The organism is Synechococcus sp. L2F, from assembly GCF_024345695.1.
Lineage (GTDB): Bacteria > Cyanobacteriota > Cyanobacteriia > PCC-6307 > Cyanobiaceae > MW101C3.
This window is the reverse complement of record NZ_JAGQBP010000001.1, coordinates 55,387-111,215: the sequence shown is the minus strand read 5'-3', so window position 1 is coordinate 111,215 and position 55,829 is coordinate 55,387. Positions and strand designations below refer to the sequence as shown.

51 protein-coding genes and 2 pseudogenes (2 of these 53 only partly in view) are annotated in these 55,829 nt (G+C 65.7%); 27 read left to right on the top strand and 26 right to left on the bottom strand.

What is annotated here, in order from left to right; genetic code table 11:
- The 4 genes and pseudogenes from KBZ19_RS00570 to KBZ19_RS00555 form a co-directional block, all read left to right on the top strand.
- Window positions 1-5, top strand: the 3' end of a protein-coding gene (locus KBZ19_RS00570) for a hypothetical protein (protein WP_255099311.1). The gene continues 505 nt to the left of window position 1, outside the view; the window shows 5 of its 510 coding nt (coding positions 506-510); its start codon lies beyond the left edge, outside the window; its stop codon occupies window positions 3-5.
- A complete protein-coding gene (locus KBZ19_RS00565) occupies window positions 5-493 on the top strand; it encodes a hypothetical protein (protein ID WP_255099310.1) in 489 nt (162 codons plus the stop codon). The genes KBZ19_RS00570 and KBZ19_RS00565 overlap by 1 nt, the downstream gene beginning before the upstream one ends.
- Before the next feature lie 53 nt (window positions 494-546).
- Window positions 547-888, top strand: a pseudogene (locus KBZ19_RS00560) (AbrB family transcriptional regulator); the annotation flags it as partial.
- Window positions 889-891: 3 nt separating this feature from the next.
- Window positions 892-1,926 carry an alpha/beta hydrolase gene (locus KBZ19_RS00555; protein WP_315856318.1) on the top strand — a complete coding sequence of 345 codons (1,035 nt, stop codon included), beginning with the start codon at window positions 892-894 and terminating at the stop codon, window positions 1,924-1,926.
- Window positions 1,927-2,150: 224 nt separating this feature from the next.
- Here KBZ19_RS00555 and KBZ19_RS15060 read toward each other — a convergent pair.
- The 6 genes and pseudogenes from KBZ19_RS15060 to KBZ19_RS00525 form a co-directional block, all read right to left on the bottom strand.
- Window positions 2,151-2,701 (bottom strand): annotated as a pseudogene (locus KBZ19_RS15060) (alpha/beta family hydrolase).
- Window positions 2,702-2,801: 100 nt separating this feature from the next.
- The gene (locus KBZ19_RS00545; RefSeq protein ID WP_255099307.1) at window positions 2,802-3,488 is read right to left on the bottom strand and encodes an HD domain-containing protein; all 687 of its coding nucleotides are present in this window, start codon (window positions 3,486-3,488) and stop codon (window positions 2,802-2,804) included.
- Window positions 3,488-4,075 (bottom strand): hypothetical protein, encoded by a 588-nt coding sequence (locus KBZ19_RS00540; RefSeq protein ID WP_255099306.1) that lies wholly within the window; start codon window positions 4,073-4,075, stop codon window positions 3,488-3,490. The genes KBZ19_RS00545 and KBZ19_RS00540 overlap by 1 nt, the downstream gene beginning before the upstream one ends.
- Before the next feature lie 161 nt (window positions 4,076-4,236).
- Complete coding sequence (locus tag KBZ19_RS00535) at window positions 4,237-4,608, bottom strand: AbrB family transcriptional regulator (protein WP_255099305.1); 372 nt, start codon at window positions 4,606-4,608, stop codon at window positions 4,237-4,239.
- Between the two features lie 92 nt (window positions 4,609-4,700).
- Complete coding sequence (locus KBZ19_RS00530; RefSeq protein ID WP_255099304.1) at window positions 4,701-5,024, bottom strand: hypothetical protein; 324 nt, start codon at window positions 5,022-5,024, stop codon at window positions 4,701-4,703.
- Between the two features lie 193 nt (window positions 5,025-5,217).
- Entirely contained in the window at window positions 5,218-5,964 is a 747-nt protein-coding gene (locus tag KBZ19_RS00525; protein ID WP_255099303.1) for a M20/M25/M40 family metallo-hydrolase, read from the bottom strand.
- A 175-nt stretch (window positions 5,965-6,139) separates the two neighbouring features.
- On the opposite strand from KBZ19_RS00525, the gene KBZ19_RS00520 reads away from it, so the two are divergent.
- From KBZ19_RS00520 to KBZ19_RS00480, 9 genes are all read left to right on the top strand, one after another.
- Window positions 6,140-6,829 carry a MerR family transcriptional regulator gene (locus tag KBZ19_RS00520; protein ID WP_255099301.1) on the top strand — a complete coding sequence of 230 codons (690 nt, stop codon included), beginning with the start codon at window positions 6,140-6,142 and terminating at the stop codon, window positions 6,827-6,829.
- A 34-nt stretch (window positions 6,830-6,863) separates the two neighbouring features.
- Entirely contained in the window at window positions 6,864-7,328 is a 465-nt protein-coding gene (locus KBZ19_RS00515; RefSeq protein ID WP_255099300.1) for a VWA domain-containing protein, read from the top strand.
- Entirely contained in the window at window positions 7,234-8,121 is an 888-nt protein-coding gene (locus tag KBZ19_RS00510; RefSeq protein WP_255099299.1) for a hypothetical protein, read from the top strand. Before KBZ19_RS00515 ends, KBZ19_RS00510 begins: the two co-directional genes overlap by 95 nt.
- A complete protein-coding gene (locus KBZ19_RS00505) occupies window positions 8,108-8,761 on the top strand; it encodes a metallophosphoesterase family protein (RefSeq protein WP_255099298.1) in 654 nt (217 codons plus the stop codon). The genes KBZ19_RS00510 and KBZ19_RS00505 overlap by 14 nt, the downstream gene beginning before the upstream one ends.
- The gene (locus KBZ19_RS00500) at window positions 8,758-9,135 is read left to right on the top strand and encodes a hypothetical protein (protein WP_255099297.1); all 378 of its coding nucleotides are present in this window, start codon (window positions 8,758-8,760) and stop codon (window positions 9,133-9,135) included. The genes KBZ19_RS00505 and KBZ19_RS00500 overlap by 4 nt, the downstream gene beginning before the upstream one ends.
- A gap of 238 nt (window positions 9,136-9,373) precedes the next feature.
- Window positions 9,374-10,660 carry a PD-(D/E)XK nuclease family protein gene (locus KBZ19_RS00495; protein ID WP_255099296.1) on the top strand — a complete coding sequence of 429 codons (1,287 nt, stop codon included), beginning with the start codon at window positions 9,374-9,376 and terminating at the stop codon, window positions 10,658-10,660.
- Window positions 10,661-10,858: 198 nt separating this feature from the next.
- Window positions 10,859-11,863, top strand: a complete 1,005-nt coding sequence (locus tag KBZ19_RS00490; protein WP_255099295.1) for a hypothetical protein — start codon at window positions 10,859-10,861, stop codon at window positions 11,861-11,863.
- Window positions 11,864-11,939: 76 nt separating this feature from the next.
- Entirely contained in the window at window positions 11,940-15,470 is a 3,531-nt protein-coding gene (locus KBZ19_RS00485; protein WP_255099294.1) for a TM0106 family RecB-like putative nuclease, read from the top strand.
- Between the two features lie 208 nt (window positions 15,471-15,678).
- Window positions 15,679-16,095, top strand: a complete 417-nt coding sequence (locus KBZ19_RS00480; protein WP_255099292.1) for a hypothetical protein — start codon at window positions 15,679-15,681, stop codon at window positions 16,093-16,095.
- A 121-nt stretch (window positions 16,096-16,216) separates the two neighbouring features.
- Here KBZ19_RS00480 and KBZ19_RS00475 read toward each other — a convergent pair whose 3' ends face one another.
- The 3 genes from KBZ19_RS00475 to KBZ19_RS00465 all read right to left on the bottom strand — a co-directional run bounded on the left by KBZ19_RS00475 (window position 16,217) and on the right by KBZ19_RS00465 (window position 18,068).
- The gene (locus KBZ19_RS00475) at window positions 16,217-16,861 is read right to left on the bottom strand and encodes a hypothetical protein (RefSeq protein WP_255099291.1); all 645 of its coding nucleotides are present in this window, start codon (window positions 16,859-16,861) and stop codon (window positions 16,217-16,219) included.
- Window positions 16,862-17,304: 443 nt separating this feature from the next.
- Window positions 17,305-17,559 (bottom strand): DUF1651 domain-containing protein, encoded by a 255-nt coding sequence (locus KBZ19_RS00470; protein WP_255099290.1) that lies wholly within the window; start codon window positions 17,557-17,559, stop codon window positions 17,305-17,307.
- Window positions 17,556-18,068 (bottom strand): hypothetical protein, encoded by a 513-nt coding sequence (locus KBZ19_RS00465; RefSeq protein ID WP_255099289.1) that lies wholly within the window; start codon window positions 18,066-18,068, stop codon window positions 17,556-17,558. Before KBZ19_RS00465 ends, KBZ19_RS00470 begins: the two co-directional genes overlap by 4 nt.
- A 1,236-nt stretch (window positions 18,069-19,304) precedes the next feature.
- Here KBZ19_RS00465 and KBZ19_RS00460 point away from each other — a divergent pair.
- Both KBZ19_RS00460 and KBZ19_RS00455 read left to right on the top strand, forming a co-directional pair.
- The gene (locus tag KBZ19_RS00460) at window positions 19,305-19,943 is read left to right on the top strand and encodes a hypothetical protein (protein WP_255099288.1); all 639 of its coding nucleotides are present in this window, start codon (window positions 19,305-19,307) and stop codon (window positions 19,941-19,943) included.
- A gap of 188 nt (window positions 19,944-20,131) precedes the next feature.
- Window positions 20,132-22,276: a 4Fe-4S binding protein gene (locus tag KBZ19_RS00455; protein WP_255099287.1), complete on the top strand. Its 2,145-nt coding sequence runs from the start codon at window positions 20,132-20,134 to the stop codon at window positions 22,274-22,276.
- A gap of 15 nt (window positions 22,277-22,291) precedes the next feature.
- On the opposite strand, the gene KBZ19_RS00450 is transcribed toward KBZ19_RS00455, so the two are convergent.
- Together KBZ19_RS00450 and KBZ19_RS00445 are read right to left on the bottom strand one after the other, a co-directional pair.
- Entirely contained in the window at window positions 22,292-24,508 is a 2,217-nt protein-coding gene (locus KBZ19_RS00450; RefSeq protein WP_255099285.1) for a PhoX family phosphatase, read from the bottom strand.
- Window positions 24,498-27,029: a glycogen/starch/alpha-glucan phosphorylase gene (locus KBZ19_RS00445; RefSeq protein ID WP_255099284.1), complete on the bottom strand. Its 2,532-nt coding sequence runs from the start codon at window positions 27,027-27,029 to the stop codon at window positions 24,498-24,500. The genes KBZ19_RS00450 and KBZ19_RS00445 overlap by 11 nt, the downstream gene beginning before the upstream one ends.
- Window positions 27,030-27,201: 172 nt before the next feature.
- Between KBZ19_RS00445 and KBZ19_RS00440 the strand changes: the two genes are divergently transcribed.
- Window positions 27,202-29,187, top strand: coding sequence for an NAD-binding protein (locus KBZ19_RS00440; protein WP_255099282.1), 1,986 nt, complete (start codon window positions 27,202-27,204; stop codon window positions 29,185-29,187).
- A gap of 29 nt (window positions 29,188-29,216) precedes the next feature.
- Here KBZ19_RS00440 and KBZ19_RS00435 read toward each other — a convergent pair whose 3' ends face one another.
- From KBZ19_RS00435 to KBZ19_RS00420, 4 genes are all read right to left on the bottom strand, one after another.
- On the bottom strand, window positions 29,217-30,182 hold the full coding sequence (locus tag KBZ19_RS00435) for a substrate-binding domain-containing protein (RefSeq protein WP_255099280.1): 966 nt from the start codon (window positions 30,180-30,182) through the stop codon (window positions 29,217-29,219).
- Window positions 30,179-30,901 carry a PspA/IM30 family protein gene (locus tag KBZ19_RS00430; protein WP_094510628.1) on the bottom strand — a complete coding sequence of 241 codons (723 nt, stop codon included), beginning with the start codon at window positions 30,899-30,901 and terminating at the stop codon, window positions 30,179-30,181. Before KBZ19_RS00430 ends, KBZ19_RS00435 begins: the two co-directional genes overlap by 4 nt.
- Before the next feature lie 47 nt (window positions 30,902-30,948).
- Window positions 30,949-33,465, bottom strand: a complete 2,517-nt coding sequence (locus KBZ19_RS00425) for a DEAD/DEAH box helicase (protein ID WP_255100013.1) — start codon at window positions 33,463-33,465, stop codon at window positions 30,949-30,951.
- Window positions 33,466-33,547: 82 nt separating this feature from the next.
- Window positions 33,548-33,757 (bottom strand): DUF350 domain-containing protein, encoded by a 210-nt coding sequence (locus KBZ19_RS00420; RefSeq protein WP_094510627.1) that lies wholly within the window; start codon window positions 33,755-33,757, stop codon window positions 33,548-33,550.
- Between the two features lie 64 nt (window positions 33,758-33,821).
- On the opposite strand from KBZ19_RS00420, the gene KBZ19_RS00415 reads away from it, so the two are divergent.
- From KBZ19_RS00415 to KBZ19_RS00400, 4 genes are all read left to right on the top strand, one after another.
- Window positions 33,822-34,835, top strand: coding sequence for a hypothetical protein (locus KBZ19_RS00415; RefSeq protein ID WP_255099278.1), 1,014 nt, complete (start codon window positions 33,822-33,824; stop codon window positions 34,833-34,835).
- 30 nt (window positions 34,836-34,865) lie between these two features.
- Entirely contained in the window at window positions 34,866-35,099 is a 234-nt protein-coding gene (locus tag KBZ19_RS00410; RefSeq protein WP_094510625.1) for a hypothetical protein, read from the top strand.
- Complete coding sequence (locus KBZ19_RS00405; protein ID WP_094510624.1) at window positions 35,096-36,643, top strand: polyamine aminopropyltransferase; 1,548 nt, start codon at window positions 35,096-35,098, stop codon at window positions 36,641-36,643. Before KBZ19_RS00410 ends, KBZ19_RS00405 begins: the two co-directional genes overlap by 4 nt.
- Before the next feature lie 93 nt (window positions 36,644-36,736).
- Window positions 36,737-37,363 (top strand): DUF4178 domain-containing protein, encoded by a 627-nt coding sequence (locus tag KBZ19_RS00400; RefSeq protein ID WP_255099276.1) that lies wholly within the window; start codon window positions 36,737-36,739, stop codon window positions 37,361-37,363.
- A 67-nt stretch (window positions 37,364-37,430) separates the two neighbouring features.
- Here KBZ19_RS00400 and KBZ19_RS00395 read toward each other — a convergent pair whose 3' ends face one another.
- From KBZ19_RS00395 to nadA, 5 genes are all read right to left on the bottom strand, one after another.
- Window positions 37,431-39,143 (bottom strand): ATP-dependent DNA ligase, encoded by a 1,713-nt coding sequence (locus KBZ19_RS00395; protein WP_255100012.1) that lies wholly within the window; start codon window positions 39,141-39,143, stop codon window positions 37,431-37,433.
- 179 nt (window positions 39,144-39,322) lie between these two features.
- Entirely contained in the window at window positions 39,323-40,957 is a 1,635-nt protein-coding gene (locus KBZ19_RS00390) for a M10 family metallopeptidase C-terminal domain-containing protein (RefSeq protein WP_255099275.1), read from the bottom strand.
- Between the two features lie 578 nt (window positions 40,958-41,535).
- Entirely contained in the window at window positions 41,536-41,880 is a 345-nt protein-coding gene (locus KBZ19_RS00385; protein ID WP_255099274.1) for a hypothetical protein, read from the bottom strand.
- A gap of 349 nt (window positions 41,881-42,229) precedes the next feature.
- Window positions 42,230-43,243: a ligase-associated DNA damage response exonuclease gene (locus tag KBZ19_RS00380; RefSeq protein WP_255099273.1), complete on the bottom strand. Its 1,014-nt coding sequence runs from the start codon at window positions 43,241-43,243 to the stop codon at window positions 42,230-42,232.
- Between the two features lie 68 nt (window positions 43,244-43,311).
- Window positions 43,312-44,259, bottom strand: coding sequence for a quinolinate synthase NadA (gene nadA / locus KBZ19_RS00375; protein ID WP_255100011.1), 948 nt, complete (start codon window positions 44,257-44,259; stop codon window positions 43,312-43,314).
- Between the two features lie 123 nt (window positions 44,260-44,382).
- On the opposite strand from nadA, the gene KBZ19_RS00370 reads away from it, so the two are divergent.
- From KBZ19_RS00370 to KBZ19_RS00360, 3 genes are all read left to right on the top strand, one after another.
- On the top strand, window positions 44,383-45,234 hold the full coding sequence (locus KBZ19_RS00370; RefSeq protein ID WP_094510775.1) for a TIGR04168 family protein: 852 nt from the start codon (window positions 44,383-44,385) through the stop codon (window positions 45,232-45,234).
- A complete protein-coding gene (locus KBZ19_RS00365; RefSeq protein ID WP_255099272.1) occupies window positions 45,228-46,301 on the top strand; it encodes a hypothetical protein in 1,074 nt (357 codons plus the stop codon). Before KBZ19_RS00370 ends, KBZ19_RS00365 begins: the two co-directional genes overlap by 7 nt.
- A 479-nt stretch (window positions 46,302-46,780) precedes the next feature.
- The gene (locus KBZ19_RS00360) at window positions 46,781-47,551 is read left to right on the top strand and encodes an endolysin (RefSeq protein WP_315856305.1); all 771 of its coding nucleotides are present in this window, start codon (window positions 46,781-46,783) and stop codon (window positions 47,549-47,551) included.
- A gap of 17 nt (window positions 47,552-47,568) precedes the next feature.
- Here KBZ19_RS00360 and KBZ19_RS00355 read toward each other — a convergent pair whose 3' ends face one another.
- On the bottom strand, window positions 47,569-48,417 hold the full coding sequence (locus tag KBZ19_RS00355) for a TPM domain-containing protein (protein ID WP_255099271.1): 849 nt from the start codon (window positions 48,415-48,417) through the stop codon (window positions 47,569-47,571).
- Window positions 48,418-48,464: 47 nt separating this feature from the next.
- Between KBZ19_RS00355 and KBZ19_RS00350 the strand changes: the two genes are divergently transcribed.
- Entirely contained in the window at window positions 48,465-49,637 is a 1,173-nt protein-coding gene (locus KBZ19_RS00350) for an SAM-dependent methyltransferase (protein WP_255099270.1), read from the top strand.
- 34 nt (window positions 49,638-49,671) lie between these two features.
- Here the strand turns inward: KBZ19_RS00350 and KBZ19_RS00345 are convergent, their stop codons facing one another.
- The 3 genes from KBZ19_RS00345 to KBZ19_RS00335 all read right to left on the bottom strand — a co-directional run bounded on the left by KBZ19_RS00345 (window position 49,672) and on the right by KBZ19_RS00335 (window position 51,097).
- Window positions 49,672-50,496, bottom strand: a complete 825-nt coding sequence (locus tag KBZ19_RS00345) for an HlyD family efflux transporter periplasmic adaptor subunit (RefSeq protein WP_255099269.1) — start codon at window positions 50,494-50,496, stop codon at window positions 49,672-49,674.
- Entirely contained in the window at window positions 50,493-50,681 is a 189-nt protein-coding gene (locus KBZ19_RS00340; protein ID WP_255099268.1) for a hypothetical protein, read from the bottom strand. Before KBZ19_RS00340 ends, KBZ19_RS00345 begins: the two co-directional genes overlap by 4 nt.
- Before the next feature lie 83 nt (window positions 50,682-50,764).
- The gene (locus tag KBZ19_RS00335) at window positions 50,765-51,097 is read right to left on the bottom strand and encodes an efflux RND transporter permease subunit (protein ID WP_255099267.1); all 333 of its coding nucleotides are present in this window, start codon (window positions 51,095-51,097) and stop codon (window positions 50,765-50,767) included.
- A 67-nt stretch (window positions 51,098-51,164) separates the two neighbouring features.
- Between KBZ19_RS00335 and thiD the strand changes: the two genes are divergently transcribed.
- On the top strand, window positions 51,165-51,959 hold the full coding sequence (gene thiD, locus KBZ19_RS00330; RefSeq protein WP_255099266.1) for a bifunctional hydroxymethylpyrimidine kinase/phosphomethylpyrimidine kinase: 795 nt from the start codon (window positions 51,165-51,167) through the stop codon (window positions 51,957-51,959).
- A gap of 39 nt (window positions 51,960-51,998) precedes the next feature.
- Here thiD and KBZ19_RS00325 read toward each other — a convergent pair whose 3' ends face one another.
- A complete protein-coding gene (locus KBZ19_RS00325; RefSeq protein ID WP_255099264.1) occupies window positions 51,999-52,658 on the bottom strand; it encodes a glutathione S-transferase family protein in 660 nt (219 codons plus the stop codon).
- 29 nt (window positions 52,659-52,687) lie between these two features.
- Window positions 52,688-52,885, bottom strand: a complete 198-nt coding sequence (locus tag KBZ19_RS00320) for a hypothetical protein (protein WP_255099263.1) — start codon at window positions 52,883-52,885, stop codon at window positions 52,688-52,690.
- Window positions 52,886-52,961: 76 nt separating this feature from the next.
- Here KBZ19_RS00320 and KBZ19_RS00315 point away from each other — a divergent pair, with 76 nt between their 5' ends.
- Complete coding sequence (locus KBZ19_RS00315) at window positions 52,962-54,542, top strand: FAD-dependent monooxygenase (RefSeq protein ID WP_255099262.1); 1,581 nt, start codon at window positions 52,962-52,964, stop codon at window positions 54,540-54,542.
- Window positions 54,543-54,632: 90 nt separating this feature from the next.
- Window positions 54,633-55,829, top strand: the 5' portion of a protein-coding gene (locus KBZ19_RS00310; RefSeq protein WP_255100009.1) for a YdiU family protein. Its footprint extends 537 nt past the window's final position; the window shows 1,197 of its 1,734 coding nt (coding positions 1-1,197); the start codon lies at window positions 54,633-54,635; the stop codon falls past the right edge of the window.

Sequence of the window (55,829 nt, the reverse complement as noted above, 5' to 3'; positions counted from 1 at the left end):
GCTGATGGGGGAGCTCAGTGATCGCTTCGGCGAGCTGATGGCGCGCATGGCCAAGGGCGATGCCGAGCTCTTCCGCACCGTGGGTGAGCAGAACGCTGCGATCCGGCAGCTGGTGGAGGAGGTCGCTCCTGCGGAGCTCGCCACTGAACTAGGGACCGCGGCCCTCAATGGAGCTCCGCACCCTTTGCTGCCGAGGGACCAGTGCACTCAAGCGGCCCTGAAGACCCGCTTTCGCACGGCCGCAGCCGCCCACGCCTATCTGGAATCCGCCCTAGGCCCAGCTCCAACCAAGAAGAAAAACTGGGACCACCTGAGCACCGTTTTTGAAAGCGGAGCCTGGCCCGCTCCTGCAAGCGCACTTGCACGATCGGGAGCTGCTCGCGGCGGAGTTGGTGAAGAAGCTCTGGAGCAGCTGGAGAAACGACTGATGCTGCGCATCGACCAGCTGGAGGAGCGGGTGATCGGGACCATCAATAAGCTGTTGTCGAACTAGCAATGATCTGGATTGTCCGATATCTTCTGAGTTAGATCCTGCCTCGATTCATGATGCTCACTGGAACCGATCTGCTTGCCAAAGTCAATGAACTAGGTGATGCATCTAAATCAGAACTGGTTCGCTCGACTGGCTATGTTAGCCTCAACAAAGATGGCAGTGAAAGGCTGAACTTTACTGCCTTCTATGAGGCCCTGCTAAAGGCCAAGGGCGTGAGTCTTGGCCAAGGTGGTGCCAAATCTGCCACTAGCAAGATTAGTAACAAGCTCAAGTTCGTTGCTACTGTTCAGGGAAACGGTAATCTGTTGATTGGCAAGGCCTACACTAGCTTGCTAGGCCTCAGGCCGGGCGACAAGTTCGAGATCAAGCTGGGCCGTAAACAGATCATATTAGTGCTTATGCATCCGGAAGATATAGTTGAATTCAAGCCACCATTATCCACTAAGAACGACCGAGTGGTGCCGATCTGGTTCGCTACCGACCGAGAGCCAGAGGGTGATGTCTATGGAAACAGACCGAGTAACTGCACATTATATGGACGGGCACTGGTATATGTGCCAGAGGCCCATCGCTTTGGGGAAACGGGAAGCAGCTTCTTAAAGAGGCTTAGCAGGTTTGATCTACGGAATGATCAACTGCGGCTTCAGTCCTGTGAATCTCGTGATCATGAATCCTTCATAGATGAATTGCGCACCATCATGAATGAGGTCCGAGACGGAGGCGAAGCTCCCTCGGCACTGGTATATCTACATGGGTTTAATACCAGCTTCAAGGAAGCAGCAATTCGTGCTGCGCAATTCGACGTGGATCTCAGAGTCTCTGGCGCAACGGCGTTCTTCAGCTGGCCGTCGCTCGGTAGAATAGGCTTAACCGATTATACAGCTGATGAAGCCACCATTGAAGCTAGTGAGGCCGCTATTTCCAGCTTCCTGGTCGATTTCACAAACAATTGCGGTGCAGACAAGGTGCACCTAATTGCCCATAGCATGGGCAATCGGGCTTTACTGCGTTCCCTACAGCGGATCGCTGCAGACGCGGAGTCCAAATCAGATGTGAAGTTCGGCCAGATCTTCCTTGCGGCTCCTGATGTGGATCGGCGTTTCTTCCTCAGTCTTGCCAGTCTTTATTCACAATATTGCGACCGAGCCACTCTTTATGCATCAGCGGCCGATAAGGCGCTGGCGATATCAACTCTGTTGCACAAAGCCCCGCGGGCTGGCTACTTTACCCCCTACACAGTTACTGCCGGTTTAGACACTGTGGTAGTGCCCGAATTCAATGTCGATCTCATCGGGCATAGCTACTATGCAGAAGCCGAAGCCCTTTTGTATGACATCTATAATTTGATGCAACACAATACCGAGCCGCAGAAGCGTCAGCGTATAGTCAAAATGGAACATGAGGGAGAGCAGTTCTGGGGATTTAATCGTTGAGCAAGGTGACAGGTTACGGCTATTGCGAATAGAGAATGGTCGGCTGCCGTATTGAATGATTCCAAGATTCGCAATACCAAAATGCTCCTAAGATTCTTGGTGCGCCCAATTCATTGACCCCCGCTCTACATACCCAGGTGCCCCTAATCGCTAGGGCAATACCGGAATGTCCTAGGCGCCGACAGGGCTCATAGCCCACTAGCCCCCCTCCAATCCAGGGGTGCTCAGCTGAAACAACACATGATCAGATTGCCCAACGCCACCACCGTTGCCCAGTTCTCCGCCTCGTTGAGGCCAGAACTACGGGTGGGATTGAAGCTGTGGTCACCTCTAGCGATCCAGCGCAGCTGCACCTGGGGCGAAAGGTCGTAGGTCTCCTCCTCCTCCCGCCGCCCAAACGTGTCCCGCACCATCTGCAGGATCAGGGTTGGAGTCTGCAAGGCGGCCAGGTTTTCGGTGCGCAGCTGCAAGGGCTTACCGGGCGGGTGGAAGGGATAGCCCAGGCACAAGCAGCCGGGCACCCCATCGCTTTCGGCCAGTTCATCCACCAGCAGGCTGGCCATACGGCCGCCCTCGACTTGCCCCCGATGAACACCGGCCGGCCCGGCTGCTCTGTCTTCTCCAGCCACACCTGCTGGCGGAACGCCTCCTGCAGCACCGGCATCCGGTCAGGCCCCTGGCGGCGGCCCGTCTGGTGCATTCGAGCCACACACACAAACTCGAAACGCACCACCCGCCAGCCCGATTCGGCCAGGCCGCCGGAGATGGCCGCCATGAACGGGTTGTCCATCGGTGCCCCCGCCCCTTAGGTAAGCAGCACGGTGGCCGGCGCAGACTCAGAACCATCGATAAACCGCGGCGCGGAAGTGGGGGGCTCAGCCGTCATGGACTGATCTGCTCCGGTGCGTCTCGGGTCGCTCCAGATACCCCGCCGCCCACACCGCCGGGGCAATCCCGCGGGGCACGATCTGCCGGTAGGCCTCACTGGCGAGGATCTCCTTCACGGCCTCCCCGAGCAGCTCATTGGAGCGGCTGCCGGGCAGCCGGTGGCTGAGGATCTGGTGGATCCGCAGCAGGTACCAGGCAGTGCCATCGAGCCCCGCCTTGAATCGATCCCAGCTGGCGGGGTCGCGGCGGCCATCGAGCACCTGATCGCGGGCGTTGTGGGCCTTGTCGGCCGCCGTCACCAACAGCGAGGTCTCGCTCTTGTGCTCCAGCGAGGTCACATAGCGGGTCTTGCGCACCAGCCAAGGTTCTTTGCCTGCGCCGGTCAGGCCCTCGGCGGTGTCGGTGCAGTCCACCACGATGCCGGCCACCTTTTCCCCAAAGCGTTCGGCGATCGAGGCGTGGCTCTGGCCTGCATCCTCGATCGAGTCGTGCAGCAGTCCGGCGATCGCCTGATCTTCCGTGCCCCCGTCCTCCCAGACCAGACCACTCACGACGATCAGGTGGGAGATGTAGGGCACGGGCTTGCCCTTGCGACGCTGGCGGCTGTGCAGCTGGGCGGCCCAGCGCAGGGCATCGACATAGAGCGGGCTATGGAGATGGGGCTGGGTGGTCATCAGCGATCGGAGGCCGGGGGTGGCAGCCGCTCAAGCAGCAGTTCCAGCTTGCGGTCCTGCTCGCGCAGCACTCCCAGGAAGCCGGCAGCGGTCAGAGCCAGCACGATCAGCCAGGCCAGGGACGTCCATAGAACGGCCTTGAGGACCCCGGAACCTCCCACCGCTGCAGGAGATGCATCGGCATGGAGGACCGTTGCGGCGGCTGCCGTGTCTCCGGCGTCCAGATTGAGGACCAGCCGCAGCAGCGCTTCCGGCGTCACTGGGACGAGCGCGGAGCTCAGTGCTGTCGATTGCGAGGTCTCCAGCAATTCCTGCCGGCAGCGATGCAGTCCACCACCTGCCCAGAACATCCCCCACGCTCTGTTGTTCCGCTGCAGCACCACCCACCGCTCGGGTCTGGCGTCAAGGCGCACCAGCTGAGCGGCCTTGGCCAGCGACCAGCTACGGCCAGCAGCAACAGAGGGATGGGCTTCCAGTAGCAACTTCCCTTGCGGATCACGAGTGAAACCCGTCACCACCTGCAGCGCAAAGACATCCACGATCTGGCAGTGCACCGCTCGCTGGGCTTCGCTCCACTCCGGTGCCATGAAAAGCAGTGCACCGCCGTGGCGGTGCAGGCAGTCCTTGGCGAGCTGGTTTTCGTGCACTACACCCCTATTCCCGGGAGAGCAACGCTAGGGAGAGTTGTGGGTCCCGCAAACAGCGACGGAGGCCTTGACGCCACCCGTAACCGATATGGACGCTTCCATCACTCCTCCTCGTCGGCCCCACCCACTGGCACCAGGCGTATCTGCTTGCGGCCCAGCTTGATTTCGAACTCATCGCCAGGCTTGAGATCCAGCAACGCGGAGTAGGCCTTGCCCACCAGCAGGTTGCCGTTGCCCTGAACCGTGGCGACGTAGCTCAAGCTGCGACCAGCCTTCCCTTTGCCGTTGCCACCACCCTCTCCGAGGCTGACGCCTTTGGCTTCCAGCAGCGCCTCATAGAAGGCGGTGAAGTTCAGCCGCTCGCTGCCGTCCTTCTTGGTGCTCACATAACCGGCAGCCCGTACCAGATCGGATTTGGAAGCATCGCCCTGCTCCTTGACTTTGGCGAGCAGTTCAGATCCGGTGAGGGCCATCGTGATGAAGCATCAATTAACTGAACCTTAACAATCAGGCTGTTGGCGGCCAGAGCAAGAAGGTGCGGGTGTCCGCCCCATCATCGGAGGCTTTAGCAGGCCACACCGTCACCATTCCCATCCAGGTAGGTGTGGCCCTGGCGCAGCAACTCCTGGGCCTTGGTAAAGCTGCCGTTCTGCTTGCAGCGGTAACGCTGACCTACCTTCGCAGCTGGGACTGTCCCAGCAGTAGCCACACCTGAACTGACCGCACGGCTGCTTCCACCCGTACGCCGGGCCAGGCGAAAGTCCCAGGGCCGGGTGATGCCGCCCGGCACCCTCCACACCCCGAAGCGGCTGCGGGATGCCCAGAACTCGGCATCCAGATACTCCTTGGCATTGCACTGGCTCAGGTATTGGCAGTAGGCAAATGCCATTCCGTCTACCACCAGCACCAGGTTCAGATTCACTTCCCCGATCATCTCCGCCACCCTGTCGCCGTCGCAATCCAGGAAGGTGTGGCATTGACGCAGCAGTTTTGGAACATGGAAACGCTGATGTATTGAATACTCGCCCAGGAGCTTGAAGACTTCCGGTCGGCTCCACTCGCTGCGCGAAAGCCCCCCATGGTCACAGTGCCCCCAACCCCTCCTTCAATCCCTCGGTGACCGCAGCCAGAAACGGCAAATCGAGGGTGTCGATCGTGTCGCTCATCTGGTGGTAGTGGGGATTGCGCAGGAAGGAGGTGTCGGTCACCATCGCAGCGTTGTAGCCCGCATCCCAGAAGGGGCTGTGGTCGCTCAGGCGCACATCGGGCATGGCATGGCCGGCAGCGGGCACCGGCAGCAGCTTGGTGATCACCTGCTGGCCCATGCGGCCAACGATCCCCGACAGCATCGGTGTGGCGGTGAGGTTGCCCACCACGGCGATGAAGTCGCCACGGTTGCCATACACCGCCTGCATGGCCGGGATGGGGTAGCGCTGAGTAGCGCTGGTGTAGGCAAGCATCTCCAGGCTCACCATCAGCTGCAGTTTCTGGCCGCTGGCCTTGAGATCACGCGCCAGGGCCCTGCTTCCGAGCATGCCCCATTCCTCCTGATCAAACGCCACGAGCCACACCGGTCTCCTGGGTGGATGGTCCGACCAGTGGCGGGCCAGCTCGATCAGGGCCGCCAGACCGGAAGCGTTGTCATCGGCGCCGATCGAATGCAGGGGTCCGTCGTAGTGGGCCGCCACCAGCAGGGGATCGAGCTCAGGGCGCTGGCCGGGGAGCTTGAGGATCAGGTTGGTGCCCGCATCGATCCCTTCCGAGAAGCGGTGTTCTTCCACGGGACCAAGTGCGCCGAGCTGCTCCTTGAGATAGGTCCGAACCGCCATCAGGCCCATGGGGTCCCAGCGGGCATGGCGGGGCCGGGCCAGTTGCTGCAGATGCTCCAGCAGTCGGGTGTGGTCTGGGGCGAGCTTGGGAGCGGGGTATTCGATGGTGATCTGCCAGATGTGGCATGAAGCTTACGCGCTTGACACCTGCACTGCAACTGTGCATAATGGGGTGATGGTGAAGGTCTCCGCTCCAGCTGACGCCCTCTACGGCCTCGAGGAGCTCCTCCTCATCGCCGGCAAGCTGCTGGGAGAGGTGATCTCATCTCGCACCGTGCGTCTCTATGCCACTCAGGGGCTGATCGATCGCCCCGGCAAGGAGGGCCGCAGTGCGGTCTATACCCACCGCCATCTCCTGCAATTGGTGTTGGTTCGCGCCCTGGCTCGGCGCGGTCTCAGCCTCTCGGCGATTGCTCCCCTCTGCGTTCTGGCCGACGCCGATCTGGAGCAACAGCTCGAGCAGCTTGATGGGGAAGGGGCGGCGGCCACCGTTCCTTCCCCTCCTGCTTCCCGGGCCGCCCTCGACTACCTCCGGGATCTGCAGTCCTCAGAGGAATCCACCCCCACCAGCGACGACATTCCTGCGCACCTGTTGAGCAAAACCCATTCGCTCAGTCCCGTTCTCGGGATGCTCAGCGAACCCTTCTCTACCCAGGCCCGCTCAGAACGCTCCCCTTCCGGCTCCCGCTACGGGGGGAGCAGTCGCGAAGCCTCCAGCCGCTGGCTCCGTTTCACCCTCGCCCCCGGGATCGAAGTTCACGTCCGCGAATCCGTTTCTCTACCTCCTGCCGGTTCCCGTCGTCAGCAATGGCTCAAGCGCCTTCTGGATCGACTCAACGAATTGATCGACGACCCCTACAGCTGAATCCTTTTTTTCAAGTTCCACCGCCTACCCAGCCATGACCCAACCCACCCTGCGCTTCCGGCCCTTGCGGCCAGCGGTGGCTTCTGATCGCCCGTCACGCCTTGATCTGCTGCTCACGATCACAACCCCTGCCCTGGAGGCTGAGTCCCAACGCCACCAGCGGCCGCCGCTGAATTTGGCCCTGGTGATCGACCGCTCCGGCTCGATGAGCGGCACCAAGCTCAGCTATGCCCGCAAGGCAGCCCGCTTCCTGGCCGGGGAACTCACCGGCCGTGATCGCCTCGCCATCGTCACCTTTGACGACGAGGTGAAAGTGGTCGTGCCTTCCACCCCCGTCAACGATCCCCAGCCCTTCATCGCCGCGATCAACACGATCCACAGCGGCGGCTGCACGGCTCTCTTCGATGGCTGGCGAGCCCGGGGCTACCCAGGTGGCCGAGCACCTCGATCCCGGGGCGATGAACCGGGTGCTGCTGCTCTCCGATGGCCAGGCCAATGAGGGCCTCACCGACCAGGAACAGATTGCCGCCAAGGTGGAGGGCCTGACCCAGCGAGGCATCAGCACCAGTGCCTTTGGCCTGGGGGCGGACTTCGATGAAGACCTGATGGGTGCCATGGCCACTGCTGGCGATGGCACCCTGGCCCACATCGAAACCCCGAGCCAGCTGGCGGATCTTTACGCCTCCGAGCTCCAGGGCCTGGCCACCACCTTCGGGCGGCGGGTGAGCATAGGTCTACGGGTCAAGCACGGCGCCGAGTTGGTCGATCTGCTCAACGACCTCAAGCCCACCGGCGCCGGCAATCACCAGCTCCCCAACCTGCGCGCCGGCCAGGAGCTCAATGTGGGTGTGCAGCTCAAGCTCCCCGCCTGGATCCCCAATCAGGAGATCCTCAGCGTGCGCCTGGCCTGGGATGCCCCCGGCAGCAGCGAACGCCAGACCCTGATCGAGCATCTGCAATTGCCGGTGATGGAAAGCGAGGAGCTCAAGGCACTGGACCCCGATGAGGCGGTGGCTGAACAACTGGCCCTCTTCAAAGCCAACCGTGAACGCAGGCGCGTGATCGAGGAACACGATCGAGGTGATCACAGCACCGCAAGCCTCAGTCTGAGGAATCTGCGCGACAGCCTGTTGAAGATGCCCGCCAGCCAGAAGATCACCCAGGAGCTGGAGCTGCTCAACGAAAAGCTGTCACTGATGCAGAGCGATCCCAAGCTCAGCCGCAAGCGCCTGAGACGCGAATCCCTGCGCTCCAACACCAACGTCTATGAGGGGGACGATGAGCAGTCCTGATGTGGTGGCGATCGGGGATGTGCATGGCTGCGCCTCCCTGCTGGAGCAGGAACTCACCCCGCACCTGGACACCGGCGCCGAGTTGATCTTTTTGGGGGACCTGATCGACCGGTCCCCTGAGCCCGATGGCGATCGCAAGGTCTTGGAGCGGGTCTGGCAGCTGCAGGACAACCCAGCGGCCTACGGCTTGGCGGGTGTGACCGTGCTGCGGGGCAACCACGAGCAGATGCTGCTGGACGCCATGGCCCTATCGACCCCAGAGGAAGACTTCGATCTGTGGCGCTGCAACGGCGGCAACAGGAATCTCCTCCCCCTGGCCCGCGAACGCAAACAGTGGTTCAGGCAGCTGCCGCTCACGGCGATTCGCGGCAACTACCTGTTTGTGCATGCAGGGGTGCGGCCGGGGATTCCGCTGGAACGCCAGGCCTTCGACGATCTGATCTGGATCCGCAAGCCCTTTCTCTCCCAGCCCCATGGGTTGCCCTACACCGTGGTGCATGGGCATACGTTCCGCAACGACTACCAGGTCACCCGTCTGCCGCATCGGATCGGGATAGACACCGGAGCCTATGAGAGCGGAATACTGACGGCGCTGCGGCTGGAGATTCCATCCGCTTCAACTATGGAGGTAGAGCCATGAGACCTCTGGAAGTTTCTCGTGAGGAACGTCTGGCGTATCTGGATCTTTTTCGGGAGTCGCGCGATCTGGCCATCGACAGCCCCTTCCATTACCTTCTGTTTGATGAGGCCCTGTCTCCGGTCGTGCAGGCGCTCACCCTCGATGAGATTCTCAGCCTGCATCCCACCGATGCCCCCTTTCCGCAGCGTGTCTGGATATGCGAAGACGTGGTGAACCTGGTGGTCCGCAAACGCAACCTCTGGCAGCCAACGCACCCTCTGCCCCAGCCTTATAGACGAACTGGGACGATGATGCTGGTGGTGCCTCCTCTCGACGAAGGCAATCAGCGTGGCCCTGGGTCCTGGGATACCGTCTACAGAACCGGGAAGGAGTGATGCTTATATCTTTCGCCTACCAGGCAGTAGTCAAAGACGGCTGGAATGATTAACGAACTTAAGTAGTTCGAAAAGTATCATTCTGGCATAGAGATCTCATCGGCACATCGAGCCTGCATGCACCCTATTGCAGAAGCTGCTACCATGACCAATTTACCCATAACCCCTCAGCATGTTTATCGATGCGCAGAAAGAATCATTGCAACAACAGAAATGATCGAACGAGAAGGCGCAAGGGATGACTGACTCTCCAAGGCAAGAAACCACCCTTCAAGAACCCCAGGGCGAAAGACTTGAATCTGAAAGACTTGAACGGGCAGAAATTCTTAGAAAGTACAGCGGTCTTGTCAATGATGTCGACTTTGATCAAGTTGAGCTTGGCCTAAAGGAGGCAAACATATTTTCAATCCTTGGCATCCAACGCAGAGAGATTCGTCATTCTAACTTCTTGGCATGGATGTTCGATCCAAATGGAAGTCACGGCATAGGCAATGCCTTTCTGCGTCGCTTTCTTCGCGACATCAGCCTAGAAAGCCCAAAACAGGGACAACCTTCCCTTGACATAGCCGACACTTCGCCCAAGACAGCCGAAATCAGAAGAGAGTGGCGCAACATTGATATACTTGTCATCCTAGACAAACATGTTATCTGTATTGAGAACAAGGTTGATAGCTCTGATCATGAAAATCAACTATCGAAATACAAGAACGTTGTACAAAGTCAGTTCCGAAAGAGTGCCGTTTTTGTTTATTTAACACCTGATGGGAGACCACCCAATGACAAAGGTCAGCACCAACACTATACTAACTATTCGTACGATAAAATCGTCGCACATGCAGAAAGGCTACTACTGCTCCACGAGCGAACACTTCCCTCAAATATAAAGACATATATTAAAGACTACACTCTCAACATTCGGCGTAATCTCATGCAACAGGATCACCTCAACGAGCTGGCTCAAAAACTGTATGCGAACCACAAAGAAGCTCTTGACTTTATCTTTGCAAATAGACCAGACGTAGTTAGTCAAGTTAGAGACTATTTTTCTGCTAAAGTCAGAAATGAGGGATTTGTAGAAGGGTCGAGAAGCAGGGCTTTTGTGCGGTTTACCACGCAAGAGCTTAATAGCTTGCTGCTGAGACAAGGTAATGGCAGTGGTGGCTGGCAGATGAGGGAGCAGTTTTTATTTGAATTTGAATTTTCTGATCGATCAAACAATCAGCTTATTGCGCTCCTCAAGACTGGCGTCCACCCTAGCGGAAATCAGGAGATACGAAGAATCTTAATTGAGATCACAGGATCACCTCCAGTAGACATACCAAGCAGCTCAAGGTTCTCGGTCAGAACCAAACATACATTCACTGTTCTAAGTGACATAACAGGCGGAATTGACGACAACTTAATGAATAACTTTTTTGAGACGGAGTGGCCCAGAATTTTAGATATCGTCAACGATGTGAGTCAGTCCATCTTGGATCGCAGCGAAGAAATCAAGTCCATTTATGGTTCATCTCCCCCTGGCTGATAATGAGTCTGTGAGTTAGAGGAATGCGCCTGATCACCCCCAGCCAGATCTCCCTGTTCAGCCGCAGTTTCAGAGCAGACCCTTGACTTCTCCATCACCCCAAGTCCCGATCCATGTTTTCTCGTGTAGTTACAAGGTCATCTCTGGCCTTGTTAGCGCCAATCCACAGCACCAACCCCGACATCGAGAGCACACCCCATGCTGGAGCCCATTTATTACAACGTTCCACCAGGAAAGGCTGCAAACGAAATCTTGAGGGATGAAGAACTGAAAGAGCTAAACAAACAGTTAGAAGATATTAGCAGATTCATTGAGAGGGATATCATTCTGTACCAGATTGACGTTGGCAAGACGTACAAAGCAAGAAATCACGGCAAGATGGTGCTTGCAGGCAGATTTGTGGAAACAGTAGAGGGGGAGATCCATAAATTCTACATCAATCCAAGTAGTGGAGAAGTTTATCAACGATCTCTAGATGAATGCCTCTTACCGGAAGCGCTAGAGAGCTTGATCAACAATAGCTCCCGAGCAGAAGTAAAAAGCCCCGAAGCAGAGCTGCCGCCGTCCAGCCAATCGAGAAAAGAGTTAATAACTAGTGCGATCTTTGACGAAGAGAGCTCCGCATACAAGACAACATTTGCCTGGAAGCTCCGGGAAGGTGTCGAAGCTCTCGGAATCTTACATCTTCTAATGGATACAAGAGAAGGAAGCAGGGAGATGTCGTTGTTCTATGCTGTTCTATTTGCTCACACGGTTCAACAAACCATTGACGCCTTGAACCTCTACCTTGAGCATGGTCGCTCCGGCAGTCCTGTCGAGCAAGACAACCTCGATGCGCAAGAAAGCATATCGCTGAATTTTGATTCAGTAGCAGAACTCATCAAAGAACATACTAATTGGCACTACTACGAAGCAGAGCTGGAGCTGGGGCCAACCCTTGATTCAGTTCCAGAAGCCATTCAGTTGGCAAGGGAAGCAACCCAGGAATTCATCGAAAGAATCGTACACTCCCCCGATTACAGAATTGGTGACCTCACAAGCACTCTCTCAAACCTGATCAACGACTACTGTCCTGTTGAACCTGAAGACATGCTTGAGGTCGATGACTACAAACTTGACGTTGTATGGGAAGAGGTTGTGGCTGCCACGGGGTGCGCAGAGAAGTTGACAATCGACGTTCTTGTCAAGACAGAAGCTGATTAAGTGAGTATGACCAGGGTGGATTGCAACTCTGCCTCACTGGCCTGCTCTACAGAGAACCTCAACGACTAACTCATTTATGGCACCTGCTTGCCTGATTGCCCCCAGCCAGCTCTCCCTCTTCAGCCGCAGTCCTCGGATCGGAGCCTGGTGGGAGCAGCTTAAAGCCAGGGGTCTCTTCACGGGTGAACAACCACTCCCTTCTTCTCTTGATGAACAGCTCTTCGCCGATGGCCTGTGCCTTGAGCAGGTGTTGCTCAACCAGCTTGAGGCCGAGGGCTATCGCATCGCCCGCCTTCCCGGCAAGCAGAACGAGACTGATTACGTCGCCACCCGCGAGGCGATGGAAGCAGGGTTTGACTTCATCCATCAGGCCTCACTGAACAACGGGGAGATCCGCGGCTCGGCCGATGTGCTGCGCAGGATTCCCAAGCCATCAGTTCTCGGCGACTGGAGTTACATCCCGATCGAGTGCAAGCTGGCCAGCAAGCCCCGCACCACCTTCCTGGTCCAGGCCTGTACCTACTGCGAACTTCTTACCCCCCTGCTGGGACACCGGCCCGATCGCTTCGAGTTGTTTCTCGGTGGTGGCCGCTTCCAGACCTATGACACCGATCGTTTCTGGGCCTGGTATCAACAGCTCCGCAACCGCTACCGCGATTTCTGTGCCTCCTTCGATTCCGCCTCACCACCGGAGGATGAACCCGGTGATCACGGCAGCTGGAGCGCCTTCATTGAGGAGCGCCTGATCGCCGAGCGGGATTTGGTTTTGGTGGCCAACATGCGCCAGAACCAGCGCCTCAAGCTCAAGGCCGCCGGGATCCACACAATCGAGCAGCTGGCCGAGCTGCCTTCCGGCTCCAGCATTGCTGGCCTGGCTGCCGAGGCCCTCTTCGAGCTGCGTCAGCAGGCCCAGCTGCAGCTCACGCCCCATGGGACCGATGGCAAGCCCGCCTTCCTGGTGCGCCCCCTGCAGCCAGGCAAGGGCCTGGCCGCCCTGCCCGCCGCCGATGCCGGGGACATCTGGTTCGACATGGAGGGCATCCAGGATGCGGTTGCTGCCAAGAAGCTCGAATACCTCTTTGGGGCCTGCTACCGGGAGGCCCCCGCTCAGCCGGCAGCCTTCATCGCCTGGTGGGGTCATTGCCCCATGGGAGAGAAGCGTGCCTTCGAGGGGTTTGTGGATTGGGTGGAGGAACGGCGGCGCCGTCATCCAGGCCTGCACGTCTACCACTACGCCAGCTATGAGAAGTCGGCGATGCGCCGCCTCTCCCAGCAACACCAGACCCGTGAGGCGGTGATCGACGACTGGTTGCGCAGCGATCTGCTCTGCGACCTGCTGCCGATCGTCACCCGCTCGATCGTGCTCGGTGAGGGCAGCTACTCGATCAAGAAGGTGGAGGGGCTCTACATGGGCCCCCGTGACGCCGATGTCACCAACGCCGGTGATTCTGTTGTCGCCTACCTGCACTGGCAGTCCTCCAGTGAGCCTTCCCTTCCGGGACCCGCCCCAGAAGGCAGCCCCAGGCTTCAGGGGATCGAGGACTACAACCGCGACGACTGCGTCTCCACCGTGCTGCTGCACGACTGGCTGCTGGAGCTGCGCCGTGCCCAGGGCCTGCCCGAGCAACCGCTCGAGCATCCGGAGGAGGAACGCCCTGAGGCCGAACCCTGGCCCCTGGAAGCCCTCAGCGCCCGGTTGATCGCCGAGTTGCCCGAGCAGCTCCAGAGCGATCCAGCCGCCAATGCCCCAGAAGCCGAGCTGATCGCCCAGGAGCAACTGGGTTCACGCGGCCTCAACTGGCGGGTGCAGCGCCTGCTGGCCCAGCTGCTGCCGTTCCATCACCGCGAGGCCAAGGTGGCCTGGTGGGCCTACTTCGATCGCAGGGGCAAGGCCCTCCAGAGTCCTGATGATCTCGACGCCGATGGCGAGGCGATCAACGGAGCCGTCTGGCAAAGCGTTGAGAGCGTGCCGAGTCCCAGAACCGGCTCCGACTGGCACACCTTCTGCTTCGATCCAAGTCAGACCCTCAAACTCTATGTCGCCCAAGGTGATGGCTCCATCAAGCTGGAGATCCCTGAGACAGGCCAGAAGCTCCAGGCCGTGGTGATCGACGGCGAGCGGGGCACCCTCACTCTCAAGTACCCCTGGAGCGCCAGAGACAAGCGGCAAGCCGCCGGCCAGCCGGTGGAGCTTCCCAGGGGTCCCATCGCCCTGATCAAGGTTCCCGAGGACATCAGCGAGCTCCTACGGGACAGCCTGCTGGCCCAGGCCGAGAGCTGGGTGGATGGTGGTAAGCCTATCCCTGCCGCCATCGTTCACCTGCTGGAGCGCCGTGCCATCGAGCCCCTGATCGGGCTCAATGCTTCCCTCGCAGCCGATCCGAGCGCTTTGCCCGCCCAACTGGCTGAGTTTCTGGCCTCCCACAGTGATCTGACCCTGGCGCTCCAGGGCCCCCCAGGCACGGGCAAAACCACCGTCACCGCCGAGGTCATTGCCGAGTTGGTGCAACGCGGTCTGCGGGTGGCGATCAGTTCGAACAGCCACGCCGCGATCAACAACCTGCTGCTCAAGGCCCACAGCACCTGTGCCGCCCGTGGCCTCAGCCAGCAGGTGGTGAAGTGCAGCACCGCCAAGGACGACAAAGGCTTGGTCGGCCAGTCCGTGGCGCTATGCAAACCCGATGCCCTCACAGGCTCGATGGCCGTGGTGGGCGGCACGGCCTGGATGTTCGCTCGCCCCGTGATGGAGGAGCTCTTCGACTGGCTGGTGGTGGATGAGGCGGGGCAGATGTCCCTGGCCAATCTGCTGGTGATGGCCCGCTGCGCCCGAGGAATCCTGCTGGTGGGGGATCAACAGCAGCTGGCCCAGCCCAGCCAGGCCGATCACCCGGGAGAAAGCGGCAGCTCCTGCCTGGAGTATCTGATGCAGGACAAGGCGGTGGTGCCGGCCGATCGGGGCGTGTTCCTGGCCACCAGCTGGCGGATGGAACCCTCGCTCACCGCCATGGTGTCGGCGCTCTTCTACGACGGCCGCCTCAAGGCCAGCCCAGCCAATGCGATCAACCGGATCGAGTGGCGGGAGCCCTTCACCGGAAGCCATGGTGGAATCCTGCCCAGCCAAGGGTTGGTGTTTGAGGCGGTTGAGCACACCGGCTGCAGCGTCAGCTCAGAAGAAGAAATCGAGCGGATCGCTCAGCTGGTGGAGGCTCTGCTGGGCTCCAGCTACCGCCATGCCAGCAGCGGCGGTGAACGCTGTGGGCTGTTGACCCCAGACGACATCCTGGTAACCGCCCCCTACAACGTTCAGGTGAACCGGCTGCAGCAACGGCTGGGTACCCGCGCACGGGTGGGAACGGTGGACCGATTCCAGGGCCAGGAGGCCCCCGTGGCCATCCACTCCCTCACCGCCAGCGACGGAGACACCGCCCCCCGGGGCCTGGGTTTCCTGCTGCAGCCCAACCGGCTCAACGTGGCCATCAGCCGTGCCCGTTGCCTCTCGATCGTGGTGGGCTCACCCGGCCTCGTGACGGGTATCGCCAACACTGTGGCGGAGGCGGAGCAGATCAATCGGTTGTGCCGCTTGGCCCAAGTTCCTATGGAAGGATGATCTCAGAAATTTCAACTGAACTGACTTGGATTCCCTTCTCAATCCATTGAGGAACAGCCTATTTTGATCAATTGTGCGACTGGCGTGATCCTCTTGAGCTTGAAGTGATCGAGATGGAGAGGCGTCAACTTCCCCGACAGAGGGGGAGACAGAGCACCTAAGCTGAAGAAAGTGCCATTCTATCATTTGTTCTACATCGGAGAAATATATGTCGTTCAACGTCAAGTCTTGGCTGGTAGATGCGGTGGTCGATTCTGTACTGGCCGAGCCATCTGGCTTACGTCACGGAATCACTGGCTTCTGGCTCGCATCGCTGAATCGCGTACGCCATGAGCGCATCCTGAGAATTGGCACGCTCCATGGGCATCACTTCTTGCTTACCGCTGAGATTGACCCGATTGCGACGCACGTGATGGACCCGAAGCGTCTTGATGAGTACGTCGAGCATGAGATCCTCAAGCACTCCAAAGACAAGGACTCCTATTCCATAGAAGCTGCTCGCACCCACGTACAAGAATGCATCGAGAAAGGGCGCATCGTCGTCGCCTTCCGGAATGCTCGTGCCTTCACTGAAGGGTTCAAGAGCAATGGGCGCAACTCCATCTGGTATGAGGAAGATCAGTGACATTGAAACCCAACCCAACAGCCCAAGACCTCACACCCCATGCCTACAAACGCCAAGGCCCGCCTGACACCCATCAGCCGTGCCCATTGCCTCTCGAACACAGTGGCCGAAGCAGAGCAGATCACCCGGTTGTGCCGGATCCTGCAGGAAAGCCTTCGTGGTAGCGGCCAGTGGATTGGTAGCGAATCCGCTGATTGATCGCGTCCATGCTGAAGTTAAACAGTTCACCGTCGTTGAGGTCGACGAACTGACCGGCAAGAAAGAGGCCCTGTTCGATCGTTTCCACCAGCTGGCCATAGTCAATTCGGTGGAGGTGTGCCTGGTTCCCGTAGGAGTCCTTGATGGCCGCGAACAGCGCTGAGAGATTCTCGCTGAACTCCTCATCGAACACCTCATCGGAGGACATACCCTCCGGCAGGTTGTACGCCGTGGGGCGCAGCAAGGGAACTACGTCCGGCACGACGACATCCTCCTCCGGTGCATAGACCATCGGGCAGCTGCCACGGGTTTCGAGCATCCACTCCAGAAGCCTGTCCAGACCCTCCGCATCAGCGGTCATCAGCGCCACGTCACCGTCCTCGTCCGGCTGGCTCTTCACCCAGTCGATCGCCTGGATGGCTGCCATGCCATGGCCCTCGTCCATCCATGGCAAGAGATCCTGCAAGGAACAACCACCGAACCCCTCATCCACAAGGCTGTCGATGCTGCGGGTCGTGCTGCCGAGCTGATTGAGCCACCGCAGGGTCGCTGGAGCGAGATCGGTCATGGTGCGGCCGGGAGCACGGAAGCCGCGCATCTTACTCTAAACTCACAGTTGCAGTGGCACTGTTGTCCTTTTAGGTTTTAGGCTCGGGCTTGTCCTGGCCTGGGCGCTCTGGCTTGCGAAACAAACGGCAGAGCGAGATAGGCCATCGGCGTTGCTCCAGCCATGCCCACTGCGTCGGCTCGGGCCTCTGCGCCCCATCAATCTCTGTGGAGCCGAGGCTATGCCGTCACAACTACCCCATTAACCACCAGGGCTGGTGATTATCTGCTGATCTTCCCCATGAAAAGGGCGCCCCGTGTCGGGCGCCCTTGGGCCGGTTGCAGGGCTTGGGCTCGCGCTGCCCTGGTCGAGGCCTCTGATTCATTAATAGATCCGCCTGCCTTGCTTGTCAGTACGGCAAGCCGATCACGGTGGTGGGGGCCTCAACTGCAGATAGAACCAGCTCACCACAGGGGGCTGCAGGGAACCCAGCCCGCCTTGCGTTTCTCACCCCAGAGCTTGAGGGCTTCATCCCGGCTGATCTCCCGGCGGTTCTTCAGCAACGAGACCGCCTCGCCGGGAAGCAACTCGCCACTGGTGATTTCCAATCGTTGGTAGGTGCGCTCCCCGTGGGTCGGGCGAAAGCGCAGCACCTGACGGCCGTCGCTCAGCCAGCCCTCCTTTGGGGTCAGAGGGACACGAGGTGATCTCCGACTCATGCCTCGGTGAGTCTGGCCTCGATCAACCGGCAGCACTCCTGCACGTCGCTCGCGATCTCAACCCCTTCGGCGAGCGAGCAGAAGAACTCACGCCACAGCGGCGGCACCGCCAGCAGGATCAGCGGCCTGCCCGCATTGAGCGCATGGGCGGCTTCTGAGGCTGTGCCTGGGCCGCCGGCCCCGCAGATCACCACCACATCGGCGCTGAGCACGTTGATCACGTTGCGGGCCTTGCCCATGCCGGTGAACAGGGCCAGATCCAGCTCCGCCGTGCATTGCCTGCCGTCACCCTCCCCTTCATCGGGCAGCACCCCCACCACCAGGTGCCCCTCCACCCGCACCGCGCCGCGGCTGGCCGCCGCCATCACCCCCGCCGGTCGGCCACCGGTGAGCAGCACCCATCCCCAGGTGCTGATGCACTCCCCCAGCTCCTCGGCCAGGGCCACCGCCTCAGCGGAAGCGCCCTCTCCAGCACCCATCACACCCACCACCGCACGCCGGATGCTCATGCCACCTCCGGGCACCAGCCCTGCTGGCGCGTCATGTCCTCGGTCCAACCCTGGCATCGGCAGGCGAGGTGCCCCGTCCACTCTCTAGCGCCCACTGTGCAGCTACCAGCTCTGGAAAACGAGCACCAGCATCAAGTGCTGCGGGGATTGCACCTGCCCATGTGTTCGGATAAGCCTTGGCTGACATGAACCAAGTGTATGGATGCCAGATCTCATAAGACCAGTAATATTACTACATGGTCCGGTCAGCGGTCCATTATCGGTCCACCAGCGTTGGCTAACTCAAGCCCAGCCCTGTAATGGCAAAGGATCTCAGGCACCAAACACCACCAGGAGATGGTCGCCGATGGTGACAGCGGTGGTGGCCCTACCCCTGAAGCCCCAGGCGCCTACCAGCCAAAGAAAGACGATCCAGTCGGCATGGCCTTCTTTCCACTGACTCTCGTTGCATCGTCATCACCAAGGGCACGTTCTGCACATGCATGAATCACCATGCTCATGCACGTTGTGTCCATGAGGCTTCGTGCACAGCCGCCATGGTTCAGGTTGTGCTGCCCGATCAACCCATCCCCGCTTTCGGCAGGAAGGCTTGGGGTTGCCGATCAGCTTGGCCGGCAAGCCAATGGCTGATTGCCGGAGTCAAGACAGCACCGAAGGGGCTGTTTCACGCATGACCCCATCAATGGTCGGCATCCCATGAGAGACGCGCGTCTACTCCCCTGGGCCCTTGGCTGTGAATGGAACCGGAAACGAACTGACGCTGGCCTCAATGATGGCCTCAATGAAGCCGTGCTGGCCTCGGCGGCCGTAGCGTTGATGAGGCTTTCCGTTCGGAGGGTAAGAACGTTGCTGGCTTGCAAGTGACATCTGACTTCGTATAGTCTTGCGATTGAAGTCTGACGTTATCCATTCCTGCAAGTGACATCTGACTCTGTACGTTTTCCGTTGCCCTGAGTGGCTCTGCTGGTAGAGGCAGCAAATGCATTCGGATCGACAGTCCATCGATCGGATGGCGCCCTTGGGAGTCTTGATGAGCGGCTGATGGACTTGGATTGCAACTGCTGCAAAAGAGTGGATGGGTGCAGGCATCGCCTGAAGCAGACACTCACACCTGTGCCACAACGGCCACTGGTCTGTTCAGACCATGGTGTAATGACGCGCCTCGATTAGGCAGCCTGGGTCACATTCGGTCACCGCTGGCTCTGTGGCAATGCTTGCTCCTGGCGAGCAGTTCGATTGACTGACAGGGCTCTGAGTGCCGAAACGATGGACGGACGCTCGCAACGCCTGTTGTTCACCTCGCTGCTTCCCTATTCCCTGGTCCTGGGGTTGCTTCTGCATCTGCCGGCGCGGGCCTCCACCTACCAGGCGCTCTGCGGAACCAGTGCCTGCACCGTGAACCTCGACGCCACCGGTATCGCTGCTCAGGGGCGTTTCATCCCGATCGGTCGGGTGGCCCAGTGGTTCACGGGCGGCCAGGAAACCTTCGACACCACCAACGGCACGGTGGGCGCGATCGGCGGCGGCACCGCCGGGGCGATTGCCGGTGGCGTGCTGCTGGGCCCGATCGGTCTGGTGGGGGGCATGGTGGGCGGAGCCTTCGCGGGCTCCAGGGCCGGGAAGTCGGCCGACCTGTATTTCACGGTGGTGGGCTATGACACCGCCGGCCAGAAAACCACGCTCAGTTTTCGCTTTGTGAATCCGAAACCGGCCAATCAGCTGAAGACAGAACTGCCGATGCTCACCGGTCTGGCGATGGGCCAGGTTCGTCCGATCGCCGAGCTGCAGCGCACCGGCTCCCCTCTGCCGGAGCGTCTGTCGGATCTGCCTCCCTCCCTGGCGATTCCCTCCCAGCCCTACGGCCCGCAGCGTTGAGGCGCAGGCCCGGTTGGTTGCGGCTCAGCCGTCCTGGCTTGGTTGCATCGCACAGCAGCGCGGTTGGAACGCACAAAAGCGCATCAGAGTGGAGCGATACGCAGGCACTGGCCTTGAACGTGCCCCTGCCCCCGGACTCCGAAGGCTCTCTCGCCTCGCCTCGCGAAAGGGAACCGGCTCCACCATCAGTGACTCAAGATTCGTCCAACGTGCCCGAGGCCTTCCTGCGGCTGGCTCCGTTTCTGGTGGGCGCGGCGCGGCGGGGCGTGGTGGGCTCCAGCCGCTACGCCCGCACCTTGCGTGCGGCGGTGCACCGCGCTTCCGCCGACCCCGCGCACGGGCCGGTGCTGCTCTCGGGGGAGCCGGGGCTGGAGAAGGACAACCTGGCGGCCCTGATTCACCGTGGCTCCAGCCACCGCCGCCGCCTGATGGTTCGGCTGGATGGGGCGCTGCTGCGCGCCGATGGCAGTGACCTGTTCGGTGCCGCCGGCAGTGGCGGGCGCGGCTCGCTGCTGGAGGCCCTCGGCGATGGCGCCCTGCTGATCTGCCAGCTCGATCGGGTCGATCCCGTCCTGCAGCCCGCGCTGCTGCAACTGGCCCGTGACGGCAGCTGGCAAGCGCCGGGGGAGCCGCCCCAGGGCCAGGCTGGCGCGCAGCATCACTTCGCCGGGCGGGTGTTCTTCACCGCCGAATCCGCTCTGCCGGCCTTTGATCGGGTCTGCAGCCGCATCCGGGTGCCGGCGCTGCGGGTGCGGCGCCAGGACCTGGGCGAATGGTTGCGCTACCTGCTGCGCCAGCAGAGCCGCCACCTGGGCTGGCCGCTGGCGCCGGCGGTGGGGGCGGAGGTGATCCGGCGGCTTCAGACCCACGACTTCCCGGGCAACATCCGCGAGCTCAAGCAGCTGGTGGAGCGGGCCCTGCGCCAGCTGCCTGTGCCGTCTGCCGATGCCGCCACCCAGCGCCCATTCCCGCAACTGCCTGAGGAGGTGTTCTGGCTGGCGCCACGTCAGCCGCGCTTGCGCTTCGATCTGTGGCGCTGGAAGCCCTCTCTGCGCGGCGCCATGCGGGCACCGCGCTTCTGGAACGCGCTGCTGTTCGGCGTGGTGAGCTGGGTGTTCGTGCTGGTGAACATCTGGCTGTGGGCCGGCCCCCAGGACCGCGCCCACAACGGTGGGTTGGTGCTGTTCTGGGCCTGGTGGTGGCCGCTGATCCTGATCGGCTACCCGCTGGTGGGGCGCCTGTGGTGCTCGTTCTGTCCGTTCATGGTGTGGGGGGAGATCGCCCAGCGGCTGGCCCGCGCCGTGGGCTGGCGTCCCGCCGCCTGGCCCCACGGCGACACCGACGTCTGGGCGGCGCCCTGCCTGGCGGCTGGCTTCGCGGCGATCCTGCTGTGGGAGGAGCTCAGCGGCATGGAAAACCAGGCCCGGCTGAGCAGCAGCCTGCTGTTGGTGATCACCGCCGGCGCCGTGATCTGCTCGGTGCTGTTCGAGAAGCGCTTCTGGTGCCGCTATCTGTGCCCGGTGGGGGGCATGAACGGCCTGTTCGCCAAGCTCTCCGTGCTGGAGCTGCGTGCCCAGGCCGGCGTCTGCGGGGGCAGCTGCACCAGCTACGCCTGCTTCAAAGGGGGGCCGGCGGAAGGCGAGGGGCTGGCCACGGCCGGCTGCCCGCTCGGCACCCATCCCGCCCACCTGGCCGACAACCGCAACTGCGTGCTCTGCCTCACCTGCGTCCAGGCCTGTCCGCACCGCTCGGTACAGCTCAGTGTGCGGCCCCCCGCCGCCGATCTGCAGCGCGACATGCGGCCGCCGGCGGGGGAAGCCGGCCTGATCCTGGTGCTGGCCGGTGGCGTGTGCCTGCACGTGTGGCAACGTCTGCTGGGCGGCCTGCCGCTGGCGCCCGCCAGCCTGCAGGAGGGTCCGCTGCTGCCCCGGCTCGCTTTTGCGGCTCTGGCTCTGGCGCTGCCGGCCGCGCTTTTCCTGCTGGTCCGGCTGGTGGCGACGCTGCGGGCCTCCGTGCCAGCTCCCGGTCTCCGCCTGTCGCTCTACGGCCTGCTGCCGCTGCTGTGGGCGCTCCTGCTGGCGCGCCATCTGCCGCTCGGCATGGCGGAGGCGGGGCTGGTGCTGCCGGTCAGCTTCCAGGCGCCGTTGCCGGCCTGGATCGCCGACCCCCACGTGATCGCCTTCTGTCAGAGCGTGGTGGTGCTGGTGGGCGCCGCAGGCTCACTGCTGCTGCTGCGCCGCTTGCTGACGCCGGGGCGGTTGTCGTTGTGGGGCGGCTCGCTGGCGTCGCTGCTGCTGGCGGCGGCGGGCCGCTGGCTGGTGGCGGTGGGCTGATGCACCGATCGTTGATCACTGATCACTCGGGCGCGGGCTGGTGGGCGCCAGCAGCGGAGCGCTATCCAAGCGCCGGATCGCCACCACCCCTGGCCTTGGTGGCCGCCCCGGCACCCCTGACGGCCAATTCGAGCCCAGCGGCACCCACCGCAACTGCTCGAAGGTGCGGCCATCGCGGTTCACGAGCGGATAGCCCTGGCCTTCGCGGGCTTCACCGGCCCTGGCGCCGTGCACTTCGCCAGGGTGCTGCACGGCAAGAAACAGGCTGGTTTCGGCGGCATCGAAACAGGGACCGCACAGCTCGCATTCCATCGGCCCTGTGGCGAACAGCAGCGCCTCCCCTGCTGCCGGGCCACTGCGGGGCAGCAGCCAGCAGCCGTTGTTGCCGAATTGCTGGATCTCACTGCCGCGGCCGGAATGGTCGGTGACCATCCAGAGGTTGCCGGCCCGATCGAAGGCGAGGTTGTCGGGGTTGGAGAAGCCGGCGCCGCCCTGCCATGGCGTGCCACCGGTGGCCGCCATGCTCCAGCGGAAACGGCTGCCCGCTTCGGGGCCGCCATCGCTGAGGCGCAGGATCCAGCCGTGCGGCCAGCTGGCTTCACCGGCCGGGCCACGGAAGATGGCGGGATCGGCGCGGCCGTCGTCATTGGCGCCGCCGGCAGTGAAGGCGACCAACAGGTCGCCGTTGAGCGGATCGAGATCGGTGTCCTCCGGCCGTGCGGAGGGCGTGGCGCCGGCGGCGCTGGCGGCCAGATGGGCATCGATCAGGATCGCCCCCATCCGCTGCTCCCCCTTGCCCGGGTAGAGGTCGCCGAGGGTGGGGAAGCGGCGGCGGTAGTCGGCCACCTGGGCATCGCTGCTGAAGCTTTCGGCGCCGGCCTGGCGCCGGTCGCTGTGGGGCAGCCGGCAGGCTTGCGACACACCGTGGCGTTCGAAGTGGCTGGGCAGCAGCGGGTCGACGGCGGTGGCCGGCGCCAGCGGAATCCACTGGCCGCTGCCGTCAGCGGCGAAGCGGGCCGCCTCCAGGCGGCCGTCCTCCAGCAGGCGAGAGTTGGCAGAGTCGGCCGCATCGCGGATCCGCCCTGCGCTCACGAAGCGATAGAGATGGCCGCCCATGCGGTCGCAGCCGGAATACACCACCAGCGGTTCACCCGCCTGCGCGCGCACCGCCACCGCCTCATGGCGGAAGCGCCCCAGCCAGCTGTGCTTCACGGCGGGCTGCTCAGGCCGCTGCGGATCCAGCTCCACCATCCAGCCGTACTTGTTGCCGGCCAGGGCGAAGGGATTGCCGAGGCCTTTCACGCGCTGTTCGCCGAACTGGAATGGCAGCTGGGCCGGCGACGAGGCGCTGCCATCGGCATACACCGCCTCCACCACCTGATCCTGGATGTTCTCCTCAGCGCTGAGCACGGTTCCCCAGGGGGTGACGCCACCGGCGCAGTTGGCGAAGGTGCCGATCACCCGATCGCCGAGCCCGTCGTCGTAGCCGAGGCGCTCGCGGGCTCGGAACACCACCGCCGCTGGCCCACTCACGCGCAGCAGGGCGGCCGGATCCTCCAGACCGCTGAGCCCATTGATGCGCCGGTCGTAGCGGCCCGGTTCGCGCCGCCAGCTGCCCTCGCCATCGCGGCGAAGAGCGATCACACCGACGCCTAGATCGCGCAGGGCTTCCGCCGCCAGCTGGCGGCACTGCCGCGCCAGGGGGTCGCTGGGATCGAGCGACGGCACGTCCACAGCCCCGCCCCGTTTCACCAGCGCCTGGATCACGGCGCGGCCGGGCAGCTCCGCACCGGTGGCTTCCTTGAAGCCTTCCAGCCAGGGCCGCGGGCTGATGTACTCGAAGTTGACCGTCAGCAAGGCCAGGCCATCGCCCAGCTCCCGCAGGGCCAGGTAATCGTTGTTGTAGCCAAAGCGGCCTGCGGCCACTGGCTCCCCCCACACCGCCACCAGCTCGGCGCGGTAGCCGTCCGGCACCACCAGCCGGTCATCGAGCGTGATCGTGCTGAACAGCCGCTCCTGCTCGGCGCCACTGAGCCCGGCCACCGGCAACGGCAGCGGGCCGGGCAGGGGCTTGAAGGGCAGTGCGTTCAGGGAGGGAGGCCGCCGCGCGGCCGTGCGGGAAAGGGCCTGGGCGGCCGGCGGGTTGGCCCCGCCAGAAGCGGCGGCAGCGGCAGCCGATACCCCCAGCAGGGCGAGCAGCTCGCGGCGGCGCAGGAGCGGATCAGCAGCCATGGGTCATGGCGATGCGCAGCGGGCGCACGCCCCAGATGCCATCGCAATACTGGCGGATGGCGCGGTCGGAGGAGAAGAAGCCACTGCGGGCGGTGTTCAGCAGCGACCGGCGTGTCCACAGGGCCGGCTGGCTCCAGGTGCGGCTCACCTGGTCCTGGCAGGCGAGATAGTCGTTGAAATCCGCCAGCAGAAAATAGGGATCGGCCCCCCGGATGGAGTCGACCAGGGGGCGAAACAGGTTGCCATCCCCTTCGCTGAAGTGGCCCGCGCTGATCAGATCCAACGCCTCGCGTGCCAATGGTATTGCCTCCAATCGGTCGTGGGGTTGACCTTTGGCGCGCAGCTCGGCGATCTGCTCGCTGGTGCGACCGAACAGGAAGAAGTTCTCGGCACCCACCTGATCGCGGATTTCGATGTTGGCCCCGTCAAGGGTGCCGATCGTGAGCGCACCGTTGAGAGTGAACTTCATGTTGCCCGTGCCGGAAGCCTCCAGGCCGGCGGTGGAGATCTGCTCGGAGAGATCGGCCGCTGGATACACCTTCTCCCCCAGCTTCACGTTGTAATCGGCCAGGAACACCACCTTCAGCAGCCCGTGAACATCGGGGTCGGCGTTGATCACACCAGCCACGCCGTGAATGAAGCGGATGATCAATTTCGCCATCGCATACCCCGGCGCTGCCTTGCCACCGAAGATCACGGTGCGCGGCACCATGCCATCGCTGTCGCCGCGTTTGAGCCGGAGGTATTGAGCCACGAGTTGCAGGGCATTGAGGTGCTGCCGCTTGTATTCGTGGATCCGCTTCACCTGCACGTCGAACAGGCTGGTCGGATCAATCACCTGCCCGGTTCGGGCCTCGATCAGAGCCGCCAGGCGCTCTTTGGCGGCGCGCTTCGCCCCGGCCCAGCGCTCCAGAAAGGCTGCATCGTTCTGCCAGGTTTCCAGCCGCTGCCAGAGCTCCGGTGCGGCAGGCCAGGCAGTTCCGAGCGCTTCGTCCAGCAGGGTCCCCAGGTCGGGATGGGCGAGGGCCAGCCAGCGACGCGGTGTCACCCCGTTGGTGACGTTGGTGAACCGCTCCGGCCAGAGGCGGGCAGCGTCGGGGAAGAGGCTGGTGCGCACCAACTCGCTGTGCAGGCCCGCCACGCCGTTGATTCTGTGGGCCGCCGCCACGGCCAGGTGGGCCATTCGCACCCGCTTGCCGTCCGTTTCATCGATGATCGACAGCCGCCGCAGCAGGTCGTTATCGCCCGGTTGGCGCAGCCGCACCTCCTGCAGATAGCGGTGGTTGATTTCCAGGATCACCTCCAGATGCCGTGGCAGCAGCGAGGCAAACAGGCCCAAATCCCAGCACTCTAGTGCCTCCGGCAGCAGGGTGTGATTGGTGAAGGCGATCGATCGGCTGGTGATCTCCCAGGCGACTTCCCAGCCCAGCCCATGCTCATCCACCAGCAACCGCATCAGCTCGGCCACGGCGATTGCGGGATGGGTGTCGTTGAGCTGAACGGCCCAGTGATCAGCGAACGCCTCGATCGGGATACCCCGCAGCACGAGGCTGCGCAGCATGTCCTGCAGGGAGCAGCTCACGAAGAAGGCCTGCTGCCGCAGCCGCAACCGCCGTCCGGCATCACTGCCGTCATTGGGATAGAGCACCTTGGAGATGGTTTCCGATCCCACCTTCTGCTCCACCGCGCCGTAGTAATCGCCGCGATTGAAGGCATGGAAATCGAAGTCTTCGGCGGCGCCGGCGCGCCAGAGCCGCAGCCGGTTGCAGCTGTTGACGCGAAAGCCCAGCACCGGCACGTCGTGGGGGATGCCGATGACCGCTTCAGCAGGCACCCAGCGATGCCGCAGTTCACCCCGTTCGTCGCGGACCTGTTCGGTGTGGCCGCCAAAACCCACCCTGCAGCTGCGCTCGGGTTGAATCAATTCCCAGGGCCAGCCTCCCTTCAGCCAGCCGTCGGTGATCTCCACCTGCCAGCCGTGCTCGATCAGCTGATCGAAAATGCCGAACTCGTAGCGAATGCCGTAGCCGGTGGCGGGGATTTCGAGGCTGGCCAGCGACTCCATGTAACAGGCCGCCAGGCGTCCGAGGCCGCCATTGCCCAGTCCAGGCTCCTCCTCCTCATCGAGCACCGTGTCCAGGTTGTTGATCCCGAAACGACGCAGGGCTTCCCTGGCCTGTTCAACGATGCCCAGCATCAGCAGGTTGTTGCCCAGTTGCGGCCCGATCAGGAACTCGGCCGAGAGGTAGGCCACCGCCTTGGGCCGCAGTCGCCGCAGCTCGTCCTTGTAAGCGAGGTGGCGGGTCATCAGCCGGTCGCGCACGGCATAGCTGAGCGCCATGTAGAGGTCGTGGTGGCTGGCCCCCCTGGCCTGCCGGCCCAGTGTGTAAAAGAGGTGCTCGGTCATGCCGTCGACCAGATCGGCGGCGCTCAGCCCGTTGCGTTGCGGGTCGCCGTAGCTAGCCGGCAGGGGCAGGTCGGCGCTGGAGGGCGCAAGTCCCGGCGTCTGCGATCCGGACATTGCTGACGGGCGTGGAACCCTTTCAAGCTGTCGGTAGCTGGTTAAGGGCTCTTCAACACACGGTTGAGCTTCGGAAGCCGTCACACTTCGCGGCCAGTCCCGCTGCTGCGCTGCTGCGCTGTCGCCTGGATCACGCCGGCGCGGCTGATGATCGCCGCGCTGCTGATGATGGATGTCCTCCCTGGCGGCGAGCGTGCGCGGCCCATCCGAGGACGATGACGCCGGGTGCACCGGACAGGCGACGGCGGTCGACTGCCGGGCCGGTCTGGTGCTGGTGTGTGGCCTCGGCTCGCTGGGCCAGGCCTGCCTGAGCCGCCTGCTGAGCTTCGATGTGCCCCTGGCGGGGCTCGATCTGGAACCGCCCAGCAGGCTCGATCCCTCCCTGCGGCAGCGGCTCGGCGCGGGGCTGCTGCAAGGCGACATGCGCCAGCCCGGCGACCTGCAGCGGGCCGGGCTGCACCAGGCGCGCGCCGTGCTGCTGCTCAGCTCCGATGGCTCGGTGAATGTGGAAGCGGCGCTGCAGTGCCGCCTGCTCAACCCCGACGCCACGATTGTGCTGCGATCCTCCAGCCGGCAGGCCAGCCTGGGAGCGCTGCTGGAAGCCCGCCTGCCCGGTCTGGCGGTGGTGGACCCGGCCTTGCTGGCCACCGGCGCGATCAGCGGCGCGTTGCGCCCGGGCGAAGCAGCCGCCAGCTTTGAAGCGGATGGCCAGCTGTATCACTTGGTGGAAGGGCCCCGCCAGGACCCTCACTGGCAGCGACCGGTGCAGCTCCCCGACCAGGCCGGGGGCGGTGGGAGCGATCTGCTGCTCACGCCGGGATCATTCCACCCGCTCGGGGTGGCGCCCACTGCCGCCGGCCAACACGCCGAAGCGGTGGCGGGAGTCACCGCCTTGCCACGGCGGCTGCTGGCGCCCCTCGCCCGCCGTTCACGGGCGCAGTGGCTGGCCGTGGGTGCTCTGGCCCTGCTGCTGGTGATCGGCCCACAGCTGTTTTCCCAGCCGGGCAGCTGGCGGCAGGGGATGTTCGTCACCCTTGCGCTGCTCAAGGGGGAATACGTGGATCCGGTCAACGTGCTGCTCGATGGCGGCGCAGGCCTGGCGGAGGCCAGCGGCTGGTTGATCACCGGCACGCTGCTCTATTCGTTGGTGGGCACCCTGCTCACGTCGGCGCTGGTGGCCGTGCTGCTGGAACGGCTGCTGCGTGATCGGCTCGTGCGCCGACGTCCTGCCCGGCTGCGGCGGGGGCTGCGGCCGGTGTTGCTGGTGGAAGGCGGCGACCTGGCGCGTGGCGTGGCGCACGCCCTCCAGCGCCAGAAGTTGCCGGTCGTGCGGGTGCAGCCGGGGGAGGACTGGGAGGACCAGAAGGCTGGCAGCCCCATCTACGAGAGCGTTGATGCGGCCCTGACCGCCCTCAGGGGAAGCAGGGTGTCGGCCGTGGGGCTGCTCTCTCCTGATCTGCTGGCGAATCTGGAAGCGGCGCTGGCGCTGCAGCGGCGCTGGCCCGAGGCACGCCTGGCTGTGCTTGCCCACGCCTTGGCAGCGGCGCCCAGGCTAGGAGAGTTGCTGGGCGGAGTCACGGTGATCTCGGCGGTGGACCTGGCCGCTGACGCCCTGGTGGCTACCGCCTTTGGGGAACGGGTGGAGGGGGTGGTGGGCATCGGCGGCCACCACCTGCTGCTGGTGCGCTACCGCATCGCGCCCGGCGACACCCTGCTCGGCCGCACCATCGCCCGCTTGGAGCACGGATATGGCGTCACTGCCGTGTCTCTGAGGCGCCGCGGCAGCGCCACGGTGATCGAGCTGCCGGCCTGTGATCTGGTGGTGGCAACGGGCGATGCGGTGTTGGTATTGGCCACGCTGAAAGCGTTGCGCAGGATCGAGCGCGGGGAGGCCGTGCCGCCAGCCTGGCGGTTACGGCTGCGCGTGCCTGATGGAGTAGAGGGGGAGGCGCGTTTCGAATGTCAGCAGTGTCTGGCCCGCTGGTTGGGCTGCGCGCCGGGAGAGACCACTGGGTTGCTCGCCCGAACCGAGGCTCTCACCCCGCTGCTCGACCGTGAGCCCGCCGAACGGCTGCACGCTGAGCTCCGTCGGTTGGGAATCTTCAGCCAGCTGGAAGGGCAGCTGCCAGGTCAGCGTCAGCTGGAACCCCAGCCGTAAGACCAGTGGGTGAACCGAGCAGCGCTTGATCAGGGCCCTTTCACGCCTGCGGCGATCGCCGCGCTGCCCTGGAGTGAGAGGGCGTAGCCGAGGAAGGCCTGGACGGCGGGGGCGGCCGGCTCCCGGTAGGCATAGAAGAGGGGACGCTTGAAGGGATAGTCCTGCGCTTCCGGGGTGATGCCGTCGATCGGCACCACGCGCACTGTCTGTTGATCAGCCACCTGGGCGTAAGTGGCGTAGCTGATGCCGTCCGTGCCGAGCAGGCGCAGCATCGGCGTGGTGGCGTCGCGCTCCATGGTGGTGATGGTGGGGCCACTGCCGAAGGGCTGCCCCTCCAGCACCAGGGCGCGGAAGGCCGAATGGGTGCCGCTGACGCTGGGGCGGTTCAACACCCGGATGGCCCGATTTGGGCCGCCGAGCGTGGCCCAGTTGATGATCTCGCCGCGGAAGATCTGCACCGCCTGACTGCGGGAGAGGCCACGGCGGAAGGGGTTGTCGATGCCCACCACCAGGGCGATCCGGTCGTCGGCCACCGGCACGGCTCTCAGGCCCCGCCCCTGCTCTTCAGAGGTCAGCGGCCGCGAGATCGCCGCCAGGGTCACGGAGCCGCCCAGCAGCGCCTGGATGCCGTTGTCGGTGCCCACTGCGGCGGTGGTGACCTCCGTGCCCGGAAACGCCGCCATGAAGCTGGCCTTGAGGGCTTCGTTGATCAGCACCATGCTGGTGGAGCCATCGATGCTGACGGCCGTGCCGGCCGGCACAGCGCTGGGCGGCGGGAAGGTGGCCGCCGCAGGCTCCTGGCCCGGCAGACCGGGGAGCCCCTGCGGCAGGCTGGGCACCCCTTGCGGCAGGCCGGGCAGGGAAGGACGGGCACCCAGCAGGCCAAGGAGTTGGTTGCGGCCACCCCAGAGAGCACCGGCTGCGATCACCAGCAGCAGGATGTAAACGATCGGCGGCGGTCCGCTGCGTTTGCCGCTCGGTGTCTCACCGTTCATGGTTGCCTGTCTTCGAACTGGGGCAGGGGGGCAGCTTCAAGGGCCTGAAGCCGCTGGGTGACCTCCGCATCGAGCGAAAGCTGTTCCAGATCGGCCGTGAGCTTTTCCTGCGGATTTTCGCTGAGTTCGGCGAGGGCGGCGTTGCGCAGATTTCGACCCTCCACCGCGTTCCTTGCCTGCTCGAAGGAGGAGCGGGCGGAGCCGATGTCGAAGTCGTTGTTGACCTTGGCGATCGATTCCAGCGCGGCATTCACTTCCGCCAGATCCTTCATGTTCTGCATGTCGCTCTTGTAGTGCTCGAGCTTGAGGCGCTCCCGGTTGAGCTTGTCCTTGGAGGCGGTGACATAGGCCTCAGCCTGCTGCACCTGCTGCTCCAGGGCGGGCAACAGCTTCTCGATCTGGATGGCGCGGCCCATCGCCAGCTTGGCGCCGTCGATCTGCCCGGCCCGCTGGGCCAGCTGGGCCTGCTGCTCGTAGGTGCTGAGCTCGATCGTTTTCGTCTGGTACTTCTTCTTGGCCCGCTCATAGGCGCCCACCTGCATGGCCACCGCCTGGGCGAGTTTCTGCACGGATAGCTGCATCGACTGCAGGGATTCCTCCGCCACCGCCACCGCCACCTGGCCGCCGGATTCCACCGGCCGCCCCCACAGCCAGCGCCAGCTACCCACCACCACACGGCCGGCTCGATCGCCCATCAGCCAGTAGATCAGTCGCTTCACGGGAAGGTGCGCCGTCGCCCCAGCGTACGTAGCCCGTCCAGTGCGGCTCAGATCCCCTCGGCCCGCCTCGCTTCCGCCATCAGCCGCTCCAGCCGGGTCAGCACCGATTCATTGCTCATGCGGTTGTTGAGCCGCTCGGCCAGAAGCGGAAAGGCGAACGGCCCCGGACGCGGCGTGTGCTCCAGCCGCAGCTCGCTGGCCCGCAGTCGCGTGAGGGCGGCCTGCAGACGGCCCAGCTCCAGCTGCTCGTCGAGCACCTCACGGCGTGCCTGGGCCAGCAGGCGGTTGGCCGGCTCGTGCTGCTGGAACACATCGAACAGCAGGCTGGCACTGATCTGCAGTTGGCCGCCGGTTTTGTTCTGGCCAGGAAAGCCGTTCAGCACCAGCCCGCTCACCTGGGCGATCGCGCGGAAGCGGCGGCGGCACAACTCCGACAGGTTGATCGTGCGTTCCAGGTCGTCCTGCAGCCCCGCCGCTTCCAGCAGCGCGTCGCCGGCCTGCTCGAACAGCTCGGCGAAGGGATAGCCGCGCGGCGCCAGCAGCTCGAAGCCGTAGTCGTTCACTGACACCGTGATCGTGCCGGCCTGAAGCCGCGCCAGGCGGCCGGCCCAGAGGAAGCCGAGGCCCTCATGCACGAAGCGCCCTTCAAACGGATAGGCGTAGAGGTGGCTGCCTTCGCGGCTGCGGGTGATCTCCACCAGAAACTCATGCGCGCGTGGCAACGCCGACACCTCGTGCTGGCGGCGCAGCAGAGGCTCCAGGGCGCGCAGCTCGGGGGTGTCGAGCGTGGCGGCATCCTCGGGGTTGCGGCTGGCCGCCAGGGTCCGGGCGCAGCGGTCGACCTCCTGGCGCAGGTGTTCGCTGAGCAGATCGGAGAGGGCCATCTGCCCACCGGCCCAGGCCGGCACCAGGGTGCTCTTGCGGGTGCTGGCCTTGACCAGGGCGGTCATGTCGCGCAGGCGCACGAACTCCAGCTGGCGGCCGGCGAAAAAGAACACATCGCCCGGCTTGAGACGGCTGACGAACCCCTCCTCCACATGGCCGAGCGTGGCGCCCCGCACCACCTTCACCGTGATCGAACGGCTGGCAGTGATCGTGCCGATGTTGAGGCGGTGCAGCCGGGCGATGGCGGTCTCGCGCACCCGGTAACGGAAGGGAGCTTCTGCGTGGTCTTGCGTTTCACGCGTGCGTTCAGTCACCGCACCCGCCAGCGGGGTGCCTTCCACTGCCGTGGTTCCTGCTGGCGCCGCCAACGGCTCGCGTTCGAGCTTGCGGTAGCGGGGATAGGCGCCGAGGCAGTCGCCGCCGTGCTCGAGGAAGCGCAGGCACCAGTGCCAGTCGTCGTCGCTGAGCTGGCGGTAACTCCAGGCGCTGCGCACGCTGGCCAGCTCCTGTGCCGGCTCAAAGCCCGGCCCGCAGGCCAGGGTGGTGAGGTGCTGCAGCAGCACATCGAGGGGCGCCTGCGGCGGCCGGCGCCGTTCCACCAGCCCCGCCGCCAGCCCGCGCCGCATCGCGCTCACCTCCAGCAGCTCCAGGGCGTTGGTGGGCATGAACAGCACCTGGGAGGTGCCGCCGGGGCAATGGGCGGAGCGGCCGGCCCGCTGCAGCAGCCGCGCCAGGTTCTTGGCACTGCCGATCTGCACCACCCGCTCCACCGGCTGAAAGTCAACGCCCAGGTCGAGCGAGCTGGTGCACACCACCCAGCGGATCCCGCCTGTCTTCACCCCCGCTTCGATCGCCTCCCGTTCGGCCCGGTCGATCGAGCTGTGGTGCAGCGCCAGTGCCCCCTCCATTTCCGGGCAGGCATACCGCAGGCATTGATGCCACCGCTCCGACTGGTTGCGGGTGTTGGTGAACAGCAGCGTGGAGACGGCGGGATCGAGTGCCGCCACCAGCTCTTCATACATGCGTAGGCCCAGGTGACCCGCCCAGGGGAAGCCGTCGATCTGGTCGGGCAGCAGGCTGCGGATCTCGGTGTGGCGGCGCAGCTTGGCGGTGACGATCAACGGCGGCGGAGTCGCTGCCCCCACCGCCGCGCGCGCCGCCTCCTCCAGGTTGCCAATCGTGGCGCTGATCGCCCAGGTGCGCAGGCCCGGCCGGCGCTGGCGCAACCAGCTGAGGCACAACTCGCACTGGCTGCCGCGCTTGCTGCCCATCAGCTCGTGCCATTCATCCAGCACCACCGTTTCGAGGCCGCCGAACAGCTCGTCGGCCTTGGCCCCCGCCAGCAGCACCGACAGCGATTCCGGCGTGGTGATCAGGATCTGGGGCGGCTGGCGCAGCTGGCGGCTGCGCTCGGCGCTGGCGGTGTCGCCATTGCGGATGCCCACGCGCAGCGGCCAGCCCATCGCCTCGATCGGCGCGCGGATCGCCAGGGCCAGATCGCGGCTGAGCGCCCGCAGCGGCGTGAGATACAGCAGCCGGATGCCCGCACCTGGACGCGCCAGCATGCGGGCGATTGGACCCATCACGGCGGCGTAGGTCTTGCCGGCGCCGGTGGGCACCTGGATCAGCCCGTCGCGGCCCTCCAGATAGGCCTTCCAGCACTGGCGCTGAAACGGCATCGGCCGCCAGCCCTGGAGCTGGAACCAGTCTTCGATCGGGCGGAGCGGCGCGCCCCTGCGGCTGGCCAAGTCGCGCCGCCCGTCAGCTGGAGAGCACGGCCACCACCACGGCGGCGATCGCCAGGATCACGGCGCCGAGCACCACCCCGGCAGCAATGTTGCCCTTGCGGATCTCGCTGCGGTAGTCGATCGGCGAGAGGCGATCGAACAGCAGCAGGCCGCCGTAGATGAGGATGACGCCGAAGAACGTCCAGCCAACTGTCAGCAGCAACTGGAGCAGCGGTTTGACCATGACCACGTCACGCCTTCACCGTCAGGGTAGGGACTCCCCGGGAGCAGGCCGACCTCGCGGCAGCGTGACGGCGGCCACGACGGTGCGCTGGCCGCTGCTGGCCTTGCTGCTGCTGCCGCTGCTGCCCCTTGCGGTGCTGGCGCTCTCCGCGCTCGAACCACCGCAACGGCTGGTATTGGTGGCGACGGAGGAGCAGCCGGGCCGCAGCGAGCCCTTCGAGCTGCGCGATGGCTGGCTGGGGAGTCCGCGGATCGCCATGGAGGCGGACATCCCTTCCAACAGCACGGTGGTGTTGGAAGTGCGCCTGCTCGATCAGGCAGGCAGAACGGTGTTGGAGCTCTACAAGGATGGCTGGCGTGAGAGCGGACTTTGGACGGATGGCGGCAACAGCGGCAGCTGGCAGGAGCAGGACACGGCCCTGCTGCTCCAGCTCCGCCCACAGAGCAGCGGCCGTTTCCAACTCGAGGTGACGCCCGAAGAGCTGCTCGACGCGAGCGGCTTACCGCTCCAGGCACCGGTGACACTGCGCGGCACAGTGCGCAACCACAGCGTTGCCGCCGGCCTGCTGGTGTTCACGGCGGTGGTCACCCAGGCGATCGTGCTCTGCCTGCTGGGGGCGGTGTACGGCGCGGCGCGCTCGCGGCGCCTGCTGCGGGTGGAGCACGGGGTGGCGGCTGCACGCCTGCCGCTAGGCGGGCCGGGGCTGGTGAAGCTGGTGGTGAACGCTCACTGGGAGCTTCCCGATGGCGCCAAGCCTGAGACGTATCCGCCCACCACGGCCTTGCTCTGCTTAAGCCTCAGCGATGCGGCCGGCGAGCGTCGCCTCGATCATCAGGTCACTCTGCCGTTAGTCAAGCAGGCGAGCGATGGCGACCACTGGCTCACGCTTTCTGAGGCGTACTACCTGCGGCTGGCGGAACCCGGCAGTTACCGGGTGCGGGTGACGGTGCCGGAAGCCTTCGCTCCCCAGGACGACCCCTGGGAGATCGAATGGCTGGAGCTGTGGGTGGAGGATGGCATCAATACGGCCTTCCAGGTGCCGTTGCTGCCGATCCGCCCACCGGGCGCCCGCGCCTGAGATGCTCAGAGAGTTGGGAGACCGCTCGACATGCCCCGTGAACAAGCGGTGATCCTGCTGCTGGCCGTCGGCGCCGTGGGCGTGGGCACCGGCACGGCCATCCTGCAGCCGGCTCTGTTCCGCCTCGGCCAGGAGGGCACGCCGGCCAGCTTCAGCGGCGTGCGCTACGGCGGCAGCTACCGGGCGGGCCGCTGGGTGGCGGCGCCGGACCGCTCGCGCAGCTGGTCGGGCTTTCAGGGGCGAGGACCGGGCTCCGCCAAGTGACCACCGCTGCCGCCCCGCCGCTGCGCCCCCTGCAGGTGTGGGTGCTGCTGGCGGCGGCAGCGGTGTCCTCCACCGTGAGCCTGGTGCTGGAGCTGATGCTCGCCACCCAGGCCAGCTACCTGCTGGGCGACCACACCCTGGCCACCGGCATCGTGGTGGGCACCTTTCTGGCGGCGATGGGCCTGGGGGCCTGGCTGAGCCAGTTCCTCGCCTGTGGCCCCAACCCGTTCGCCCGGCTGCTGCGGCTGTTCCTGCTGGTGGAACTGCTGCTCAGCCCGCTGTGCCTGCTGGCGCCGCTCGGGCTGTTCGCCCTGTTCGGTGCCGGCGGGCCGGTCTGGCTGGGGCTGGTGGTGCTCACCCTGCTGGTGGGGGTGCTGGGCGGCATGGAGGTGCCGCTGCTCACCCGCCTGCTGGAGACCCAGCAGCACCTGCGCACGGCGCTGGCACGGGTGCTGGCGCTCGATTACCTGGGCGCGTTGGTGGGGGCGCTGCTGTTCCCGCTGGTGCTGCTGCCCTGGCTGGGCCTGCTGCCCACCGCCGGCCTGCTGGCGCTGGTGCCGCTGCTCAGTTGCCTGGTGATCTGCCGGGTGTTCCCCCTGAGCCGCCGCTGGCGCTGGCTGGTGGGGGGCACCTTGCCGCTGGTGGCTCTGGTGGCCTGGGCTGTGCTGCCCCTGGGCGACAGGATCGAAGACAGCCTCTACGACGACCCGGTGGTGGGCCGGGTGCAGAGCCGTCACCAGCGCATCGTGCTGACGCGCCGCCGCGATGACCTGCGCCTGTTCCTCGACGGCAACCTGCAGTTCTCGAGCCTCGACGAATACCGCTACCACGAGGCGCTGGTGCATCCGGTGATGGCCTTCCACCGGCAGCCCCATCGCGTGCTGCTGCTCGGTGCCGGTGATGGCCTGGCACTGCGGGAGGTGCTGCGCTGGCCGGGTGTGCAGCGAGTGGATCTGGTGGAGCTGGATCCCGCCATGCTCCAGCTGGCGCGCCGGCACCCCTTCCTGCGGCGGCTCAACCAGGGCAGCCTCGACGACCCGCGGGTGCATCTCCACAGTGGCGACGCCTTCGAGCGGGTGCGGCACCTGCCAGGCGCCTACGACGTGGTGATCGCCGACTTTCCGGATCCCGCCACTGCACCGCTGGCGCGTCTCTACAGCGTCAGCTTCTACGGCCGGCTGCTGCAGTTGCTGGCGCCGGACGGGCGGCTGGTGACCCAGGCCTCCACGCCCTTCTTCACCCCCAAAGTGCTGGCCTCGATCCAGGCCACTTTCGAGCAACTGCCGCTCACCACGCGCGCCTACAGCGTGGATGTGCCCAGCTTCGGCCCCTGGGGCTTCGTGATCGCCTACCGCGCGGGCCAGACCCTGCAGGCCGCCCCGTTGCCGTTCAGCGGCCGCTGGGCCGATGACGCCCAGATCGCACGCCTGTTCCCGCTGCCGCGGGACCTGCGCCTGCCGGCCGGCGAGCAGGTGCGGCCGAACCGCCTGCTGCGTCCTGTGCTGTCCGAGTACCAGCGCCAGAGCCGCTGGTCGGGGCCGTGAGCTGAGCAATGGTGGCGATGTGCCTGGCCGCCAGGGTGGTGTCGATAGGCTCGCCGCTACCGGCGGCCGTGGCCGGCCCTTGGAATCGAGCCGATGACGGTGTGGATCTTGCTGCTGGGGCTGCTGGTGGCAGCTGTCGTGGTGCTGCAGCTGCGGCGCTGGTGCCGCCGCCCGGCTGCCCTGCCCCAGGACCGCACCCTGTTCACCCTCCGCTACGGCGACATCGTGCAGTTCGAAGGGCGCGACTGGGTGGTGGAGGACAGGCTGCTGTGTGCCGAGGAAGGCTTCGAGTGGCTGGAGTATCTGCTGCGTGACGGCAACGACGCCCGCTGGTTGAGCGTCAGCGAAGACGACTGGCTGGAGGTGAGTTGGCTGGAGAGCGTCAGCGCTTCGGCATTGGATCCAGCGTCGCTGGCCGGTTCCGGCGCGGGCCGCTTCCCGGCGCGGCTGCAGCTCGACGGTGTCACCTATGCGCTCAAGGAGCAGGGCCGGGCTTCGATCAGCTCCAGCGCGCGGGTGATGAACCGGCGCCAGAGCGGCTGCCGCTACGCCGATTACACCGCCAGCGACGGCCTGGTCCTGTCGCTGGAGCAGTGGGATCTGGCCGCTGCTGCCGCTGCCGGTCAGACCCCCGACCCACCCGAGCTCAGTGTGGGCCGCCTGATCGATCCCGGCCAGCTCAGCCTCTTGCCCGGCGATGGGCGCTCGGTGTACCGCTGAGTTGGTCTACCGCAAGGGGCGGTGACCCTGCCGCCAGGAGGTGGCTGCCATCCCACGGTTACAGCCGTCATCCTTCTGCGGACCCTGGTCCTGGCCTGCCATCCTCCAGCAGGGCTTCGGCGGCCGCCAGGGTGTCGGCCTCAGCCGCCGGTTTGTTGCGGCGCCAGCGCAGGATGCGAGGGAAGCGCACAGCCACCCCGCTGCGGTGCCGTCCGGAGCGCTGGAGGCCTTCGAAGCCGAGGGTGAACACCTGCAGCGGCTCTACCGCCCGCACCGGCCCGAAGCGTTCGGTGGTGTGGCGCCGGATCCAGCGATCAAGCTCAGAGATCTCGGCATCATCAAGACCGGAATAGGCCTTGGCGAAGGTCACCAACTGGCGCGGGCTGGTCCCTTGTGCTGACGGTTCCGGATCCACCGAGTCAGATGGTGCGGTGGCCCATAGCCCGAAGGTGTAGTCGGTGAAGAGGTTGGCGCGGCGGCCGCTGCCTGCCTGGGCATAGAGCAGCACTGCATCGAGCTCCATCGGCTCGAGCTTGTGTTTCCACCAGTGGCCCCGCTTGCGGCCCGCCAGATACGGCGAATCCAGCCGCTTGAGCATCAGGCCCTCGGCGCCGGCCTGGCGCGCCTGGCTGCGCAGCGGCTCCAGCTCCTCCCAGCTCTGGAACGGCAGCCCGGTCGACAGGCGCAGAACCCCCTTCAACTCCTCAGCGGCGGTCTCCCCCAACCCCGCGCCGAGCTGGACCAGGTCCTGCAGCCGCGCCGCCAGGGGGTGCTGGCGCTGGTCACGGCCGCCCGCTTCCAGCAGGTCATAGGCAACGAACGCAGCCGGGCAGGCCTGACGCAGCGCTCGACTCACGCTGCGCCGCCCCAGGCGCCGTTGCAGGGCCGCAAATCCAAGCGGACGGTCCGCCGCCGGCGGCCACACGATCACTTCCCCATCGAGCACGGTGCCGTCCGGCAGGGCATCGCCCAGGGCCACCAGCTCCGGGAAGCTTTCGTTGACCAGATCTTCGCCACGGCTCCAGAGAAAGGTGGTGCCGGCGCGGCGGATCAGCTGGCCGCGGATGCCGTCCCATTTCCACTCGGCGCGCCAATCAGCGGGGTCGTCCGTCAGCAGCCGCTCCGGCTCCAGTGGACTGGCCAGGAAAAAGGGATAGGGGCGGCTGATCGGTGCGTCCTCACCGCTGGCGGCGGGGCTGAGCAGGGCGGTGAAGGCGGCGGCACTGGGCTCGAAGCCACCCATCAGCCGATGGGCCAGCTCCGCCTCCTCCAGCTGGCTCACCTCGGCCAGGGCTCGTGTGACCAGGCCGGTGGATACCCCCACCCGGAAACCGCCAGTCAGCAGCTTGTTGAACACGAACACCTGCGCTGGCGGCAGGGCTGACCAGATCTGCAGCACCGCCTGCGCCTGCACTTCGCCGTCGAGCGCTGCCAGCGCCGGCAACCGCTCTGCCATCCACACCGACAGCGGCAGGTCGAGCGGTTCGCCAGCCGGCAGCTTCAGCTGGGGCAACAGCAAGGCGATCGTTTCCGCCGAATCCCCCACCTGGGAGTGGCAGGCCTCGAACAACCATTCCGGCAGCCCGGCCGCCCCGAGGCAGATCTCCCGTAAACGCCGTCCGGTGAGCAGCCGACGGCGCCGCTTGCCGAGCAGCAACTGAAGTGCCCAGGCCGCATCGCCCGCGGGCGCTTCGCGGAAGTACCCCACCAGCGCCGCCACGCGCGCCTTGGTGCCGCTGCTGCGATCCAGGCACTCGAACAGGTCACAGAAGGCGTGCACAGGTAGGGGATGGGTGGGCAGGGCATCGGCCCTGGCGCCGGTTGTAGCGATCAGAGGTGAGGTGGCGTGACCAATGGGCAATCGGCAATCAGCGGGAGGATGAGCGCCATCCGCTACGTGCGCCGGAAGCCTCAAGCGCCAACGCCAGCCCTGGCAGAACCCTCGGAACGTGAATTCCTTCAGAGCAGGAGGTTGGAGCGTGTGAACAGATCGACGCCCAGGAGCTTCACCTCAAAGTCAGGCTTGCCGTTGCCATCGACATCACCCTGCAACAAAGCATGGCGGAAAGGGGAGACATCAATCCTCAACTGGCCCGCCGTACCATTGAACTGCCGCTGCCCGATCCAGCTGAAGCGTTGCTGCCCCGCTTGAAGTGAACGGGCATCCACCGCTGAGAGATCGATCTGATCGGAAGGATCGAAGTCGGTGATCACATCGCGCTGGTGCTTGGTGTTGAGGCTGCTGTCGGCCCGGACGTAGACGAAGACATCGCGACCATCACGGCCTGGCAGAGCCTGCCTGGATCCCCCCAAGGGCTGACGGGTGATGGCATCACGGCCGGGTTCCTGCAGGCCACTGGGCGGCGTTGCTCCCCCGGAGAGCAGATCCGCTCCGTAACCGCCGGAGATCACATCATTGCGGCGGGTGCCCACCACTTCATCATTGCCGGAGCCGCCGGTGGAGGCGGAAGCCAGCGCACCGATGGTGATGGTGAGCTGCTGAAGATTGCCTTGATAATTGGCGTTGTAGTCGTCCTTGGCGAAGGTGTAGAATCCAACGAAGTCCTGGTTGCCATTGGCATAAAGACCCATCCCGCCTTCGGTGTTGGCCTGGGCACGCAGGATTGACGTATAAGCGTTCGGATTGGAGGGATCGTCCGGCGCATAATTGCCAGCAGGAGCATCCGGCGAGCCAAAGGCATAGCCGAAATTCCACACATTGAAGTTGGACGCATAGAAGAGTGAGTCGCCGGAGGGATCCACACTCGATCCGGCTCCATTGTTCATCGTGCTCCAGTTGAGATTGCTGGAGAAATCGAAGCCGAAGGTGGGTGAAGGGTAGCCAGCAGGCAGCGGCACCCCGGCCGCCAGGGCGGGCAGGGCGGGGGTTCCCCCCGCAGACAGCTGGCTGGCCTGGCCGGACGGCTGCAGCCCGCTGGCCGTAGGGGAGACTCCTCCCCAGGGCATCGGCCCCCAGGGCACGTCGGCCCCGAAGATGGCCCATCCCGCCGCCATCGCCGGCGGCAGCGAGACGGCCGCCGCCTGCTGGGTCCAGAAAGACTCACCGGCCTGCCATTGCCAGATCGACATCGGGCCGATGAAACGACGGTTGGCAGCGTCGTAGAGGTCGGAAACGGTGCCGACGGCCGCCAGACTTGCCGCACTCTGGGGCAGGAAGTTCTGTGGAGGCAGGGCAGCCATGGCCTGGGCGATCGCCGTGGCATCCAGGAATCCGTAGGTGGTGCCATTGAGGTTCGACTGAATGGGATAGGCCCAGTCGTTGATATAGCTGACATCAGCACTGAATCCCGTGCTGCTGTAGGTTCCATCCCAGGTGTACTCATAAAAACTGAAGGCATCACGGATGGAGAGCCCACTCGGTTCGCCGCCACCGGCGTTGTTCTGGCTCGTGAAGATATCCGTGCTCGACACATAGATTCTTAAGTTGCTGCCTGATGGCACAGAGATGCTGTTCGTTCCTGTCGTGAGCGTTCCCGTGCTCACGATCTGCTCGGAGGTGTAGCCATTGGACACCACCCAGTAGCTCAGCGGCTCGCCACTGCTGTTGTTGATCGCCAGGCTGCCGGTTGTCATTCGATGATCCGGATGTGTAGCTTCGACTGAACTCTACAGAGAACCCTTCTGCTGAGCACTGCATGACGATGCCACAGCTTTGTAGAGCGCTGCAGGCTTTCCATGCTGTCGTGCGTGTGATCAGTCGCTGGCCTGCAGGGGTGCCGATCACGCCGTGCCGACGGATTGGTTTCCCTGGGATGGACAGCATCCCTAAACTGGCGCACGCCAAGGAGCCAGCAAGGCGTGGCAGGTTGACAATGGTTTGTTGGCGTCGATGCGCCTGGCTGATCGTGGGTGAGTCCTGCAGCCTCGTGTGGTGGTGACCAACAAGAACTTCCAGGGGAGATGAAGAGCCACTACCCCACAGAGCGACAAGACAGTCACCCCCTCATCCTGGCCAGAGCAGCCGTTGTTCTGCCAATGGTTCACACCTTCCTGCAGGGCAAGGGGCTCGTTCGGTGTCTTCTGCCTACAGAACCGACGACGACTGTCTCCCATAGGGCAAGGGCGTCTGGTTGCGCTGGTTCATGCTGGCAGTCTCGCGACTTGCACGCAGTCCGTGTCGTTCTGGAAACACGGGCTCCTTGGGCAGCGGTTCAGGCAGACACCCGTTGCGGGCCGATCAACAGGGGCACCATCTTTCCATTCAGCCGGAAGCTCTGGATGAACAGATACGTGCTGAGAAACAGAACACCGCCCACCAAAGCAGCAAGACCAAGCATCACCCCCACGCCACTGAACTGGTGACGCCACATCACCCAGAGGGCGGAGATCATCAGCATGAACGAGAAATCCAGATTGAACTGCCCGGACCACTTCAGCTGCTGCAGGTTGCCGATGAAGACAGCCAACAGGCCAAACCCTTGCTGGCTGATCACCACCGCCGTGTAGCCGAGAAGGGCAAGAAACATCGAGATCAGCAACGTGCGGAATGCAGTCATGGCAGCCGTGGTGTGTGATCAAATCTGAAGTGTGGCGACCATTCCCTGCGGCCTGACCCACGCATGCAGCCGGCACGGAGGGCCACCGGGAGCAACAGCATCGGAGGGGTCGCCGCTGCGAGTGTACCGGCAATTCATGAAGGTTCAGCCTGCAGTCAGCAGCCATTCGCTTTCATCATTCGCCGGCAACCCTCCATCCGAAGGCAAGCAACTCTGCCCGTTAAGGCCGGAAACAGCGAACCCATCGACGCACGAAGGCAGTCAAGTCGCGACGCCAAGGTGTGCCGTCTGATGCAGAGCTTCAGGGCTCGCGGATTCCGTACACCAGATCAACGGTCACAACCCCCCCCTACGTCTCTTCCCCACGCTCCGCCGCAATGCCGCCGCTGAGGGGCTCGGCGCTGATGCCTTCCACGTCGCGCAGGTAGCGGGCCAGCACGTCGCTCTGGCCGTGGGTCACGTACACCTGCTGGGCGCGGCTCTGGCGCACGGTGGTGAGCAGACCGTTCCAGTCGGCGTGGTCGCTGAGCACGAAGCCCCGCTCGTAGCCGCCCCGCCGCCGGGCACCACGCACCGCCATCCAACCGCTCACGAAGCCCGTCTGCGGTGCCTTGAACCGCTTCATCCACACCGAACGATGCGCCGACGGGGGCGCCAGTACCAGCCGGCCCGCCAATGGTTCACTGCGGGGCAGTTCACTCACGGGCCGGGTGGGCGGCATGGCGATCCCCTGCTCGCGGTAAGGCGCCATCAGGGTCTGCACGGCGCCATGCAGGAGCACCTCCTCACGCACGCCCAGCTGGTGCAGCTCCGCCAGCAGACGCTGTGCCTTGCCGAAGGCGTAGCAGAACAGGATCGAGGGCCGCTCCGGGGCACCATTCCACCAGGCGTGGATCTCGGCGGCCACCTCCTGGCCCGGCCGCCAGCGATACACCGGCAGACCGAAGGTGGCCTCGGTGATCAGCACATCGGCCTGCACCGACTCGAACGGCACGCAACTGGGGTCGGCATCACGCTTGTAATCGCCGCTGATCAGCCAGGTTTCGCCGCCGGCGCTGATCCGCACCTGGGCCGAACCCAGCACATGCCCGGCGCTGTGAAACGACACGGTGGCATCGCCGAGGCGCAGCTCCTGGCCGTAGGCGATCTGGCGGAGATCAATGCCCTGGCCCAGTCGCTGGCGCAGCACGCCGGCGGCGCTGCCCACCGCCCAGTACACCTGGCTGCCGGGCCGGGCGTGGTCAGCGTGGGCGTGGGTGAGCAGGGCGCGTGGCACCGGGCGCCAGGGGTCGATCCAGGCGTCGGCGGCCGGGCAGTAGAGCCCCTGGGGGGTGTGCTGGATCAGGGAGCCCGGCGGCAGCATGGCGATGCGGGATCAACAGCCGGGCTCGGTCGCCGGCCTCGAGCCAGGGCAGGGCGCGAAGGCCACGCTCAGCGGCTCATCTCCAGCATGCGCTGGATCGGCAGCAGCGCCCGGGTGCGCACCGCTTCATCCAGCTCGATCGCCGGCTCCAGCGTGGCCAGGCAGTGCCAGAGCTTCTCGAGCGTGTTCAGGCGCATGTAAGGGCAGGCATTGCAGCTGCAGCCGTCCTGCCCGGGCACTTCATAGAAGGTTTTATGGGGCAGCTTCAGGCGCATCTGGTGCAGGATGCCCGGCTCGGTGAGCACGATGAAAGCGGTGGCCTCGCTGGTTTCGGCGCGGTGCAGCAGCTTGCTGGTGGAGCCGATGAAGTCGGCCAGATCCAGCATGTTGGGCAGGCATTCCGGGTGGGCGATCACCTCGGCCCCGGGATGATCGAGCCGCAGCTTCAGCAGCGCCTGCTCGCTGAAGGTTTCGTGCACGATGCAGCTGCCGGGCCAGAGGGTGAGTTCACGGCCGCTCTGGTGCGCCACCCAGCGGCCCAGGTTCTGATCCGGTGCGAACAGGATTGGCCGGTCGGCGGGCAGCTGTTGCACCAGGCTCACGGCGTTGCTGCTGGTGCAGATCAGGTCGCTCTGCGCCTTCACCGCCGCCGAACAGTTGATGTAGCTCACCACGTAATGGTGGGGGTGCTGGGCGCGGAAGGCGGCGAAAGCTTCGGCGGGGCAGGCATCGGCCAGGGAGCAGCCCGCTTCCAGATCGGGCAGCAGCACCGTTTTGCCGGGGTTGAGGATCTTGGCGGTTTCGGCCATGAAGTGAACGCCGCAGAACACGATCACCTCGGCGTCGGTGTCGGCGGCGCGGCGGGAGAGTTCGAGCGAATCGCCGATCACATCGGCGATGTCCTGGATCTCAGCGTTCTGGTAGTAGTGCGCCAGGATCACGGCGCGGCGTTGCCTGGCCAGCTCCCGGATCGCCTGCGGCAGCGCGTGCCGGGCGGGAGCGGGGCCGACGATCAGCGGCCTGGTAGGGAGCGGGCTGGTGGTGACGGTGTCGATGGCGGGAGTGGAGGGTGTCGCGGACGGCGTCCAGAAGGCTTCTGGGCCAAGATGACACCACCCTAGGGACGGGGCCCGGCCCGCATGCGCATTGCGATCGCCGGCGACCTGCACGGGCAATGGGATGCCAGCGATGTGGATCTGCTCCACCGGCTCGCTCCTGATGCGGTGCTGGTGGTCGGCGACCTCAGCGATGGCCAGGAGCGCATCGCCGCCAGCCTGGGGCGGCTGGAGTTGCCCCTGGCCTGCATCCTCGGCAACCACGACGCCGGCCGTGATGCCAGCGGCCGCTGCCTGCGGCGCCAGATCGAGCTGCTGGGTGATCGCCATTGCGGCTGGGCGCTGCGGCAGCTGCAGCCCCCGGGGCTGGCGGTGGTGGGCGCCCGGCCCGGCAGCGCCGGCGGTGGCTTCCATCTCTCACAGGCGGTGCAGGCGGTCTGGGGGCCGATGAGCGTCGACGATTCAGCCCAGCGCATCACCAACGCCGCCCTGGCGGCTGATCCGGCCCTGCCGCTGCTGCTGCTGGCCCACAGTGGGCCGGCCGGTCTGGGCAGCGAGGCCCAGGACCCCTGCGGTCGTGACTGGAAACCACCCGCGTGTGACTGGGGCGACCAGGACCTGACCCTGGCGATCGAGCGCATCCGCCGCCACCGGCCCGTGCCACTGGTGGTGTTCGGCCACATGCACCACGCGCTCAAGCGCGGCCGGGGCCTGCGCCGCAGCTTTGTGATCGACCGCAGCGGCACCGCCTATCTCAACAGCGCCTGTGTGCCGCGCCACGGCGTCGATCAGGAGGGCCGCGCCCTGCGCCACTTCTCCTGGGTGGAACTGGTGGACGGCAGGGTGCGGCGCGCCAGCCACCGTTGGTACCACCCCGGCGGTGAGCTGCTCTATGAACAGTTGCTGGTGCAGCAACCGTTGGCCGTGCCGTGCTGATCTATGCGTGCGTGAGCGGCCACGGCTTCGGCCATGGCTCCCGGGTGGCCTCGGTGCTGCTGGCGCTGGCGGCGCTCCGGCCAGGCTGGCGGCTGGTGCTCTCCACTTCGCTGCCGCCCTCTTTTCTCCAGCTGGCCCTGGCGGGGGTGCTGTTCGAACATCGCCCGCTGCGCTGGGATGTGGGCGCGATTCAGGCCGATGCGCTCGGTGTGGATGGAGACGCCACCCTGGCGGCGCTGGAGGCCGTGACTGCCTCGCTTCCGCCGCTGCTGGAGGCGGAAGCGCACTGGCTGCAGCAGCAGGGGGAACCGGTGCTGCTGCTGGGGGATGTGCCGCCGGCGGCGGCGCGGCTGGCGGCGTTGGTGCGGCGGCCGCTGGTGTGGATGGGCAACTTCGGCTGGGACGACATCTATGCGCCCATGGGGGGGGCCTTCCTCGACTGGGCCGAGCGCTTCCACCACGACTACCGCCGCGGCACGCACGTGATCCGCTGCCCGTTTTCGATGGCGATGGATTGGGGCCTGCCGGAGACGGCGGTGGGCCTGACGGCAGCAGCGCCGCAGCTGGCGGCGGACGCGTTGCGGCAGCAGCTCGACCTGCCTGCCGAGCGGGAGCGCTGCGTGATGGTGAGCTTCGGTGGGCTGGGTGTTGCCCTGGGCCCTGAGCCCTACGCCCGCTGGCCCGGCTGGACCTTTGTGACCACCGACGCCAGCGCGGCGGCGGCGCCGAATGTGCACCTGCTGCCGGCGGACGTGCGCCCCCTGGAGCTGATGCGGCTGTGCGGCCGCCAGATCAGCAAGGCCGGCTACAGCACCTTCTGTGAGGCGCTGGGCCAGGGCACGGGGGTGCATCTGGTGGAGCGCCATGGCTTCGCTGAAGCGGCGGTGCTGGAAGGCTGGCTACGGCGCCACGGCCGGCACCGGCTGCTGAGCCAGCCGCAGCTCTTGGCCGGCGACTGGCAGCTCGACCAGCCGCTGCTGCCCCCCAGCGACGGTCCGCTGGCAGCCGATGGCGCTCAGCAAGCGGCGGCTCAGTTGGTGCAGCTGGCCGAAGGGATGGCGCCCTGAACAACAGCGCTGATCGCTGGGGAGCATTGCAGCGCAGCCGTTCTGGTGTATTTCACTACTGAGTGGCTTCAATCAGCAGATCTGATCAACCAGCGCAGATTGATCGGAGCAGCAAAAAACTCAGTGCTCAACAGTGATCAGAACCGTGCGGCGCCTCAAGATAACTGGTGGACAGTCGTGCGATTGGCACATATAACCCTTGGATCCATGTTGGCGTTTGTCACATTGTGCCGAACCAAACCCGCCGCGATGGATTCATCCTTCTCTACGACGGTCCAGAAACAAGAAACTGACCTGCACATCTGAGCCGCTTCGTCAAGGTTCAGGGTCACTTCTCAGCCGATTCACAGACTTCTCATTCCCACGCGAATGCGCAACGGAAACAACAAACCGTTGACCGATTGCGCCTAGCCACCGGCAGTCCCCCTCAGGATTCCGCCCTCTTCCTTTCCCACGTCCCCTTCACTCCGCCCCCCGTTTTGCGCACTCTCCGCTCCGCTGCCCGCCACCTGCTGCTGCCCGCCGCCGCCCTCGCGCTGGCGGCTCCTGCCCACGCTGCCGTGCCCAGAACGCCGTTCCTGTGGCAGGAGATCCGTCGCCCGGCTCCGGCCCCCGCCATCACCGGTCCTCACTCCATGGCGGTGGCCCTGCCTAGCGAAGTGCCGCAGGATCCCCGCTTCTTCGTGATCACCCCGGAGCGCCGCGCGCTGCTCAACACGATTCGCTTCGCCGAAGGCACCTGGGCCCGCGGTGAAGACCGGGGCTACTGGATCATGTTCGGCGGCAGCCTGATGCCCTCGCTTGATCGTCACCCCAACCGGGTGAACCGCACACCTGGCTACGCCAGTGCTGCCGCCGGCGCTTACCAGTTCATGCCCTTCACCTGGACCATGGCCAGCAGCCGCATGGGCCTCAATGGCTTCGGGCCGCATGTGCAGGATCAGGCCGCCATCTTCCTGATTCAGCGCCGCGGCGCACTCGAAAAAGCCGACCGTGGCGTGTTCACCCCCCAGCTGGCCGCCCGGCTGGCCCCGGAATGGGCGTCCTTCCCCACCCTGGCCGGCAACAGCTTCTACGGCCAGCCGGTGAAGCGCTTCGATGAGCTGCGTCGTTTCTACGAAGCCAACCTGGCCGAGCTGCGCGCTTCACTCAACGTGCGCATCGAAGTGGCCACCATCCCCACGCCGCCCCCGGTCTGCGACAAGGACACTCTTTCCTGTGCGCTGGAGCAGGTGACGCCTACCCCCTGAGCGCTCAGCCGCTGAGATCACCCGCCCGCATTGCCCACCGGAGGTTTGCCCACCGTGCGCTGGGCGATGAGGTAAGCGGCCAGAGAGCTGCCCAGAAAACCGAGGCTGTTGCGCAGCACCGGCAGCCAATCGGAGGTGCGGGTCACCACCGGGCCGAGGCCGAACACCACGAAGAGCATCACCCACAGCGGTGAGAGCAGCAGCACCCAGCTCCAGGCGACGGTGTCACCCTCCTTGCGCGGGTAGGCGGCGAAGCCCACGATCAGGCCGCCCAGCACCGAGGTGCAGAAGGTGAGCAGCCACTGCTCCTGCGGCAAGCCCGGCACCACCTGGCAGCCGCCGCGCTCCAGGCACGTCTGCACGGCGCCGAGCGCTGCCACAATCGCGCCATCTTCGCCGTTGTCGCGCACATAGAACTGGTTGCCGTAGCGGGTCTGCAGCTCCACCCAGAAGGTGCGCGGCATCAGCGCGAACAGGGCATCGCCCACGTTGAAGTTCAGCAGGTTGCCGCCGCGGGGATCGGCCACCAGCAGCACGCTGCGCTCGTCGAGATCCCAGTACTGCTTCACCGCCAGGCCCGGAGTGCGCTCGTACTGGGTGAGCACCCGCAGCTTCCAGCCGCTGGAATCCTCGAAGCGGTCGAGCTTGTCTTCCAGGGCGGCGCGCTGGCCATCGGTGAGCGCCCGTGCCAGATCGATCACGGGTGTGGGGTGATCAGGCAGCAGCTCCGGGTTGTCGGCCGCGAAGGCGGCCGGCGAGGGCCAGAGCAGCAGCAGGGCGGCCAGCAGCGCCAGCCAGGACCCTGCCGCGGCGTGACGCCGGGGCGCGGGCGAGGCCGGCGAGCGGGAGACGGAGGAGCGGCCCATGCGGCAGGTTCAATGTGCTCCGATTCTCCTTAACGCCAGGCCTGCCCGTGTCCGTTCCCCTCTGGCTGCAACAGCGCCTTCATGCGGCAGGCGGCAGCGTGCCCTTCCGCACCTACATGGAGTGGGCCTTGCACGATCCCGAGCACGGCGCCTATGGCGCTGGCCGTCTGCGCATCGGCCGCGCCGGTGATTTCGTGACCGCCCCTGCGCTCGGCCCGGAATTCGCCGCCCTGCTGGCCCCCCAGCTGGCCCAGTGGCTGCAGCAGCTGGACACCGCCAGGACGCTGTCGCTGGTGGAGACAGGCCCGGGCGAGGGGCAGCTGGCGGCGCAACTGGCGCAGGCACTGGTGGCCGGCTGGCCCCAGCTGGCTGCTCGCACCGAACTGGTGCTGGTGGAACCCAATGCCGGGATGGCCGCCCGCCAGCGGGAGCGGCTGCAGCACTGCCCGCTGCCGGTGCGCTGGAGCAGTTTTCGGCAGCTGGCGGACGCTCCGCTGGCCGGCGTGGTGGTCGCCCATGAGGTGCTCGATGCCCTGGCGGTGGAGCGGATCGTTTCGGACGGGTCGGCCTGGCGCCGCCAGCGGGTGACACTCGACGAGGGGAGGTTGCGGCTGGAGCCGGGCGACCCCCTGGAGCCGGAGGCAGTGGCGCGGCTGCAACCCCTGGGGCTGGCGACGCCGGGCGCCCAGCGGCCTGCGGGCTGGTGCAGCGAATTGCATCCTGGCCTGGAGCCCTGGCTGGCGGCCTGCGGCGCGGCGCTGGGGCAAGGACGGCTGCTGGTGATCGACTACGCCCTGGAGGCCTGGCGCTACTACGCGCCCTCGCGCTGCGACGGCACCTTGATGGCCTACCGGGAGCAGCGGGCCAGCGGCGATCCCCTGCTGGAGCCGGGCGCGTGGGATCTCACCGCCCACCTGTGCATCGACAGCCTGGTGGCGGCAGCGGCGGCCAGCGGCTGGCAGCTGCTGGGCCAGCGCCGCCAGGGCGAAGCCCTGCTCGCCCTGGGCCTGGCCCAGCGCCTGCACGGGCTGCAGCAATCGAGCGGGCACGGCGTGGATCTGGCCGATTTGCTGGCACGCCGCGAAGCACTGCTACGGCTGGTGGATCCCACCGCCCTGGGTGACTTCCGCTGGCTGGCCTTCCAGCGCAGCACTAGCGAGGGTGAGATCCCGGCGGCAAGCCAGTTTCTGCAGGACCCCGATCCCACCGAAGCTGGCTGAAGCTGCAGCGAGCTGAGGGATCCCTGGCTCCGGATCAGGTGGCAAACCGGGTGATCGTGCGCAGTCCCACCAGTTGCCGCACACGGCGGGCATCGGCGGGGTCAAGCTCCAGCTGCACATCCACCACGCCATCGGTGGGGGCGCCATCAGCGGGATTCACCTGGCGCACCCGCGCCGCCAGGCTGCCGGGGAAGGCGCCGCTGAGGCTGCTGATGCGGGCCGGCTGTCCCAGACGGATGCGGGTCAGATCGCTGGCATCCACTTCGGCGATCGCTTCGAGCCGGTCGCTGGTGCCCAGCTCAAGCACGTTCATCACCCCCGGCCGCTCGCCCACGCGGGCGTAAAGCCGCAGCACCTTGCCGTCCATCGGGGCACGCAAGGCACTGTTTTCCAGCTCAACGTCGGTGCGGGCGATGGCCTGGCGGTTGCTCTCCATGCCGGCCTGGAGCTCCACCAACTGCTGCTCGCGCTGCTGCAGATCGGCGCGGGAGAGGGCCCCGACCTGCACCAGCGGCCGGAAGCGTTCCACATCGGCCTGAACGCGGTCTGCCTGGAGGCGCAGCTGCTCGGAGCGGCGCTGCAGCAACTGGCGCTCTGCCTGCAGGGCAGGGCCGCTGTCGAAGCGGGCCAGCACCTGGCCGCGCTGCACGCTGTCGCCTTCCTGCACCAGCAGTTGCACCAGGCGCGGGCTGATGCCGTTGCTGCTGAGCGGGGCGGCCAGCTTGCGGGTCTCACCCGCCAGCTCCAGCCGGCCGGGCGCCGACAGCGGCTCGAAGGGCCCGCTGGCACGCAGGGCCTGCACCACCCCGGCCCCTGAGGCCAGCAGCACGATCACACCGAGGAGGCGGGAGCTCCTCATGTGCCTTCGTTCACGCCCCGGTTGATCACGCAACCGGCGCTGGCCCCGCCGATCAGCACACCAATGCGGGAGCGGTCGCGGTTGGCCTCCGCCTGCTGCTTCGACTGCTGCGCCTGGACCGGCTCCGCGCCGACCAGGGCGGCGGCCAGCACCAGGACATGGCCAGATCGACGCGTGAGCGGCATCTTCAACCAGACAGCCAACAGATGGGCAGACCCTACCCAGTCTGCTGGGAAGCGCCATGGCCGAGTTGTGACAGGGTGTGAGATCAGCATTGGGGTGGGGCGATGGCCGTCGCCATCACCCCCGCTGCCACAGGCCCTTGCGTCGCCACCGGCCCCCGTGCCTTCTTTCGCATCAGCAGGGAGTGGGCGGCCGGCACATAGAACAGCGCCAAGGCGGTGGCGCCCACCAGCCCGCCGGACACCGCAATTGCCAGTGGCGGCCAGAAGCCGGTGGGATCGAGCATCAGCGGCAGGAAGCCGATCACGGTGGTGAGGGTGGTGGCGAGCACATGGCGGGTGCTGTGCAGCACCGCCACCGAGCCGATCAGGGCCGCCAGCCGGAAGGAGCGGAAGGAGAGCACCAACGTGGCGGTCATCAGGTGCGATGAAGTGATCGCCTTTCTGGAGGCACTGCGATAGAGACGGTGCGTCGCTGCCGCTGCCATGGCCTTGATCCCGATTGCGCTCACCATCGGCGGCAGTGACTCCGGCGGCGGCGCCGGCATCCAGGCCGACCTCAAAACGTTCAGCGCCCTGCAGGTGCATGGCTGCTCGGCGATCACCTGCGTCACAGCCCAGAACACCCGCGGCGTGGAGCGGGTGGACGCCCTGCCCCCCGAGGCGTTGCGGGCCCAGGTGGAGGCAGTGACGCGGGATCTGCCGGTGGCGGCCCTCAAGACCGGCATGCTGCTCAACCAGGGCTTGATTGAGGCCACCGCCGCCGCGATCGCCCCGCTGGCGGCCGCCCGGGTGATCGATCCGGTGATGGTGTCGCGGGCAGGGGCGGTGCTGCTGGAACCGGAGGCGATCGAGGCCCTCAAAGCCCAGCTGCTGCGGCTGGCAGACCTGCTCACCCCCAACGTGCACGAGGCACGGCTGCTGGTCGGGCGGCCGCTGGAGAGCGCCGACGATCTGGAGCTGGCGGCGGAGCGCATCGCCGCGATGGGGCCCAAGGCGGTGCTGATCAAGGGCGGCGGGCTGCCGGGCCTGCGCGGCAGCGACGTGCTGTGGCGTGACGGCCGCATCCAGTGGTTTCGCCTGGCCCCGATCAACACGCCCCACAGCCACGGCAGCGGTTGCACCCTCTCGGCGGCGATCACAGCCGAGCTGGCCCGTGGCGCCGCACTGGCAGCGGCGATCCAGACCGCCAAGTCCTTCGTAGCCGGCGGCTTACGCCATGCCCTGGCGATCGGCGGAGGCCAGGGGCCGCTGTGCCATTGGCATCAGGCGTTGGGGTGAAGCTGCGATCCACTGCCCCTTGCTGCTGCGCAGCAGGCGTCAAGGGGTGACGGTCTTGATGTCATCGAAGGCGCGCGCAAAGGCGGGGCGGCGGCCCAGCAGGGCCAGGTAGCGCTGGAAGATGCGCTCGCCGCAGAGACCCATGGACCGGGCCCAGAGCACGTTGTGGCCCATGACCAGATCGGCGGCAGTGAAGGCGGTGCCGCAGATGTAGGGGTCCTGGCGCAGGCGCTCGGCCAGCTGGGGTTCCACCTGCTCCTGGAAGCGGCGGCGGGCGCGTTCGACCTCACCGGGGTCCCGTTCCGGCTGTGGCAGCAGCTTCTCGTGCAGCCGGAGCTGCCAGAGCAGGCGATCGACGCTGGTGGCACCGAACTGGAGCATCTGGAGCACGTCGGCGCGCTGCGGGGAGGCGGGCTCCGGCGGCAGCAGGCAGGCGGCGGGGTAGGCGTCCGCCAGGAACAGCACGATCGCGGCACTCTCGATCAGGGTCTGCACGCTGCCGTCGTCGCGGACCACCTGCAGCACCGGCACGGAACGGTTGGGGTTGAGGGCCGCAAAGGCGGGGGTGAACTGGTCGCCCGCCGCCAGATTGAGGCGCTCCAGCACGAAGGCCTCGCCCACGACCTCATGCAGCGCCCAGCGCACACGGGCGCTGCGGGTGGCGGGGGCGTGAAACAGCTTGAGCTGGGCGATGGTCATGGGGGAAACAGCTCGGCGGCAGGGCCACTTCAGGGCTCTGGTTGGAGAACGCGACCCGTCAGGCGCACGGCCAGCATCGCCGCGGCGATGCCGCCGGTGGCAACGGTGATCCTCTGGCCGGTGGTTGCGGCTTCGTAAGGGCCGCGCTCCAGCACCACGACATCGGCCAGGGAGGCTGACCGCTGGGCGTGCCAGCGGGTGCACCCTCTGCACCAGGCGTATCGCATCGCCAAGGCCTCGACTGCGCCCGCGCCCCTGGGTCGATTTACTGTGCCTCGCGGTGACTTGACCTGCCCGGGCGCCATGGTTCTGTCCCTTCCCAGCCAAACCTGCGTGCTCGTGGTGGGAGCTGGCCCCACCGGATTGCTGCTGGCCGGAGAGCTGCAGCGCCGCGGCGTTCCCAACCTGTTGATCGACGCCCGCGCTGAAGCCCTGCATTGGGACCGGGCCACGGTGATCCACCCACGCTCGCTGGAAATCTTCGAGGCGCTCGGGCTGGTGGATCGGTTTCTCGAAGCTGGCTGCCGGCAGCGAAGAATCCTGATCCACGCCGATGGCCAGCGGCTGGGGGAACTGGATCTGGCCGACTGCGGCAGCCGCTATGGCTTCAATCTCGGCCTTTCCGAAGAGGTGACCGAAGCGATCCTCAAGGACCATCTCGAGGGGGAGGGGGGCACGGTGCACCGCTCCTGCCGGCTGGTGGGTCTGGAGGCCCACAACGACGGCGTGACCGCCACGGTGGACGGCGATGGGCGGGAGCAGACCGTGCAGGCCCGCTGGGTGGTGGGCTGCGACGGCCTGCGCAGCACCACCCGCGAACTGAGCGGGCTCAGCTTCGATGGCCATGGCATCGCCCGCCCCTGGGCCGTGTTCGATGCCGCGGTGGAGGGCTGGTCTGAGAGCCACGAGGTCAATGCGGCCTACCTCGACCCATCGCCCCTGATCCTCACGGCCCTGCCCGAGGGCCGCTGGCGGGTGTACCTGCGGCCCGCCGCCGAGGAGGGGGACCTGGTGGCCGAGGCCGCCGCCGTGCTGGGGCGCTACCTGCCGGAGGCCCGCTTCAGAGCCGTGGAGAACCCCAGCCGCTTCCACTGCCACAGCCGGGTGGCCAGCGCCTTCCGCGCCGGGCCGGTGTTCCTGGCCGGCGATGCCGCCCACGTGTGCTCCCCCGCCGAGGGGCATGGCATGAACTGCGGGCTGCACGATGCCGCCAACCTGGCCTGGAAGCTGGCCCTGGTGCACCAGGGGGCCGCGGCCCCCGCCCTGCTGGACAGCTACGAGCAGGAGCGGCGTCCGGTGGCCCAGCAGATCTGCCGCTCCAGCGACGCCACCGAGCAGGCCCACTTACTGCAGGACAGCGGCGAGCGTGCCGCCCGCGACCGGGCGATCGCCGCCATGCTGGCCAATCCGGTGGCCAGCCAGCAGGAGGCGGTGGCGGAAGCCGAGATGAACGTGAGCTACGCCAGCTCGGCGATCTTGAGCGGCAGCGAGGGCCAGCCGCACGGCTTCGCAGAAGCCTTCGGCTTAGGTGCCGGTCAACGGCTGCCCACCACGATCGCGGTGCCGCCCGATGCCGGCACGAGCCTTCTGCACACGCTCACACACCGGTGCGGCCACACGCTGCTGCTGCTGGCGGGCCCCGAGACGCCCCCGGAGGCACTCGCGTGCCTGCAGGCCGAACTGGAGGCCGACAGGGCTGCCGGCACGGTCCCGCAGGTCTTGGTGGAGGCGGTGGTGTCCCTACGGCTGGAGGAGGCGTCCAGCCTGGGCCTGGGGCCCCTCACGCTTCTGGCCGTGCGGCCCGACGGCTTCATCGCCCTGCGGGCCGACACCGATCACCGCAGCGCGGTGCAGCGGTATGTGGCGCTGTTGAGGGGCCGCTGATGCGCTCCGCTTCGCCAGGATGGGGACCTCAGCGTCAGGGCCCTGCCCAGGCCGCCCCAACCCAAACGTTCCGTGCCGTCATCCGTGCCGATATCCGCGCCGTCAACAGAGCCCGCACCAGCCGCGGCACCAGCGCCGACAACAGCTGAGCCGACAACAACCACGTTCGCGGCGTTCGCGCAGCGGGCCGACTACTCGCTGCTGGATTCGCTGCGCGCGGACCCGCAGGCCACGGTCGATGGCGTTGATCACCAGCCCCGTCAGGTGTTCTCCGGTCATTACGTGCCGGTCACGCCCACGCCGCTTCCAGCGCCGGAGCTGGTGGCACACAGCAGCACCCTCTTCAACGAGCTGGGCCTGAGCGAATCACTGGTCCACGACGACCAGTTCCGGCGGCTGTTTTCTGGCGACATCAACGCGGCCACAGAACCGATGCGGCCCTACGGCTGGGCCACCGGTTACGCCCTCTCGATCTACGGCAGCGAATACATCCAGCAGTGCCCGTTCGGCACCGGCAACGGCTACGGCGATGGCCGGGCCCTTTCCGTGTTCGAAGGGGTGTTCAACGGCCGGCGTTGGGAGATGCAACTGAAGGGCGGTGGGCCCACGCCCTATTGCCGTGGCGCCGATGGCCGCGCCGTGCTGCGCTCCAGCGTGCGCGAATTTCTGGCGCAGGAGTTCATGCACGCCCTGGGGGTGCCCACCTCCCGCTCCCTCACGCTCTATGTATCGCGATCCGAAACCGTGCGCCGGCCCTGGTACACACCGAACTCCCGCTCGTTCGATCCCGACATCCTGGTGAACGACCCGGCAGCGATCACCACGCGCGTGGCGCCCTCCTTCCTGCGGGTGGGCCAGCTGGAGCTGTTCGCCCGCCGCGTCCGCCGCCAGGCCCATCCGGAGGCGCTCAGCGAGTTGCGGATGATCGTGGCCCACCTGATCGAGCGCAACTACCGGCAGGAGCTTGATCCGGGTCTGCAGTTCAGCGACCAGGTGCTGGAGCTGGCGGCATTGTTCCGCGCGCGGCTCACTTCACTGGTGGCGAACTGGATCCGCGTGGGCTACTGCCAGGGGAATTTCAACAGCGACAACTGCGCGGCAGGCGGCTACACCCTCGACTACGGGCCCTTCGGCTTCTGTGAACTGTTCGATCCCAGATTTCAACCCTGGACCGGCGGCGGCGAGCATTTCAGCTTCTTCAGTCAACCGGCAGCGGCTGAAGCCAACTTCCAGATGTTCTGGTCCGCCCTGCGGCCACTGCTCGAGGACAACACGGAGGCCCTGGCC

Coding starts and splice junctions, on each gene's coding strand:
- KBZ19_RS00450 (WP_255099285.1), bottom strand. CDS start 24,508: ATGGCTGCTGATCCGCTCCTGCGCCGCCGCGAGCTGCTCGCCCTGCTG.
- KBZ19_RS00500 (WP_255099297.1), top strand. CDS start 8,758: ATGAGACCTCTGGAAGTTTCTCGTGAGGAACGTCTGGCGTATCTGGAT.
- KBZ19_RS00410 (WP_094510625.1), top strand. CDS start 34,866: ATGCCCCGTGAACAAGCGGTGATCCTGCTGCTGGCCGTCGGCGCCGTG.
- KBZ19_RS00525 (WP_255099303.1), bottom strand. CDS start 5,964: ATGGCGGTTCGGACCTATCTCAAGGAGCAGCTCGGCGCACTTGGTCCC.
- KBZ19_RS00515 (WP_255099300.1), top strand. CDS start 6,864: ATGACCCAACCCACCCTGCGCTTCCGGCCCTTGCGGCCAGCGGTGGCT.
- KBZ19_RS00470 (WP_255099290.1), bottom strand. CDS start 17,559: ATGAGTCGGAGATCACCTCGTGTCCCTCTGACCCCAAAGGAGGGCTGG.
- KBZ19_RS00355 (WP_255099271.1), bottom strand. CDS start 48,417: ATGGGCCGCTCCTCCGTCTCCCGCTCGCCGGCCTCGCCCGCGCCCCGG.
- KBZ19_RS00490 (WP_255099295.1), top strand. CDS start 10,859: ATGCTGGAGCCCATTTATTACAACGTTCCACCAGGAAAGGCTGCAAAC.
- KBZ19_RS00465 (WP_255099289.1), bottom strand. CDS start 18,068: ATGAGCATCCGGCGTGCGGTGGTGGGTGTGATGGGTGCTGGAGAGGGC.
- KBZ19_RS00445 (WP_255099284.1), bottom strand. CDS start 27,029: ATGTCCGGATCGCAGACGCCGGGACTTGCGCCCTCCAGCGCCGACCTG.
- KBZ19_RS00420 (WP_094510627.1), bottom strand. CDS start 33,757: ATGGTCAAACCGCTGCTCCAGTTGCTGCTGACAGTTGGCTGGACGTTC.
- KBZ19_RS00370 (WP_094510775.1), top strand. CDS start 44,383: ATGCGCATTGCGATCGCCGGCGACCTGCACGGGCAATGGGATGCCAGC.
- KBZ19_RS00540 (WP_255099306.1), bottom strand. CDS start 4,075: ATGGCACCGGAGTGGAGCGAAGCCCAGCGAGCGGTGCACTGCCAGATC.
- KBZ19_RS00345 (WP_255099269.1), bottom strand. CDS start 50,496: ATGAGGAGCTCCCGCCTCCTCGGTGTGATCGTGCTGCTGGCCTCAGGG.
- KBZ19_RS00435 (WP_255099280.1), bottom strand. CDS start 30,182: ATGAACGGTGAGACACCGAGCGGCAAACGCAGCGGACCGCCGCCGATC.
- KBZ19_RS00320 (WP_255099263.1), bottom strand. CDS start 52,885: ATGCGATACGCCTGGTGCAGAGGGTGCACCCGCTGGCACGCCCAGCGG.
- KBZ19_RS00535 (WP_255099305.1), bottom strand. CDS start 4,608: ATGGCCCTCACCGGATCTGAACTGCTCGCCAAAGTCAAGGAGCAGGGC.
- KBZ19_RS00380 (WP_255099273.1), bottom strand. CDS start 43,243: ATGCTGCCGCCGGGCTCCCTGATCCAGCACACCCCCCAGGGGCTCTAC.
- KBZ19_RS00385 (WP_255099274.1), bottom strand. CDS start 41,880: ATGACTGCATTCCGCACGTTGCTGATCTCGATGTTTCTTGCCCTTCTC.
- KBZ19_RS00555 (WP_315856318.1), top strand. CDS start 892: ATGCATCCGGAAGATATAGTTGAATTCAAGCCACCATTATCCACTAAG.
- KBZ19_RS00425 (WP_255100013.1), bottom strand. CDS start 33,465: ATGCCGTTTCAGCGCCAGTGCTGGAAGGCCTATCTGGAGGGCCGCGAC.
- KBZ19_RS00390 (WP_255099275.1), bottom strand. CDS start 40,957: ATGACAACCGGCAGCCTGGCGATCAACAACAGCAGTGGCGAGCCGCTG.
- KBZ19_RS00315 (WP_255099262.1), top strand. CDS start 52,962: ATGGTTCTGTCCCTTCCCAGCCAAACCTGCGTGCTCGTGGTGGGAGCT.
- KBZ19_RS00485 (WP_255099294.1), top strand. CDS start 11,940: ATGGCACCTGCTTGCCTGATTGCCCCCAGCCAGCTCTCCCTCTTCAGC.
- KBZ19_RS00475 (WP_255099291.1), bottom strand. CDS start 16,861: ATGACCGATCTCGCTCCAGCGACCCTGCGGTGGCTCAATCAGCTCGGC.
- KBZ19_RS00495 (WP_255099296.1), top strand. CDS start 9,374: ATGACTGACTCTCCAAGGCAAGAAACCACCCTTCAAGAACCCCAGGGC.
- KBZ19_RS00335 (WP_255099267.1), bottom strand. CDS start 51,097: ATGACCGCCACGTTGGTGCTCTCCTTCCGCTCCTTCCGGCTGGCGGCC.
- KBZ19_RS00400 (WP_255099276.1), top strand. CDS start 36,737: ATGACGGTGTGGATCTTGCTGCTGGGGCTGCTGGTGGCAGCTGTCGTG.
- KBZ19_RS00480 (WP_255099292.1), top strand. CDS start 15,679: ATGTCGTTCAACGTCAAGTCTTGGCTGGTAGATGCGGTGGTCGATTCT.
- KBZ19_RS00340 (WP_255099268.1), bottom strand. CDS start 50,681: ATGCCGCTCACGCGTCGATCTGGCCATGTCCTGGTGCTGGCCGCCGCC.
- KBZ19_RS00440 (WP_255099282.1), top strand. CDS start 27,202: ATGTCCTCCCTGGCGGCGAGCGTGCGCGGCCCATCCGAGGACGATGAC.
- KBZ19_RS00505 (WP_255099298.1), top strand. CDS start 8,108: ATGAGCAGTCCTGATGTGGTGGCGATCGGGGATGTGCATGGCTGCGCC.
- KBZ19_RS00520 (WP_255099301.1), top strand. CDS start 6,140: ATGGTGAAGGTCTCCGCTCCAGCTGACGCCCTCTACGGCCTCGAGGAG.
- KBZ19_RS00325 (WP_255099264.1), bottom strand. CDS start 52,658: ATGACCATCGCCCAGCTCAAGCTGTTTCACGCCCCCGCCACCCGCAGC.
- KBZ19_RS00510 (WP_255099299.1), top strand. CDS start 7,234: ATGGCTGGCGAGCCCGGGGCTACCCAGGTGGCCGAGCACCTCGATCCC.
- thiD (WP_255099266.1), top strand. CDS start 51,165: ATGGCCTTGATCCCGATTGCGCTCACCATCGGCGGCAGTGACTCCGGC.
- KBZ19_RS00565 (WP_255099310.1), top strand. CDS start 5: ATGGGGGAGCTCAGTGATCGCTTCGGCGAGCTGATGGCGCGCATGGCC.
- KBZ19_RS00545 (WP_255099307.1), bottom strand. CDS start 3,488: ATGACCACCCAGCCCCATCTCCATAGCCCGCTCTATGTCGATGCCCTG.
- KBZ19_RS00530 (WP_255099304.1), bottom strand. CDS start 5,024: ATGGCATTTGCCTACTGCCAATACCTGAGCCAGTGCAATGCCAAGGAG.